This window comes from Streptosporangium sp. NPDC001681 (assembly GCF_040298085.1).
Taxonomy (GTDB): Bacteria; Actinomycetota; Actinomycetes; order Streptosporangiales; family Streptosporangiaceae; genus Streptosporangium.
On record NZ_JBEOZN010000012.1, the window covers coordinates 56,852 to 114,522 of the forward strand.

General features: G+C 67.6%; 57 protein-coding genes (2 of these 57 running past the window's edge). 11 read left to right on the forward strand and 46 right to left on the reverse strand.

All coding sequences use genetic code 11. The features are described from left to right. Positions 1–1,054, reverse strand: partial view of a glutamine--fructose-6-phosphate transaminase (isomerizing) gene (gene glmS, locus ABT130_RS08060; protein ID WP_350953842.1) — the 5' portion only. Its footprint begins 788 nt before the window's first position; only the first 1,054 of its 1,842 coding nucleotides appear in the window; it begins with the start codon at positions 1,052–1,054; its stop codon lies off the left edge, out of view. Positions 1,055–1,176: 122 nt separating this feature from the next. Between glmS and coaA the strand changes: the two genes are divergently transcribed. From coaA to ABT130_RS08100, 8 genes are all read left to right on the forward strand, one after another. Then, on the forward strand, positions 1,177–2,112 hold the full coding sequence (coaA, locus tag ABT130_RS08065) for a type I pantothenate kinase (protein WP_350953844.1): 936 nt from the start codon (positions 1,177–1,179) through the stop codon (positions 2,110–2,112). A gap of 89 nt (positions 2,113–2,201) precedes the next feature. Continuing rightward, positions 2,202–2,357, forward strand: a complete 156-nt coding sequence (locus ABT130_RS08070) for a hypothetical protein (RefSeq protein WP_350953846.1) — start codon at positions 2,202–2,204, stop codon at positions 2,355–2,357. 29 nt (positions 2,358–2,386) lie between these two features. Further along, entirely contained in the window at positions 2,387–2,914 is a 528-nt protein-coding gene (locus tag ABT130_RS08075; RefSeq protein ID WP_350953848.1) for a DinB family protein, read from the forward strand. A gap of 25 nt (positions 2,915–2,939) precedes the next feature. Then, on the forward strand, positions 2,940–3,143 hold the full coding sequence (locus ABT130_RS08080) for a hypothetical protein (protein ID WP_350953850.1): 204 nt from the start codon (positions 2,940–2,942) through the stop codon (positions 3,141–3,143). A gap of 74 nt (positions 3,144–3,217) precedes the next feature. After that, positions 3,218–4,123, forward strand: a complete 906-nt coding sequence (locus tag ABT130_RS08085; protein WP_350911409.1) for an ABC transporter ATP-binding protein — start codon at positions 3,218–3,220, stop codon at positions 4,121–4,123. Beyond that, positions 4,116–4,994 (forward strand): ABC transporter permease, encoded by an 879-nt coding sequence (locus ABT130_RS08090; protein WP_350953852.1) that lies wholly within the window; start codon positions 4,116–4,118, stop codon positions 4,992–4,994. The genes ABT130_RS08085 and ABT130_RS08090 overlap by 8 nt, the downstream gene beginning before the upstream one ends. Continuing rightward, on the forward strand, positions 4,991–5,905 hold the full coding sequence (locus ABT130_RS08095; RefSeq protein ID WP_350911405.1) for an ABC transporter ATP-binding protein: 915 nt from the start codon (positions 4,991–4,993) through the stop codon (positions 5,903–5,905). Before ABT130_RS08090 ends, ABT130_RS08095 begins: the two co-directional genes overlap by 4 nt. 2 nt (positions 5,906–5,907) lie before the next feature. Then, the gene (locus ABT130_RS08100) at positions 5,908–6,624 is read left to right on the forward strand and encodes an ABC transporter permease (RefSeq protein ID WP_350911403.1); all 717 of its coding nucleotides are present in this window, start codon (positions 5,908–5,910) and stop codon (positions 6,622–6,624) included. Positions 6,625–6,701: 77 nt separating this feature from the next. Here ABT130_RS08100 and ABT130_RS08105 read toward each other — a convergent pair whose 3' ends face one another. From ABT130_RS08105 to rplM, 5 genes are all read right to left on the reverse strand, one after another. Next, the gene (locus ABT130_RS08105; RefSeq protein WP_350953854.1) at positions 6,702–7,361 is read right to left on the reverse strand and encodes a hypothetical protein; all 660 of its coding nucleotides are present in this window, start codon (positions 7,359–7,361) and stop codon (positions 6,702–6,704) included. A gap of 82 nt (positions 7,362–7,443) precedes the next feature. Continuing rightward, positions 7,444–19,143 (reverse strand): DUF7927 domain-containing protein, encoded by an 11,700-nt coding sequence (locus tag ABT130_RS08110; RefSeq protein WP_350953856.1) that lies wholly within the window; start codon positions 19,141–19,143, stop codon positions 7,444–7,446. 322 nt (positions 19,144–19,465) lie between these two features. After that, on the reverse strand, positions 19,466–20,821 hold the full coding sequence (gene glmM, locus ABT130_RS08115) for a phosphoglucosamine mutase (RefSeq protein ID WP_350953858.1): 1,356 nt from the start codon (positions 20,819–20,821) through the stop codon (positions 19,466–19,468). 1 nt (position 20,822) lies between these two features. Continuing rightward, positions 20,823–21,344 (reverse strand): 30S ribosomal protein S9, encoded by a 522-nt coding sequence (gene rpsI, locus ABT130_RS08120; RefSeq protein ID WP_030912863.1) that lies wholly within the window; start codon positions 21,342–21,344, stop codon positions 20,823–20,825. Positions 21,345–21,413: 69 nt separating this feature from the next. Further along, positions 21,414–21,857: a 50S ribosomal protein L13 gene (rplM, locus tag ABT130_RS08125; protein WP_343968292.1), complete on the reverse strand. Its 444-nt coding sequence runs from the start codon at positions 21,855–21,857 to the stop codon at positions 21,414–21,416. Positions 21,858–22,350: 493 nt separating this feature from the next. Here rplM and ABT130_RS08130 point away from each other — a divergent pair, with 493 nt between their 5' ends. The 3 genes from ABT130_RS08130 (at position 22,351) to ABT130_RS08140 (ending at position 25,803) form a co-directional block, all read left to right on the forward strand. Further along, complete coding sequence (locus tag ABT130_RS08130; RefSeq protein ID WP_350911394.1) at positions 22,351–23,037, forward strand: CAP domain-containing protein; 687 nt, start codon at positions 22,351–22,353, stop codon at positions 23,035–23,037. A 35-nt stretch (positions 23,038–23,072) separates the two neighbouring features. Next, positions 23,073–23,999, forward strand: a complete 927-nt coding sequence (locus ABT130_RS08135; RefSeq protein ID WP_350911392.1) for a hypothetical protein — start codon at positions 23,073–23,075, stop codon at positions 23,997–23,999. Positions 24,000–24,093: 94 nt separating this feature from the next. Continuing rightward, the gene (locus tag ABT130_RS08140) at positions 24,094–25,803 is read left to right on the forward strand and encodes a hypothetical protein (RefSeq protein ID WP_350953860.1); all 1,710 of its coding nucleotides are present in this window, start codon (positions 24,094–24,096) and stop codon (positions 25,801–25,803) included. Here the strand turns inward: ABT130_RS08140 and truA are convergent. The 40 genes from truA to ABT130_RS08340 form a co-directional block, all read right to left on the reverse strand. After that, complete coding sequence (truA, locus tag ABT130_RS08145) at positions 25,793–26,671, reverse strand: tRNA pseudouridine(38-40) synthase TruA (protein WP_350953862.1); 879 nt, start codon at positions 26,669–26,671, stop codon at positions 25,793–25,795. The genes ABT130_RS08140 and truA overlap by 11 nt on opposite strands. An 89-nt stretch (positions 26,672–26,760) precedes the next feature. Then, positions 26,761–27,276 carry a 50S ribosomal protein L17 gene (rplQ, locus tag ABT130_RS08150; protein WP_350953864.1) on the reverse strand — a complete coding sequence of 172 codons (516 nt, stop codon included), beginning with the start codon at positions 27,274–27,276 and terminating at the stop codon, positions 26,761–26,763. An 89-nt stretch (positions 27,277–27,365) separates the two neighbouring features. Next, entirely contained in the window at positions 27,366–28,382 is a 1,017-nt protein-coding gene (locus ABT130_RS08155) for a DNA-directed RNA polymerase subunit alpha (protein WP_030912872.1), read from the reverse strand. Between the two features lie 99 nt (positions 28,383–28,481). After that, the gene (gene rpsD / locus ABT130_RS08160) at positions 28,482–29,108 is read right to left on the reverse strand and encodes a 30S ribosomal protein S4 (RefSeq protein WP_030912875.1); all 627 of its coding nucleotides are present in this window, start codon (positions 29,106–29,108) and stop codon (positions 28,482–28,484) included. 19 nt (positions 29,109–29,127) lie between these two features. Continuing rightward, entirely contained in the window at positions 29,128–29,532 is a 405-nt protein-coding gene (gene rpsK / locus ABT130_RS08165) for a 30S ribosomal protein S11 (protein ID WP_012887860.1), read from the reverse strand. 45 nt (positions 29,533–29,577) lie between these two features. Continuing rightward, entirely contained in the window at positions 29,578–29,958 is a 381-nt protein-coding gene (gene rpsM, locus ABT130_RS08170; RefSeq protein WP_012887859.1) for a 30S ribosomal protein S13, read from the reverse strand. Between the two features lie 210 nt (positions 29,959–30,168). After that, positions 30,169–30,282 carry a 50S ribosomal protein L36 gene (rpmJ, locus tag ABT130_RS08175; protein WP_003956441.1) on the reverse strand — a complete coding sequence of 38 codons (114 nt, stop codon included), beginning with the start codon at positions 30,280–30,282 and terminating at the stop codon, positions 30,169–30,171. Between the two features lie 23 nt (positions 30,283–30,305). Then, complete coding sequence (gene infA, locus ABT130_RS08180; RefSeq protein WP_012887858.1) at positions 30,306–30,527, reverse strand: translation initiation factor IF-1; 222 nt, start codon at positions 30,525–30,527, stop codon at positions 30,306–30,308. A 431-nt stretch (positions 30,528–30,958) separates the two neighbouring features. Continuing rightward, positions 30,959–31,393, reverse strand: coding sequence for a DUF1707 SHOCT-like domain-containing protein (locus ABT130_RS08185; RefSeq protein ID WP_350953866.1), 435 nt, complete (start codon positions 31,391–31,393; stop codon positions 30,959–30,961). Between the two features lie 50 nt (positions 31,394–31,443). Further along, on the reverse strand, positions 31,444–32,262 hold the full coding sequence (map, locus tag ABT130_RS08190; RefSeq protein ID WP_350953868.1) for a type I methionyl aminopeptidase: 819 nt from the start codon (positions 32,260–32,262) through the stop codon (positions 31,444–31,446). A 123-nt stretch (positions 32,263–32,385) separates the two neighbouring features. Continuing rightward, positions 32,386–33,036: an adenylate kinase gene (locus ABT130_RS08195; protein WP_030912884.1), complete on the reverse strand. Its 651-nt coding sequence runs from the start codon at positions 33,034–33,036 to the stop codon at positions 32,386–32,388. After that, positions 33,036–34,355, reverse strand: a complete 1,320-nt coding sequence (secY, locus tag ABT130_RS08200) for a preprotein translocase subunit SecY (protein WP_343968316.1) — start codon at positions 34,353–34,355, stop codon at positions 33,036–33,038. Before secY ends, ABT130_RS08195 begins: the two co-directional genes overlap by 1 nt. Before the next feature lie 179 nt (positions 34,356–34,534). Next, a complete protein-coding gene (rplO, locus tag ABT130_RS08205; RefSeq protein ID WP_350911377.1) occupies positions 34,535–34,990 on the reverse strand; it encodes a 50S ribosomal protein L15 in 456 nt (151 codons plus the stop codon). A 2-nt stretch (positions 34,991–34,992) separates the two neighbouring features. Continuing rightward, a complete protein-coding gene (gene rpmD, locus ABT130_RS08210; RefSeq protein ID WP_030912892.1) occupies positions 34,993–35,175 on the reverse strand; it encodes a 50S ribosomal protein L30 in 183 nt (60 codons plus the stop codon). Between the two features lie 3 nt (positions 35,176–35,178). After that, positions 35,179–35,811, reverse strand: a complete 633-nt coding sequence (gene rpsE, locus ABT130_RS08215) for a 30S ribosomal protein S5 (protein WP_030912894.1) — start codon at positions 35,809–35,811, stop codon at positions 35,179–35,181. A gap of 61 nt (positions 35,812–35,872) precedes the next feature. Then, a complete protein-coding gene (rplR, locus tag ABT130_RS08220) occupies positions 35,873–36,256 on the reverse strand; it encodes a 50S ribosomal protein L18 (RefSeq protein WP_030912897.1) in 384 nt (127 codons plus the stop codon). A 2-nt stretch (positions 36,257–36,258) separates the two neighbouring features. Next, positions 36,259–36,801: a 50S ribosomal protein L6 gene (gene rplF, locus ABT130_RS08225; RefSeq protein ID WP_350953869.1), complete on the reverse strand. Its 543-nt coding sequence runs from the start codon at positions 36,799–36,801 to the stop codon at positions 36,259–36,261. 17 nt (positions 36,802–36,818) lie between these two features. Then, the gene (gene rpsH, locus ABT130_RS08230) at positions 36,819–37,217 is read right to left on the reverse strand and encodes a 30S ribosomal protein S8 (RefSeq protein ID WP_343968325.1); all 399 of its coding nucleotides are present in this window, start codon (positions 37,215–37,217) and stop codon (positions 36,819–36,821) included. Positions 37,218–37,363: 146 nt separating this feature from the next. Further along, entirely contained in the window at positions 37,364–37,549 is a 186-nt protein-coding gene (locus ABT130_RS08235) for a type Z 30S ribosomal protein S14 (RefSeq protein ID WP_012887844.1), read from the reverse strand. Between the two features lie 2 nt (positions 37,550–37,551). Beyond that, the gene (gene rplE, locus ABT130_RS08240) at positions 37,552–38,121 is read right to left on the reverse strand and encodes a 50S ribosomal protein L5 (RefSeq protein ID WP_030912902.1); all 570 of its coding nucleotides are present in this window, start codon (positions 38,119–38,121) and stop codon (positions 37,552–37,554) included. Next, the gene (gene rplX, locus ABT130_RS08245; RefSeq protein WP_063766231.1) at positions 38,121–38,417 is read right to left on the reverse strand and encodes a 50S ribosomal protein L24; all 297 of its coding nucleotides are present in this window, start codon (positions 38,415–38,417) and stop codon (positions 38,121–38,123) included. The genes rplE and rplX overlap by 1 nt, the downstream gene beginning before the upstream one ends. A gap of 8 nt (positions 38,418–38,425) precedes the next feature. Next, positions 38,426–38,794, reverse strand: coding sequence for a 50S ribosomal protein L14 (gene rplN, locus ABT130_RS08250; protein WP_068896541.1), 369 nt, complete (start codon positions 38,792–38,794; stop codon positions 38,426–38,428). A 181-nt stretch (positions 38,795–38,975) separates the two neighbouring features. Then, complete coding sequence (rpsQ, locus tag ABT130_RS08255) at positions 38,976–39,257, reverse strand: 30S ribosomal protein S17 (RefSeq protein ID WP_030912907.1); 282 nt, start codon at positions 39,255–39,257, stop codon at positions 38,976–38,978. Beyond that, positions 39,250–39,486, reverse strand: coding sequence for a 50S ribosomal protein L29 (gene rpmC / locus ABT130_RS08260; RefSeq protein ID WP_030912909.1), 237 nt, complete (start codon positions 39,484–39,486; stop codon positions 39,250–39,252). Before rpmC ends, rpsQ begins: the two co-directional genes overlap by 8 nt. Continuing rightward, positions 39,486–39,905 carry a 50S ribosomal protein L16 gene (gene rplP / locus ABT130_RS08265; RefSeq protein ID WP_030912912.1) on the reverse strand — a complete coding sequence of 140 codons (420 nt, stop codon included), beginning with the start codon at positions 39,903–39,905 and terminating at the stop codon, positions 39,486–39,488. Before rplP ends, rpmC begins: the two co-directional genes overlap by 1 nt. A gap of 2 nt (positions 39,906–39,907) precedes the next feature. Further along, the gene (gene rpsC / locus ABT130_RS08270) at positions 39,908–40,765 is read right to left on the reverse strand and encodes a 30S ribosomal protein S3 (RefSeq protein WP_350911371.1); all 858 of its coding nucleotides are present in this window, start codon (positions 40,763–40,765) and stop codon (positions 39,908–39,910) included. Beyond that, a complete protein-coding gene (gene rplV / locus ABT130_RS08275) occupies positions 40,765–41,118 on the reverse strand; it encodes a 50S ribosomal protein L22 (protein ID WP_030912916.1) in 354 nt (117 codons plus the stop codon). The genes rpsC and rplV overlap by 1 nt, the downstream gene beginning before the upstream one ends. Positions 41,119–41,316: 198 nt before the next feature. Continuing rightward, a complete protein-coding gene (gene rpsS, locus ABT130_RS08280; protein WP_030451498.1) occupies positions 41,317–41,595 on the reverse strand; it encodes a 30S ribosomal protein S19 in 279 nt (92 codons plus the stop codon). Between the two features lie 11 nt (positions 41,596–41,606). Next, a complete protein-coding gene (gene rplB, locus ABT130_RS08285) occupies positions 41,607–42,443 on the reverse strand; it encodes a 50S ribosomal protein L2 (protein WP_271220144.1) in 837 nt (278 codons plus the stop codon). 91 nt (positions 42,444–42,534) lie between these two features. After that, positions 42,535–42,837, reverse strand: coding sequence for a 50S ribosomal protein L23 (gene rplW / locus ABT130_RS08290; protein WP_030912923.1), 303 nt, complete (start codon positions 42,835–42,837; stop codon positions 42,535–42,537). Then, the gene (gene rplD, locus ABT130_RS08295; protein WP_350911368.1) at positions 42,837–43,484 is read right to left on the reverse strand and encodes a 50S ribosomal protein L4; all 648 of its coding nucleotides are present in this window, start codon (positions 43,482–43,484) and stop codon (positions 42,837–42,839) included. The genes rplW and rplD overlap by 1 nt, the downstream gene beginning before the upstream one ends. Further along, entirely contained in the window at positions 43,481–44,134 is a 654-nt protein-coding gene (rplC, locus tag ABT130_RS08300) for a 50S ribosomal protein L3 (RefSeq protein WP_343968340.1), read from the reverse strand. The genes rplD and rplC overlap by 4 nt, the downstream gene beginning before the upstream one ends. A 14-nt stretch (positions 44,135–44,148) precedes the next feature. Beyond that, positions 44,149–44,457: a 30S ribosomal protein S10 gene (gene rpsJ / locus ABT130_RS08305; protein WP_030912931.1), complete on the reverse strand. Its 309-nt coding sequence runs from the start codon at positions 44,455–44,457 to the stop codon at positions 44,149–44,151. A 335-nt stretch (positions 44,458–44,792) separates the two neighbouring features. Beyond that, positions 44,793–45,986, reverse strand: a complete 1,194-nt coding sequence (gene tuf, locus ABT130_RS08310) for an elongation factor Tu (protein ID WP_350953872.1) — start codon at positions 45,984–45,986, stop codon at positions 44,793–44,795. Positions 45,987–46,291: 305 nt separating this feature from the next. Continuing rightward, a complete protein-coding gene (gene fusA / locus ABT130_RS08315) occupies positions 46,292–48,340 on the reverse strand; it encodes an elongation factor G (protein WP_451936226.1) in 2,049 nt (682 codons plus the stop codon). An 87-nt stretch (positions 48,341–48,427) separates the two neighbouring features. Beyond that, on the reverse strand, positions 48,428–48,898 hold the full coding sequence (gene rpsG / locus ABT130_RS08320) for a 30S ribosomal protein S7 (RefSeq protein ID WP_012887827.1): 471 nt from the start codon (positions 48,896–48,898) through the stop codon (positions 48,428–48,430). A 2-nt stretch (positions 48,899–48,900) separates the two neighbouring features. Further along, on the reverse strand, positions 48,901–49,272 hold the full coding sequence (gene rpsL, locus ABT130_RS08325; protein WP_012887826.1) for a 30S ribosomal protein S12: 372 nt from the start codon (positions 49,270–49,272) through the stop codon (positions 48,901–48,903). Between the two features lie 541 nt (positions 49,273–49,813). Next, positions 49,814–53,701 carry a DNA-directed RNA polymerase subunit beta' gene (locus ABT130_RS08330; RefSeq protein WP_350953874.1) on the reverse strand — a complete coding sequence of 1,296 codons (3,888 nt, stop codon included), beginning with the start codon at positions 53,699–53,701 and terminating at the stop codon, positions 49,814–49,816. A 26-nt stretch (positions 53,702–53,727) separates the two neighbouring features. Further along, positions 53,728–57,195: a DNA-directed RNA polymerase subunit beta gene (gene rpoB / locus ABT130_RS08335; RefSeq protein WP_350953876.1), complete on the reverse strand. Its 3,468-nt coding sequence runs from the start codon at positions 57,193–57,195 to the stop codon at positions 53,728–53,730. Between the two features lie 443 nt (positions 57,196–57,638). Continuing rightward, positions 57,639–57,671, reverse strand: the 3' end of a protein-coding gene (locus ABT130_RS08340) for a hypothetical protein (protein WP_350911359.1). Its footprint extends 492 nt past the window's final position; only the last 33 of its 525 coding nucleotides appear in the window; the start codon falls outside the window, past its right edge — the gene reads right to left on this strand; it ends in the stop codon at positions 57,639–57,641.

The following is a 57,671-nucleotide window of genomic DNA, read 5'->3' on the forward strand; positions in this document are numbered from 1 at the left end:
CGCCCGACTGGCTGATCACGACGACCAGCGTGTCCCGGGTGAGGATCGGGTCGCGGTAGCGGAACTCGCTGGCCACCTCGACCTCGCAGGGCAGCTGGGCCCAGTGCTCGATGGCGTACTTCGCGATGAGCCCGGCGTGGTACGAGGTCCCGCAGGCCACCAGGATGATCTTGTTGATGTCGCGTAGCTCCTGGTCGGACAGGCGCATCTCGTCCAGCACCAGCAGGCCGTCCTGGCCGACCCTGCCGAGCAGCGTGTCGGCGACGGCCCTGGGCTGCTCGGCGATCTCCTTGAGCATGAAGTGGTCGTAGCCGTCCTTCTCGGCGGCCGAGGCGTCCCAGCCGATGTGATAGTCACGCGTCTCGGCCGGAGCCCCCTGGAAGTCGAAGACCGTGATCTTCGAGGGACGCAGCTCGACCACCTGGTCCTGCCCCAGCTCCACCGCCTCGCGTGTGTAGGCGATGAAGGCCGCCACGTCCGAGCCGAGGAAGTTCTCCCCGTCCCCTCTGCCGACCACCAGCGGCGAGTTACGCCGCGCCCCCACCACCACCTCGGGCTCGTCCACCGAGACCGCGAGCAGCGTGAACGCCCCCTCCAGCCGCAGGCAGACCCGGCGCATCGCCTCCGCCAGGCCACCGGCGGCGAACTCCTCCAGCAGATGCGCCACCACCTCCGTGTCGGTCTCGGAGACGATCCGGTGGCCCTTGTCCTCCAGCTCACTCCTGAGCACGGCGAAGTTCTCGATGATCCCGTTGTGGATGACCGCGATCCGCCCGTGACAGTCGGTGTGCGGGTGGGCGTTGCGGTCGGTGGGCGCCCCGTGGGTGGCCCATCTGGTGTGCCCGATCCCGACCGTCGACGGCGGCGCGGGCCGCGAGACCAGTGCCGAGCGCAGGTTGGCCAGCTTCCCCGCCCGTTTCTCCACGACCAGGCCGCCGGATCCGACCAGTGCGATCCCCGCCGAGTCGTACCCCCGGTACTCCAGCCGGCCCAGTCCCTCGACGGCGACCTCGATCGCCTGCCGCTGTCCCGTATATCCCACTATGCCGCACATGACCTACCCCCTTCCCTGAGAGATCGGCCACCTTGTCTATGGAGAACCCCCCAGACACTCCAAGAATCCCGCCCGGCACCCGGCAGGATCGTACGCAGAGGCGATCAGTAGGCTTGCTGAACATGGCCAACGGTTTGGACACCGCGACACCGTACGTGCAGCTGAGCCGGGCTCAGTGGAGCGACCTGCGGAAGAACACCCCCCTGACGCTCACCGAGAGCGAACTGGAGGAGCTGCGCGGCGTCGACGACCCGATCGACCTGACCGAGGTCACCGATATCTACCTGCCGCTCACCCGGCTGCTCAACCTGCACTTCACCGGAGTCAGGCAGCGCAGCGCGGCGCTCAACACCTTCCTCGGCGGCGAGCGGCGGACGGCCCCGTACGTCCTGGGCATCGCCGGCAGCGTCGCGGTCGGCAAGTCGACCACCGCCAGGCTGCTGCACACCCTGCTGGCCCGCTGGCCGGAGCACCCCCGGGTGGACCTGATCACCACGGACAGCTTCCTGTTCCCGAACGAGGTCCTCACCGCCAGGGACATCATGCACCGGAAGGGCTTCCCGGAGAGCTACGACCGGCGGGCCCTGGTCAGGTTCGTCGCCGACGTCAAGGCGGGCCTGCCCGAGGTGACGGCCCCGGTCTACAGCCACCTGGAGTACGACATCGTGCCCGGTGCGACCCAGACCATCCGCCGGCCCGACATCCTCATCGTCGAGGGCCTCAACGTGCTGCAGCCCGCCCCGCCCACCGCGCTCGCGATCAACGACTACTTCGACTTCTCCATCTACGTGGACGCCAAGGTCGAGCACATCCGCGACTGGTACGTGGACCGCTTCCACAAGCTGCGGCAGACCGCCTTCGAGGACCCGAAGTCCTACTTCAGGCACCTCGCCGAGCTGTCTGAGGAGCAGGCGACCGAGTTCGCCAAGGACATCTGGCGCGACATCAACGAGCGCAACCTCCTGGAGAACATCGCCCCCACCAGGGGCCGCGCCGACCTGGTCCTGCACAAGAGCGCCGACCACTCGGTCAGCCGCGTCCGCCTCCGCCGCATCTGACTTTCCGCCCCTTTCGCCCCCTAGGATCAGCGTCCGTCAAAAGCGCGTCGAGTGGTCGGCGTCTGCGCGCCGGTGGAGGTGGTCAGGCGTTGGCCTTCGCCGGTGAGCAGTACCTGCGCTTCCGCGACGCCTACGTCGTCTCGCCGCTCGGCCTCGGACCCGCCGTACGGGGGGAGTACCCCGACGGCCTGGACGGTCCGGCCCCGGCCGGGGAGGGGCTCGGCCGCCAGAAAACGGCTTTCTGAACGGACCGGCGCTGTGGCAGGGTCGGCCGGTGACTGTTTCCCGTGGTGAACTGCTCCGCTGGCAGTTCGAGCTGACCTGGTCGCTGTTCGAACTCCATCTGGAGCGGCTGCGGCCGGAGGACTTTCTCTGGGAGCCCGCGCCCCACTGCTGGACGGTGCGCCCGGGCGTCGGCGGGATGTGGGTGCCGGACTGGGACGATGCCGAACCCGATCCCATTCCGGTCCCCACCCTCGGCTGGGTCACCTGGCACATCGGCTGGTGGTGGACGGTGACCATCGACCACGCGCGGGGGCGGACACCACGTGACCGGGAGGAGATCGGGTGGCCGGGCGACGGGCAGGCCACCGCCGACTGGCTACGCGGCCTTCGCGTGGAGTGGCTGGCGGTGCTGGACCGGCTCACCGACGCCGACCTGGACGCCACCGCCCCCTTCCCCTGGCCGGACAGCCCCGAACTGACCGTCGCCCACATGATCGCCTGGGTCAACTCCGAACTGATGAAGAACATCACCGAGATCGGCCAGCTCCGCCTGCTCCGCGCCGCGTCCGCCGAATGACAGGCCGGAGATTCTCCGCGCTTCAGTGAGCCGCCCAACGGCCCCGGCCGCGGGCTACTTCGCGGTCGCCGCCGCGCTGTCGCGCTGGGGCGACATGGGCGCGTCGGCCGTCCAGCTCGGGGTGAACATCGCAGGAATGATCATCTCTGGGGTACTGACGCTCCTCGTGCAGAGGGCCTACCGGTCCCGGTTCGGCATGCGCCTTCCGGTACCCCCCGGCAGGCGGTGAACCGCCCTTTTGGACGAGGGGAACTCCTTCGTACGACTGAGGTGTCCGTCCGCGACGGCGGATAGTGTCCCGGTATGACTATCCTCGCCACCGAGGGACTGACCAGACGTTTCCCCCGGGTGACGGCGCTCGACCAGCTCACCGTCACCGTCGGCCCCGGTGTGACCGGTCTGGTCGGCGCCAACGGCGCGGGCAAGTCCACGCTGATCAAGATCCTGCTCGGCCTGCTCGAACCCAGCGCCGGCCGCGCCCAGGTGCTGGGCATGGACACCGCGACCAGGGGCGCGGAGATCCGCCGGATCGTGGGCTACATGCCCGAGCACGACTGCCTGCCGCCCGATCTGTCCGCCACCGAGTTCACCGTGCACATGGCCCAGATGTCCGGCCTGCCGCGCACCGCGGCCCGCGAACGCGCCGCCGACGTGCTGCGCCACGTCGGGCTGTACGAGGAGCGCTACCGCGCGATGGGCGGCTACTCCACCGGCATGAAGCAGCGGGTTAAGCTGGCCCAGGCCCTGGTGCACGACCCGCGCCTGGTCCTGCTGGACGAGCCCACCAACGGCCTCGACCCGCAGGGCCGTGACGAGATGCTCGCGCTGATCCGCAGGATCGGCTCGGAGTTCGGCATCAGCGTGCTGGTCACCTCCCACCTGCTGGGCGAGCTTGAGCGGGTCTGCGACCACGTCATCGTGATCGACGGCGGCAAGCTGCTGCGCTCCTCGGCCATCGGGGAGTTCACCCAGCAGACCCAGACCGTGACCGTCGAGGTGGAGGAGGGCCAGGACGCGCTCGTGGCCCGGCTGACCGAGCTGGGCGAGACCGTCACCCCGCACGGCAGGATGCTGCTCGTCCACGTCCGCGCGCCGGAGACCTTTGATGTCCTCCGCGACGCCGTCTGCGAGCTCGACCTCTGCCTCGTCCGCCTGGAACAGGGGCGCCAGCGCATCGAGGACGTCTTCAGGGAGCCGGCCAATGTCTGAACCCACGGGTGTCATCCACGACATCGGATACCGCCACTACGACGGGGTACGGCTCGGCCGGGACCACGCCACCGCCGCGCTGACCGTGCACAGCCTGCGCGGGATCTTCGGGCTCGGCCGCACCGCCCGCTCCAAGATCATTCCTTTCATGCTGGTGGGCATCATGTTCCTGCCCGCCGTCGTCTCCATCGCGGCGATGGCGCTGATCAAGCAGGAGGGCATGCGCTACACCGATTACGCGGTCTTCATGCAGGTCGTGCTCGCGATCTTCCTGGCCTCCCAGTCGCCGTACGCCGTCGCCCCCGACCTGCGCTTCCGGGTGCTGCCGCTCTACCTGTCGCGCCCGGTGACGCTCTGGGACTACGTCGGGGCGAAGCTGGCGGCGATGACCGCGGCGATGTTCCTGCTGCTGGCGGTGCCGCTCACCGTGCTGTTCATCGGTGAGGTGGTCATCGACCTGCCCGGCGACACGCACACCGTCGAATACCTCACCAGCATGGCCGGCGCGGTCGGCTACGCGCTGCTGCTGGCCTGTCTCGGCATCGCCATCGCCTCGTTCACCCCCAGACGCGGTCTGGGCGTGGCCTCGGTCATCGCCCTCTACCTGCTCACCTCCGCCGTCTCCACGGTGCTGTACGGGGTGCTGGAGTCGATGGGCGACGACGCCACCGCCGCGTGGGCCTGGCTGATCAACCCGTTCTTCCTGGTGGACGCCGCCGTGCACGTCGGAATCTTCGGGGCGACCCCCGCCTCGAACGTCATCTACCCCTCGGGCGCGGGCAGCCTGGTCGCCGGAGTGATCATGATCGTGCTGATCGGCCTGTCCGTGACGGCCCTGATCGCGCGCTACCGGAAGGCGGCCTCCCGATGAGGATCGAACTGGCCCAGGTCTCCCGCTGGTACGGCAACGTGGTCGCCGTCAACGACATCACCATGACCGTCGGCCCCGGCGTCACCGGGCTGCTCGGCCCGAACGGCGCGGGCAAGTCCACGCTGCTGCACATGATGGCCGGGTTCCTGGCGCCCTCGGGCGGCACCGTCGCCCTGGACGGCGACCGGATCTGGCGCAACCACCAGATCTACCGCTCCATCGGCCTGGTCCCCGAGCGCGAGGCCGTCTACGGCTTCCTCACCGGCTGGCAGTTCGTGCTGTCCAGCGCGAAGCTGCACCGCCTGCCCGACCCCGAGGACGCCGCCCGCAAGGCGCTCGCCCTGGTGGAGATGGAGAGCGCCAAGGACCGCAGGATCGAGACGTACTCCAAGGGCATGCGCCAGCGCGTCAAGGTGGCCGCCGCCCTGGTGCACGACCCCCAGGTCCTGCTGCTCGACGAGCCGTTCAACGGCATGGACCCCCGCCAGCGCCTGCACCTGATGGACCTGGTCAGCGCCATGGGCGCGGCGGGCAAGACCATCCTGTTCAGCTCGCACATCCTGGAGGAGGTGGAACGCGTCGCCCAGCACATCGAGGTGCTGGTCGCGGGCCGGCACGCCGCCTCCGGGGACTTCCGTGAGATCCGCCGCCGGATGACCGACCGCCCGCACCTGTTCCGGGTCCGCTCCAGCGACGACCGCCGCCTGGCGTCCGCGCTGATCGCCGACGCCTCCTCGGGCGCGGTCTCGCTGACCGAGGCGGGCCTGGAGGTGCAGGCGGTCGACTTCCGGCGCTTCACCCGCCTGCTGCCCAGGGTCGCCAGGGACGCGGACGTACGGGTCTGGCAGGTCTCCCCCGCCGACGAGGACCTGGAGAGCGTCTTCTCCTACCTGATCAACAGGAGCAGCTGATCATGAACGGTGTCATCGCCGGAATCTCCTACCGGGCCCTCCTCGGCCGCCGCCGGATCTGGCTGCTGATCATGCTGCCCCTGGTGCTGGTCGTCATGGCGGCCCTGCTGAACCTCATCGGCGCCGCCGACGAGCGGACCGCGGTCACGCTCATGCGGACCTTCGCCATCGGCACCATGCTGCCGCTGCTCGGCCTGATCGCCGGGACCGGGGTGATCGCCCCCGAGATCGACGACGGCACGATCATCCACCTGCTGGCCAAGCCGATCTCCCGCCCGGTGATCGCGCAGACCAAGTTCGTGGTCGCCGCCTCGATGCTCGCGTTGTTCGCCGCCGTACCGACCTTCGTCGCGGCCTACCTGCTGGTCAACCTCGAATCCGGGATCGCCTACGGCTTCGCCCTCGGTGCCCTGGTCGGCGGGATCGCGTACGCGGCGGTGTTCATGCTGCTGGGTGTGCTGACCCGGCACGCGGTCACCATCGGCATCGTCTACGCGCTCGTCTGGGAGGGCGTGGTGGGCAACTTCGTCCCCGGTGCCCGGAGGTTCTCCATCCAGCAGTGGGCCCAGTCGATCGCCGACCAGGTGTCCTCCTCACCGTTCTTCTCCACCGAGATCACCCTCGGCTTCGCCGTACCGGCCCTGCTGATCATCACCGTCGGCGCGGTGGTCTGGTCGGGCCAGCGCCTCCGCGGCTTCTCCCTCACCGGCGACGAGTAGGCCGTGGGCACCCCCACGGCCGGGGGTGCCCACATACCGGTTCATCTCGCCCGTGTCATGAGGCTGGGCGCGGATCGTTACGAGGGCGACCGCCCCAGGTGACGGCGGAGTCTGGTGCGGCGGAGGACCAGGAGCACGGTCAGGGCCAGGGCCAGCAGACCGGCGCCCGCACCCGCGTACCACAGGCGGCCGGTCACGGGGTTGGCCGCCTCGTGCGCGGCCGCCTCGGCGGCCGCGCCGGCCGGCAGCTGGTCGGAGTGGGTGGCGCAGACCAGGGGCTTGTCGTCCGTCTTGACGCTCGCACAGGCGACGGTGGCCAGGCGGAGCAGGTCCTCCGGGGTGTCTCGCACCTCGGCGGTGGTGTGGAAGACGGCCTTCTTGCCCGCCGGCACATCGGCGGTCCAGAGGACCTGGCCCTCCTCCGCCCGGCCCTGACCGTCGGCCGAGACGAAGTGCAGGCCGGTCGGCAGGCTCTGGGTGATCCTGAGCTCACGCGCCTTGTCCGTGCCGACGTTGTTGACGGTGACGGTGTAGGTGAACCGGTCCCCCGCCTCGGCGGTGGTCTGGCCGTTGTCGATGCTGATGCTCAGCCTGGGGGCGGCCACGATGGCCGCCTTCACCTCCTTGTCGTCGGGGTGCGGTTTGAGCGCGAACGCCGCCGAGGGTGTGGCAAGGGCGACGACCAGGACCGCGCCGGGTCCGCAGAGAGCGGCGGCACGCCGCGTGATCACTGCCATGGCTTGCTCCTTCACGTTGTTCGGGTTCGAGTGAGAGGTGCCTGGTGGACCCCACCGAGTTCCCGGCGGGGGCGTCTGCGCGTCAACTGGCCGTCGCGACGTAGGTGAGCGTCGCCGAATAGCCGCCGACCGGGACAAAGGGGATGTAACCCTCGAAGTCATTGCCGATGGCGTCCCCGCCGGGAGCGGACGGACCGTCCTGCTGGTGGACGAGTACCGGGGTGCCGACTGAGACGGCCTGGAAGGCCGACGTGCCGCTCTCGCGCACGCGCAGGTTCCCGATCGGGATGGTGACGTCGTTGCCGGGCTGGTCCGAGGTGAGCTCGGCCGAATCCGCCTGCACGGTGACGCTGTAGCCGTCGACGCTGTTCGTGATGACGGTCATGGTCACGGCTCCGTTGCTCCTGGCCGTCGAATCCGGAGTGCCTGCCAAGACGAAGCTGCTGGTCAGGTCGGCGAGGGTGATACTGGTGGGGGTCAAGGTGATCACGACCGAGCACCGCGGGTCGGTGCCCCCGACCGGACAGTTGCTACCCGTCGTCGCCGAGGTGACCCGATTGTCGAGAGTTCCGTCACCCATGACCTCCTCACCCGCGACCTCCTCATCGGTGACGACGGTGAAGGTGATGACCGCGCTCGCCTCCATCGGCAGCGCTCCGGTCCAGCCGAGGATGCCGTCGGCATAGGTGACGGTGCCGGTGGAGGCGCTCGCGTCGTTGTTGTAGACGGCGTCGTCGAGCACCCCGGCCAGCGAGTCGGTGACCGCGGCAGCGGCGTACGGGGTCTCACCGGTGTTCGTGACCGTGATCGTGTACTGGACGGTGGCCTCCGCCACCACGGCACCGCTGTTGTTCGCGGTCTTGGTGATGGTGAGACCGGGGGTCAGGACGGTGACGGTCGTGGTGCAGCGCGGATCGTCTCCCCCTTCGGGGCAGGTCGATCCGGCGGTGGCGGAGACGACGGTAGTGGTCATGATCTTGTCGCCCGAAGGAGGGTGGATGCCGGTGATCGAGTAGGTGACCGTGGCGGTGGCGCCGATGGCGAGGTCGCCACTCCAGCCGAGGACGCCGTCGGCGAAGGTGACGGTGCCGACGGAGGCGGTCGCGTCGTTGCCGTAGGTGGCGTCGTCGAGCACCCCGGCCAGCGACTCGGTGAACGCGGCACCGACGTAGGCGGTCTCACCGGTGTTGACCAGGGTCACCGTGTAGTGGACGGCGCCCCCGGCGACGACGGTGCCGGTGTCGGCGGTCTGCGTGATCGTGAGCCGCGGCACCAGGACACGCACGAGTGCCGCGCACGCCGGGTCGGTGCTGCCCGCCGGGCAGCTGCTGCCCGGCGTGGTGGAGCTCACGCCGCTGGTCAGGGCCTTGTCCCCGGGGTCGGGATCCTTCACCATGATGGAGTAGGTGATCGCGGTGCTCGCGCCCATCGCGAGGGCGCCGGTCCAGGTCAGTTTCGGCGCGGTGTAGTCGAAGACGCCGGTGGAGGCACTCGCGTCGCCGTTGTAGACGGCGTCGGGGAACACCCCGTCGAGCGCGGCGACCACGGAGGCCGCGGCGTAGTCCGTCTGCCCGGTGTTGGTGACCGTGATCGTGTAGCCGACCGTGCTCCCGGGGGTCGTGGTCGCCGTGTCGGCGGTCATGGCGATGCTCAGTGCCGGGATCAGGATGGTGACGGTCGCGGTGCAGGCCGGGGCGGTGCCGCCCACCGGGCAGGTGCTGCCCGGTGTGGACGAGGAGACGACGCTGGTCATGCTCGTGTCTCCGGTGTTGGGGTCGGCGGCCTTCACCGTGTATGTGACGGTCACGGTCGCCCCGACCGCCATATCGCCGGTCCAGGTCAGGGTCTGCCCGGCAACGGCGACCGTGCCGGCCGTGGCGATCGCGTCATTGTCGTAGACGGCCTCGTCCAGCACGTCGGCGAGAGCGTTCACGACGCTCACGCCTTCGTACGGGGTCTGGCCGGTGTTGGCGATCGTGATCGTGAAACGGGTGACGCCGCCGGGGGTCGTGGTCGGCCGGCCGGCGGCGATGGAGACGGCCAGTCCGGGGATGAGCACGGTCACCGTCGAGGTACAGGCCGGGGTGCCGCCCCCCACCGGGCAGGTGCTGCCCGGTGCGCCGGAGGCGACGGTGTCGGTGAGCAGCAGGTTGCCGGTGACCGGATTGTTGACGGTGACCGAGTAGCCGATGGTCACCGTCACCCCGACCGCCAGATCACCGCTCCAGGTCAGGGTCTGCCCGACAACGGCGACCGTGCCGGCCGTGGCGGTCGCGTCCCCGTTGTAGTCGGCGTCGTCCAGCACCGCCGCCAGCGGATCGGTGACGGTCACGCCGGTGTAGTCCGTCTGCCCGGTGTTGGTGGCCGTGATCGTGTAGCCGACCGTGCCGCCGGGGGTCGTGGTCGCCGTGTCGGCGGTCTTGACGATGGTCAGCGCCGGGACGAGCACGGTGACGAGCGTCGTGCACGCCGGGACGGAGCCGGTGGACGGGCAGGTGCTGCCCAGCGTGTCGGAGGAGACCTCGTTTTCGATCAGCTTGTCACCCAGGTCGGGGTTGTTCACGGTGACCGAGTAGGTGATCGTCGCACTCGCGCCGACCGCCAGGTCACCGGTCCAGGTCAGGCCGGGGCCGGTGAAGGCGACGGTGCCGCTGGCAGCGCTCGCGTCGCCGTTGTAGACGGCGTCGGTGAGCACCTGCGAGAGATCGTCGGTCGCCGTCGCCCCGGTGTACGGGGTCTGGCCGGTGTTGGCGACCGTGGTCGTGTAGGTGATGGTCCCGCCGGGAGTGACCGTCGTCCGGTCCGCGCTCGTGGAGAGGGCCAGGACGGGGGTCAGCACGGTGACCGTCGAGGCACAGAGCGGGTCGGTGCTCCCCACCGGGCAGTTGTTGCCCAGCGCGTCGGAGGTCATGACGGCGTTGAGCACCTTGTCGCCCGGATCGGGGTTCTGCACCCTTACCGAGAAGGTGATGGTGACATTCGTGCCGATCGGGAGAAGACCGGTCCACACCATCTGGCTGGTCGCGGAGGTGAAGGCGAGGTTGCCCGACGAGGCCGTTCCGTCACCGTTGTAGACCGCGTCGTCGAGGACCCCGGCGAGCAGGCCGTTCACGGTGGTGCGGCTGGTGTACGGCGTCTGCCCGGTGTTGGCGACCGTGACCGTGTAGGTGACGACGCCGGTCGGGACGGCGGTGACGACGTCCGCCACCATAGTGATCTTGATTCTGGAGATCAGGACCTCGTCGAAGCAGCGGGGGGCCGTGCTTCCGGTCGGGCAGGTACTGCCCGCGGTGGCCGAGGTGACCGTGTTGGTCAGCTTCTGGTCACCGGTACCGGGGGTGTTCGTCGTGACGCTGTAGGTGAGGGTGACCCCCTGTCCGGGGTTGAGAGCTCCGGTCCAGGTCAGATTGGGACTGGTGAAGGTGACGGTGCCGCGCGTGGCGCTCGCGTCGCCGTTGTAGACGGCGTCGTCCAGCACCCCGGCCAGCGCGTCGGTGAACGTCGCCGCGGCGAAGGGGACCTGTCCGGTGTTGGTGGCGGTGACCGTGTAGGTGACCGTCCCCCCGGGGGTGGTCGACGTGACGCCGGGCGTCTTCACGATCGTCAGGAGTGGCGTGAGAACGACGATCCCCGAACGGCAGGCCGAGCTCCCGCTGCCGGGCGGGCAGGTGCTGCCCATCTCGGTGGAGGCGACGTCGTTGCTCAGAAGCTTGTCACCGGTGGGGGGGCTGATCGAGGTGACGGAGTAGGTGACGGTCGCGGTCGCGCCGACCGCCAGGTCACCGGTCCAGGTCAGGACCTCGTCCGCGAGGCGGACCGTGCCGGTCGTCGCCGCCGCGTCGCCGTTGTACGTCGCCGCGTCCAGCACCCCGGTCAGCGAGTCGGTGACGACGGCGCCGGTGTACGCGCTGTTCCCGCTGTTGGCGATCGTGACGGTGTAGGCCACCGGGCCGCCGGGGACCACCACGCTCCGGTCCGCGACCTTGGTGATCGTCAGACCGGGGGTCAGCACGGTGACCGAGGTGGTGCAGCCGGGAGCGGTCGTCACGGGACAGCCGCTGCCCTGTGCCGAGGAGACCGAGGTGAGGGTGATCAGCTTGTCGCCGGTGTCGGGGTTGTTCACCGTGAGGCTGCCGGTCAGCGTGACACTGCCGCCCACCGGAATGTTCCCGGTCCAGGTCAGCCCGTCGAGGCCCAGTGACAGCGATCCGGAGGTGGCGCTCTGGTCCCCGTTGGAGACGCTGTCGTCGACGCCCTCGATCCCGTTGAACAGGACGCTGATCCCGTTGTACGGCGTCTGTCCGGCGTTGGTCATCACCGACGTGTAGTGCACCACCTCGCCCGGCAGGTAGGTCGCCGCGTTGGACGTGGTCACGATGGTCAGCTTGGCCACGGTCACGGTGACCGAGCAGCGCGGATCGGTGCTCGCCGCGGCGCAGTTGCCATCCGGTGAGGTCGAGACCAGGGTGTTGACGAGGTTCCCGTCGGGCGAGGTGTTCACCGTCACCGAGTAGACGACCGTGGTCGACCCGCCGGCCGGGACGGTTCCGGTCCAGGTCAGGTCAGGCGCGGTGTAGCCGACGGTGCCCGTGCCCGCCACGGCGTCGTTGTTGTAGGTGCTGTCGTCCAGGACGTCGGTCAGATCGTCGGTGAACGTCGCGCCGACGTAGGGCGTCAGCCCGCTGTTGCTGATCGTGACGGTGTAGGTGACCGTCTCACCATGCCCGGCCGAGGGGGTGCTCGCGGCCTTGTCGAAGGTCAGCGTGGTGAGCCCGGTGACCGGGACGCTGGTGCCGCAGCGGGGGTCGGTCCCACCGGACGGGCAGTTGTTGCCGGAAGTGGTGGAGGTGATCGTGCTCACCAGGTTCGCGTCACCGATCACCGGGTTGTCGACGGTGACCGAGTAGGTGATCGTCGCGCTCGCGCCGGGCACGAGGTTTCCGGTCCAGGTCAGGTTGGGGCTGGTGTAGGACATGCTGCCGGTCGTCGCCGTCGCGCCGCCGTTGTAGACCGCGTCGTCCAGCACACCCGCCAGCGACTCGGTGAACGTCGCCCCCGTGTAGGGAAGCTGCCCGGTGTTGGTGACGGTGATCGTGTAGGTGACCGTGCTCCCCGGCACCGCCGTGGTGGGAACGTCGGTCTGGGTGATGGTCAGCGCGGGGATGAGCACGATCACGGTGCTGGTGCACTGCGCGTTGCCACTCGCCGGAGCGCAGTTGCCGCCGATGGTGGGCGAGGAGATCGTGCCGGTCAGGTTCCTGTCGCCGGGGTCGGGGTTTCGTACGGTGACCGAGTAGGTGATCGTCGCGCTCGCCCCGACCGCCAGATCGCCGGTCCAGGTCAGGTTGGGGGCGGCGTAGGAGACGGTGCCTCTCGTCGCCGACACGTCGCCGTTGTAGACCGCGTCGTCCAGCATGCCCGCCAGCGACTCGGTGAACGTCGCACCGGTGTACGGCGTCTGCCCGGAGTTGGTGACGGTGACCGTGTAGTTGACGGTGCCACCCTGGACCGTGACGGGGGTGTCGGCGATGTTGGTGATCGTCAGACCGGGGACGACGACGTTGAGCAGGGCCGTGCAGCGGGGGTCGGAGCCGCCGGCCGGGCAGTTGTTACCGGGAGCGGCCGAGACCAGGGTACCGGTGACGATCTTGTCCCCGGTGGGGGGATTCTTCACGGTAAGAGTGCCGGTGACCGTGACGGTGCCCCCGACGGGAATGTTGCCGGTCCAGGTGATGGCCGTGGCGCCGAGGACCAGCGTCCCCGAACTCGCGGTCTGGTCCCCGTTGGGGACGGCGTCGTCGACGGTGCCGGCGATCGGACTGGAAATGCTGATCCCCGTATAGGGCACCTTCCCGGTGTTGCTGAACGTGGCGTTGAGCCGGATCGTCGACCCCGGTGTGGCACTGCTCCCGACGTAACTCTGCGAGATGACCAGCCGCGCCACCGCCACCACGACGGTGCAGCGCGAATCGGTGCCCCCTGCCGGGCAGTTGCTCCCCGTGGTGGGCGAGACGGCGGTGCTGGAGAGCAGCGCGTCTCCGGTGTCGGGATTGTTGACGGTGACCGAGTAGGTGATCGTGGCACTCGCGCCGACCGCCAGGTTACCGGTCCAGCCCAGGTTGGACCCGGCGAGGGTGACCGTACCCGTCGTGGCCCCGGCGTCCGCGTTGTAGGTCGCGTCGTCCAGCACCCCGGTCAGCAGGTCGGTGACGGCGGCCCCGGTGTACGGGGTCTGCCCGGAGTTGGTGACGGTGGCCGTGTAGTGGACGGTGGCCCCGGGCGTCGTCGTGCCGGTGTCCGCGCTCACCACGATGGTCAGCCTCGGCACCAGGACTGTCACCACCGAGACGCACCTCGGGCCGGTGCTCCCCGCCGGGCAGGTGCTGCCCGGGGCGGACGACACCGCGGTGTTGGTCATCACCTTGTCGCCGCGGTCGGGGTTTCGCACGGTGACCGAGTAGGTGACGGTCGCGCTCGCCCCGATCGCCAGGTCACCGGTCCAGGTCAGGTTGGGAGCGGCGAAGGAGACGGTGCCGGTCGTCGCGGTCGCGTCGCCGTTGTAGTCGGCGTCGTTGAACACCTGGGCCAGCTGGTTGGTGACCTGGGCGCCGCTGTAGGGGGTCTGCCCGGTGTTGGTCACCGTCGTCGTGTAGGTGACCGTGCCACCCGGCGTGGTCGTCTGGGTGTCGGCGGTGTTCGTGATCGTCAACGCCGGGACCAGGACGGTGACCAGGGTGAAGCAGCCAGGCGCCGTCGCACCGATGACCGGGCAGCCGCTGCCCGGAGCGGCGGACGTGACGGCGCTTCTCAGGACCTTGTCGCCGGTGTCGGAGTTGTTCACGGTGACCGAGTAGGTGATCGTGGCACTCGCCCCGACCGCGATGTCCCCGCCCCAGGTGACCGAACCGTTCGGGGACACGCTGACACTGCCCGAACTGGCCGTGAGGTCGCCGTTGTAGGTCGCGTCGTCGAGCGTGGCCGAGACATCGATCACGGCACTGATGCCCGTGTACGGGGTCTGCCCGGTGTTGGCCAGCGTGGTGGTGTAATTCACGACGCCCCCCGGGGTCGTCGTGGCCACGTCCGCCCCGGTGTTGATCGTCAGCTGCGGGACGAGGACCGTCACGCTGCTGGCGCACCGGGCGTCGCCGCTGCCCGCGGGGCAGTTACTGCCGGCGGTGGCCGAGGTGAGGGTGTCGGTCAGCGTCCTGTTCCCGGTGTCGGGGTTGTTGACGGTGACCGAGTAGGTGATCGTGGCGCTCGCCCCGACCGCGAGGTTGCCGGTCCAGGTCAGCGTGGAGCTCGCGAAGCCGACCGAGCCGCTGGTCGCGGCGGCGTCCGCGTTGTAGGTCGCGTCGTCCAGCACCCCGCCCAGCGCGTCCGCGAACGTCGCACCGGTGTAGGCGGTCTGCCCCGAGTTGGTGACCAGCACCGTGTAGTTCACGACCGAACCGGGGGTCGTGGTCGACGTGCCGACCGACTTGGCGATCGTCAGGCCGGGGATCAGGACCGTGACGGTGCTGAAGCACCCGGGGGCCTGGTTGCCCACCGGGCAGTTGTTGCCCGGTGCGGCCGAGGTGACGGCGGTCCGGAGGACCCTGTCTCCGGTGTCGGGATTGTTCACGGTGACCGAGCCGGTGATGGTGACGCTCGCGCCGATGGCAAGGTCACCTGTCCAGGTGAAGGTGCCGTTCAGGTTGTTGACGACGGTGCCCGACGTCGCGGAGAGGCTGCCGTTGACCGTCGCGTCGTCCAGCACGCCCGCCAGCGAGGCGGTGAAACTCGTCCCGGCGTACGGGGTCTGCCCGGTGTTGGCAGCCGTCAACGTGTAGTTCACGACCGAGCCCGGCGTGGCCGTGGCCACGTCCGCGCTGCTGCTGATCGTGAGACCCGGAACCAGGACCGTGACGGTGGCGGTGCACGACGCGGCGCGGTTGCCGGCCGGACAGGTGCTGCCGGGGGTGCCGGAGGTGATCGTGTTGGAGACGGTCCGATCCCCGCCGTCGGGGTTTCGCACCGTGGCCGAGTAGGTGATGTTCGCGCTCGCGCCGGGAGCGAGGTTGCCGGTCCAGGTCAGGTTGGGGCCGAGGTACGACACGCTGCCGCTGGAGGCGGTCGCGTCCGCGTTGTAGACGGCGTCGTCGAGCAGGCCGGCCATCGAGTCGACGAACGTCGCGCCGGTGTACGGGGTCTGACCGTTGTTCGTCACCGTGACGGTGTAGCCGATCGTCCCTCCGGGAGTCGTCGTCGCGACGCTGGCGACCTTGGCGATGGACAGGCCGGATACGGTCACCGTGGCGGAGCATCGGGGGTCGCCGCCGCCACTCGGGCAGGTGCTGCCGACGGTCGACGAGGTCACCGCGTTGGCCAGCACCTTGTTACCGGCGCCTGGGCTGCTCACCGTGACCGAGTAGGTGATGGTGGCGACTCCGCCGGCCGGCACGTTTCCGGCCCAGTTCAGGGTCTGACCGGTCACCGAGACCGAGCCGATGTTCGCGGACGCGTCACCGTTGTAGGTCGCGTCGTCGAGGACATCCGCCAGCGGGTCGGTCAGTGTCGCCCCGTTGAAGGCACTCGACCCGGTGTTGTTCACGGTGATCGTGTAGGTGAGCCTGTCACCAGGTACCACCGAGGAGGCGCCGGCCGTCTTGACCATGACCAGCGGTCCGGCCACCATGACCAGGGTCGCGGACTGGGTGGCGGCCAGGCCGGCGGCGTCGACCACCCGGAAGGTGACGGGGTAGCTGCCCGTCGTGGTCGGGGTGCCTGACAGCAGACCGGTGGAGGCGTTCAGGGTGAGCCCAGGGGGCAGGCTGCCCGCGCTGACCGACCAGGTGTAGGGCGTGACCCCTCCGCCGACGGTCAGCGGGACGCTGTAGGAGACTCCGACCTGCCCTGCCGGTGGCGCGGGGAAGGTGAACGCCGGCAGCGCCGCGATCGTCAGGCTCACCGTCCTGGTGTCGCTCTGGTTCAGGGCGTCGAGCACCTTGACGGAGAAGGAGAAGGCGCCTCCGGCCGTCGGGGTGCCCGAAAGCACGCCGGTGGAGGCGTTCAGGGTCAGCCCCGGTGGCAGACTGCCCGCCGTGACCGACCAGACGTACGGCGCGGTCCCCCCGGTGACGGTCAGCGGGATGCTGTAGGGGATGCTCACCTCGCCGTTGGGCGGCGCCGGGAACGTCAGAACGGGTGCCGCCGCGATGACCAGGGTGACCGCCCGGGTGGCGGTCACGTTGCTGGCGTCCGTCACCTGAGCGGTGAAGGAGTAGCCACCTCCCAGAGTGGGGGTGCCGGACAGCACGCCGGTGGAGGCGTTCAGGGTGAGTCCCGGCGGCAGGCTGCCCGCGCTGACCGACCACACGTACGGGGTCGTACCACCGGTGACCGTCAGCGGCACGCTGTAGGCGACGTTCACCTCACCGGCAGGCGGCGCGGCGAAGGTGAACGCGGGAGCGGAGTTGGGGACGACGGTGGCCGACAGGTCGGACGGCGCGCCGGAGCCCGCCGCGTTCACGGCGGCTACGGTGAACCGGTACGAGGTCCCCGGTGTCAGACCGGTGACGACCTGGGTGGTCGCATTGCTGTTGAACGTCTGGGGCGACTGCGCGACGCCACCGATGTAGGGCGTGACGATGTAGCCGGTGATGTCGCTGCCGTTGGTCGCCGGTGCCGTCCAGGTGAGGTTCGCCGAGGAGGTTCCGGCGGTGGCCGAGGCGACGGTCGGCTTACCGGGAACGGCGTACGGGGTGACCGCGTTGGACGCCGGACTGGCCGACCCGGTGCCGAAGGCGTTCGTGGCGGTCACCGTGAAGGTGTACGACACACCGGTGGTCAGCCCGCTCAGCGTCCGGGTGGTGGTCGAGGCGTCATAGGCCACCGAGGTCTGGGCCACCCCGTTTTTGTACGGGGTCACCAGGTAACCGGTGATGGCGCTGCCGTTGTTGTTCGGCGCCGTCCAGGTCACCGTGGCGCTGCTCACCCCCGCCGTGGCGGTGGGGGCGGCGGGCGTGGCCGGGGAGGCGGCATAGATGTAGGTGGCGGACGCGGCGAGTCCCAGGGTGACCACGGTGACCGACACCGACGCGCTGGCGGCTCGGGCCGGCATGGCGGGAATGGTCAACGTGCCGTTGGCATTGGCGGTGAAACACCCGGTGGTGGCCCCCGAGGCGCAGGGCAGCAGGACGACGGCGGTGCCGGCCGCCTGCTCGGCGGCGGTACCGATCATGATGGCCGTCGCGTTGGAGATGTTCGTCCCGCTCACGATGTTCGAGGAGCCACCGGAGATCGACCCCGTCGTCGAACTCAGGCTGATGCCGCTGGGCGCCGACGGCAGCGTTCCCTGGGTCGTCGTCGTCGAGTAGGCGGGGTTGGCGTCGATCGACGAGGAGGTGACCACGGTCGCGGTCTGGATCAGGGTCTGGGTGACACCGGTCCCGGTGACAACGCCCGTCACCGTGATCGGCGGTAACGTCGCTCCGGCCGCGAACGGGACGTTGCTGTTGGTGCACGTGACGGACTGCCCGACCGGCGCCGCGCAGACCCATCCCGTTCCGTAGGCGCCGGTGGGCACCACCCCGGCCGGCATGGTCTGGGTCATCGAGATCGGCGAGGACTCCGCGATGCTGTCCGTGCCGACGCCGGAGACGACGCTGTAGGTCACGGGGGCGCCCGGCGCCGGCGTCGTGGCGCTGTAGCCGGTCTGTGCGACGGTCAGCTGGGGGACCGAACTGGTCGTGGTCACCGTGGCCGCGTCGACCTCGTGGAAGTCGGTCACGCTTCCGGTGGAGGCCACCCAGCCGAAGGCCAGTTGCCGGGGAGTCCCGTTGGCGTTCAGCCAGCTCGCCGGGTACAGGCCGGTGGGAACCGTCGGAAGGCTACCGGTCAGGGTCTTGTTCGTACCGCCCACCAGAGTGACCACCACCACGTAACTGCCGGGCGGGACCACCAGTCCGGCGGCGGTGGTCAGCGACACCGCGGTGGGGTTGATACCGATCTGAACAGGAACGGCGGTACGGCTGGTCGCCCGCAGCGCCAGCGGGGTGGCGCTCGTCGAGGCGGCCGTGGTGTTGAGCGCGCAGTATCCGACGGTGCCGTTGCCCGGCCCGCGGATGACGACCTGGCCGGGCACCCGGACACCCGTGCCCGACAGGTTCGTGCAGCCGGTTCCCTGGTAGGTGCTGCTGCTGAAGTTTCCGTACACGTCGAGACCGATACCGAGATACCCGTACGCCATGCCGACCACGGAGCTGGTCCCGGAGTAACCGAGGGCGCCGCCCGACTGGCCGATGTTGGCCGGAGACTTGGGGTTCGCCGGATCGACCGCCGCCAGCACGAAGGCGATGCCGTCGGCTCCGCTCCCGCCGTACTGGTAGGTGTTGAACGTCACGTCGAGCCCCTGCGAGGCGGGCACGCTGACCGCGCCGAAGAGGCCGCCCTCCTTGCTCGTCGTCGCGTTCGTCAGGCGCAGCTTGCCCGAGCCCTGACTGTCCGTGTTCCCGCTGCAGCTCTGCAGGACGCCGGTGCCGGTGTTGCCGGAGGCGGTCAGGCAGGCGTAGTTCGACCCGGACGAACCGCTCGGCAGCGCGGGCAGCACCACGGCACCGGTGCCGTTGGCCGTGTTGTTGTGGAAGGGCTGGTTGAACACGACGGTGCCGGCCGCCGACGCGGCCGTCACCGGGGTGAGTACCACGGACGTGCCGAACAGGGCCAGGGTGAGAAACCTGGCGAGCCCCCGCTCGGGCCGCGACAGCGGGCCGGCGGCCCGGGCAATGGTGAACAGCGGCACGCCACCCTCCGATCGGTCGTGATACCAGCGGCCTGCCGCCGTACGGGCGCTGCGCGAGCAGCACGAAGTGCGGTGGCCAGGCCCAGGCAACCGGCTCGATGAGTGGTGTTTCCGGGCGGAAATCTCGCCGCAACCACTGAAAGTGTCTGATCGACTACCGAGAGTGTCAATCAGCGGGAAGTCCGGCGTGGCGACGGGCAGAATCATGCATTATTTGACGAGACAGTCAGAGAATGACAAAAAGCACGGCCCGCACCGGAGTGCGGGCCGTGCTTTCGATATTCCTGCCGGGAGCGGTCGCTCCCGGACGGTCACCGGCCCCTCAGACGCAGGCCGTACGGACGACCTCGGCCAGCCGACCGGCCAGCTGCTCGGCCTGCTCCGCCGAGGCGGCCTCGACCATGACGCGGATCATCGGCTCGGTGCCGCTCGGCCGGATCAGCACCCGGCCGGTCTCCCCCAGCTCCGACTCGGCGGCGGCGACCGCGGCCTCCAGCTCCGGAGCCGAGGCCTTGGCCCGGTCGACGTCCTTGACGTTGACCAGGACCTGCGGCAGGCGGGTCATCACCGAGGCCAGCTCCGCCAGCGACTTCTTCGCCCGCGCCACGACCGCCAGCAGGTGCAGCGAGGTCAGCAGGCCGTCCCCGGTGGTGGCGTGGTCGAGCATCAGGACGTGGCCGGACTGCTCGCCACCCAGGTTGTAACCACCCGCCCTCATGGCCTCCAGGACGTAGCGGTCGCCCACGGCGGTCTCCACCACGTCGATCCCCGCGCTCTTGAGCGCGAGCTTGAAACCCAGGTTGGACATGACCGTGGCCACCACGGTGTCGCCGACCAGCTTCCCCTCGGCGTGCATGGCCATGGCCAGCACCGCCATGATCTGGTCGCCGTCGACGACCTCGCCGGTGTGCGAGACGGCCAGGCAGCGGTCCGCGTCGCCGTCGTAGGCGATGCCCACATCCGCGTTGCGGGAGACGACGATCTGCTGGAGCTTGTCCAGGTGGGTGGAGCCGACCCCGGCGTTGATGTTGAGGCCGTCGGGGCGCGCGCCGATCGTCTCCACCGTGGCCCCGGCCCGCAGCAGCGCCTCGGGAGCCACCATGTGGGCGGCGCCGTGGGCGCAGTCGAGGACCACGTTGAGGCCGTCGAGACGGCAGTCCACCGTGGACAGCACGTGGGACACGTAACGGTCGGCCTCGCCGTACGCCTCGCGCACGCGGCCGACCGAGGCACCGACAGGGCGCTCCCACTTCTCACCGACCCGCTGCTCGATCTCGTTCTCCACCGCGTCCGGCAGCTTGTAGCCGCCACGGGCGAGGAACTTGATCCCGTTGTCCGGGGCGGGGTTGTGGGAGGCGGAGATCATCACGCCCATGTCGGCTCTGAGAGCCGTGGTCAGGTAAGCGACCGCCGGGGTGGGCAGCACGCCGAGCCGGAGAACGTCCACGCCAGACGACGCAAGGCCGGCGACCACCGCGGCCTCCAGGAATTCTCCTGAAGCCCGGGGGTCCCGGCCCACGACGGCGACGGGGCGGCCTCGCCGCCCGACGCTGGCGCTGAACGCCCCGGCATCGCCGAGGACATGAGCCGCGGCCACGGACAGGTCCATGGCGAGCTCGGCCGTGAGGTCGCGTCCCGCGACCCCACGTACCCCGTCGGTGCCGAAAAGGCGCCCCAACTTAACGCTTGCTGTACTGCGGAGCCTTACGGGCCTTCTTGAGACCGTACTTCTTGCGCTCGGTGGCGCGGGCGTCACGGGTCAGGAAGCCTGCCTTCTTCAGCGGCGGGCGGTTGACCTCGACGTCCAGGGCGGTCAGCGCGCGGGAGAGACCCATGCGCAGGGCACCGGCCTGGCCGGTGACGCCACCACCGTTGATGCGGGCGATGACGTCGAACTGGTCCTCGGCGCCAAGAACCACGAAGGGCTCGTTGACGATCTGCTGGTGGACCTTGTTCGGGAAATAGTTCTCAAGCGTACGACCGTTGATCGTCCACTTGCCGGTGCCCGGCACGATGCGCACGCGGGCGACGGACTCCTTGCGGCGCCCAGTGCCGTACGAGTTGCCGGTGGTGATGGGCTTGCGGACGGCGACGTCGCCGCTGACAGTGGACTCGGAGGTGTACTCGGAGGGGAACTCCTCCGCGGAGTACGCTTCCTGATCGCCCTCGATGGGCGTCTCGACACCGGTGGGCTCAGCCACGGTTCTCCTCTAACTTTCCTACTCGGCGTCGGCCGTCGGCCAACGCTGCTGGCGACAAGCAGCTAGCGACTACTGGGCGATCTGGGTGAGCTCGAAGGGCACCGGCTGCTGCGCCTGGTGCGGGTGCTCGGAACCGGAGTAGACCTTGAGCTTCTTGATCATCTTCCGGCCGAGAGCGTTCTTGGGCAGCATGCCCTTCACGGCCTTCTCGACGGCGCGGTCAGGACGCTTGTCCATGAGCTCGCCGTAGGTCATGGAACGCAGACCGCCCGGGTAGCCCGAGTGGCGGTAAGCCTTCTTCTGCTCAAGCTTGTTGCCGGTCAGCGCGATCTTGTCGGCGTTGATGACGATGACGAAGTCACCGGTGTCGACGTGGTTGGCGAAGGTCGGCTTGTGCTTACCGCGAAGCAGGATCGCGACGTGGCTGGCCAGCCGGCCAAGCACGATGTCGGTGGCGTCGATGATGTGCCACTGACGCTCGACTTCGGCAGGCTTGGGTGTGTACGTGCGCACGGTCGTATGCCTTCTTTGGTCGCGTCTTCGGCGCTGTCGGAGATGACAGCAACATGGGTCGGTAGGTGCGGGCACACGACAGCCCGGACCTTCCGTCTCCAGAACAGAGGAGATGACGCCGGACGCGCCGCGTATCGGTCTGCAGAGGAGACCAATTCGCACACAACGAACTAGCAGAGTACCGGCGCGAATGAGCACGAGTCAAAAAGACACGACTCTCCGGCGGTGCCCCTGGCATTCTACCCGGGACCCGGCAGTGCCCGGGAACCGCCACACACGGGCGGGCGATCGGCCATGAGACCGCGGTTCCCGGGAAGCCCGCCACCGGAACCCGGTGAGGAACGTGGATCCGTGACGGTTCCAACACGTTCTCATCATTCTCTTTTTCCTCACCGCAAACATCTCTATCTTTGATAGCGGTATGTGGCAGCTTCCTCACCCCGGGCATACCCAGCGAGCGCGCCTGCGTCGTATGGGGGTGTTCGTGTGCCTGATGACGGTTCTGCTGGTCGGCTTCATCATCGGCCGGGGCAGCCGCGACGAGGAGGCCGCCGACCAGATCTATCTGAACAACCCCGGGTCGACCAGGCCCACGCCCAGCAACGGCGCCCTGGCCGGGCAGGTGGAGCGGGCTCCGCTCGCCCGGGTCGCCCGCCCCTCCGCCCTCCCGACCGTCCCGGCGGACCGGCGCCCGCGCCCCACCCACGACGCCGACACGAAGCTCGGCGGATCCGGCGACGACGGCCCCTCTCGCTACCTGCTCAACGGCAACGGTGACGACGACGCCACCACCCCCGCCCTCGGCGCGATGGAGCGCGAGGTCGTCAGGCTCGTCAACATCGAGCGCAGGCGGGCCGGGTGCGGGCCGCTCCGCATCGACCGGAGGCTGATCTTGTCCGCCAGGAGGCACTCGGCCGGGATGGCGTCCGCCGGCAGCCTCTCCCACACCTCTCCCGACGGCACGTCGCCCTGGGAGCGGATGGACGCCACCGGCTACCGTGACGGCGGCGCGGAGAACATCGGGCGCGGCTACACCTCTCCCGACGAGGCGGTGCGGAACTGGATGGAGACCAGCGGCCACCGGCGCAACATCCTCAACTGCGAGCTCACCGCCACCGGCGTCGGAGCCGTCCAGGGGCCCGACGGGCCGTGGTGGACCCAGGACTTCGGATACTCCTGAGCCAACCGGCCCTGATCCCGGGCTACGCTCGGCGCATGGGTTTTCCCGTGGAGCCGCCGCGCCGCCAGCCTTACAACCGGCCTGACGCGTCGCCGCCCGCACAGGGCCAGCACTGGTTCGACGCCTCGCCGCACAACCGTGCCCCCGAGCCCCCGCGGGCGCCGCAGGCGCCGCCTGTCCAGCCTCCCCCGCCGCAGGAGCGACCCCGGCAGGAGATGTGGAGCCCGTACGACGAGGGCCCCCGCTCGCGCCGCCCGATCTTCATCGCGCTCGGCGCGCTCGCCGCGCTGATCGCCGGGGGCGTCGGCCTGGCCGTGCTGGCCAACTCCGACCCCGCCCCGGTGCCCGGGGCGGCGACCCCCTCGGCCCAGGCCCCCCTCGTGCCGCCCGCCAACATCGCGAACGGCAAGTTCGGCCTCGCCTCCTCCCGCGCCACCGACCCGTACGCCCTCACCCTGAACGAGGTGTTCAAACACCGGAAGATACGGATCGGCAAGCAGAACTACCTGATGACCACGCGCAGGACGGACCGGAAGTGCGGCGAGGCCGTGGTGGGGGACAAGCTGAAGAAGGCCCTCACCGCCGCCAAGTGCACCCAGCTCCTGCGCGCCAGCTTCCGCGACGCCTCGGGGAAGATCATCGGAACCGTGGGAGTCGCCAACCTCAAGACGTCTGCGGGGGCGACCAAGGTCGTCTCGGCCAGTTCGGGCAAGGAGCGGGAAGAGTACATCAAACCGCTTCCAGGTAAGGATAAGGTCACCAAACTTCTCGGAACCGGCGAGGCTTTCGTCGGCGAGTGGCGCCATGGGCACTACGTGGTAATGGTCTGGTTCCAGTACAAAGACGGGCACCTGCCGAAGAAGAACGAGGTCAAGCAACTGAACCAGGCGGCCTTCGGAGCGGCGGACGCGACCGTCACCCCCGCGCTGGAATCGCGTTCGTTGACCGGCAAGCGACCCTGAGCACGGGGCCATACTGTCGCTTTCAGGCATGAATCCGGCAGACGATACAGCCATACCCGCATGATGATCTCCAGCTGTCGCTAGGCTGCCGCGTATGCGTGGCCAGGAATCCGGGTCCGAGCACCGACATGAAGCCGAGGGTTCGGCGACACCGGCGACGCCGCCGCCGAGTTTCGGCCAGCCCTCGCCCCACGTGCCGCGGACCGATCTCGCAGGTGATGAGCAGCCCGGCGGTCCTTCCGCGTGGCCGGAGACGGATCCGGGTGCGGCCCAGCCATGGACGGTCCCCGGCGACGACGGGGCTCCCTACGACTGGTACGCCCAGCCGGAGGACGGCCCGCCGCTGTCCACCGCGCCCATCGTGCCGGGAGCACCGCCCTGGCAGCCGCCTCCGGCCTTCACCGCCGCCGCCGCGGGCATGCAGGTCTGGCCCTCGTCCGGGCAGCAGGCTCCCTGGCCCGCCGCGACCGGCGAGCCGGTGTGGACAGACCAGGAGGAGACCGTCGCCCGCCCGGGAGAACCCGGTGACGTCGCCGTCTGGCCGCCGGACGCGGTCTTCCAGGAGGAGCGCGGCGGGGGCGAGAAGACGGCCGACGTCCGCGCCGCCTCACCCCGGCAGGCCCCCCTCGCCCACCAGGACCCGCCGCCCCAGGCTCCCGCCCCCTCTTCCGGCGGTCCCCAGGACGACTCCCAGGACGTCCGCCAGGACAGTGACCGATCCGTGCCGGCGGCTCGGCCCCCCGTGTCCGCACCCGTCGCGCAGCCCGTGGCGACCGAGCCGGAGCCGATCTCGCAGGCGCCCCTGCCGGCCACCGAGCAGACCGCTCCCGCCCGGACACCTCCGGCCGCCTCCGGCCCGCCCGCACCGCTCTTCACCCCCGCGGAGCAGGTGACCCCGCCCAGCGGCGTCCCGGCGGTCGCCTCGCCGTTCCCGCTCCCCGCCTTCCCTCCCCCGCCGGTGACGTCCCCATCCGCGAGCGAGCCGCCGGCACCCCCGAGCGACCCGGCGGCGACGCGCGGGCCGTTCACCCCGCTCTCCGCGTTCACCCCCGAGCCGCCCCCCACTCCCCCACCGCCTACCCGCGGCAAGGCCGGCACGACGCTGCTCGCGGCCGTGGTCGCGGTCGTGGTGGTCGGCATCGGCGTCGGGGCCTTCTTCGCCTACCAGTCGTTCAACGCCAAGCAGGCGGCGAACGCGGCGGATCCGATCCTCGGTCCGGGAAAGATCGACCCCACCGACAAACTGGACATCACCAGTGAGCCCGAGCCGATCAACACCACGATGCTCAACTCCGAGAAGACCGACCCGGGCAAGATGACCGTGGCCGACGCCTTCGTCAAGAAGGTGTCCGTGGCGGGGACGACGTTCACCCGGGTCAAGACCAACCTCACCGAGCAGTGCCAGAAGGCCGCGACCGGCAGGTTCGCCGGCACCCTGCGCAGCCAGGAATGCCGCCGGGTGCTGCGGGCCACGTACGTGGACAGCAAGCGCAGGTACGCCGTGACCACCGGGATCGCCGTGCTTCCCACCCGCGAGTCCGCGGTCGCCGCGGACCGGGCCAAGGACCTGGAGCGCAACCTCTGGTTCCGCGGCCTGCCCTCGGCCGCCGGCACGGGCGGTGAGCGGGTGCACATCGCGGGCGGCTACGCGGCCGGGATGGTGTGGGGCCGCTACATCGTGTTCAGCTACGCCACCTACAGTGACGGCCATACACCGACGGCCAAGGAGAAGGCCCTGGGCAAGATCAGCGGCGCCTTCCGCGACCAGACCGCGAAGGTCGTGGAACGCCGCGTCACGAACTGAGCGTCCGCACCCGGCGAGTCTCCGCGGCCCGCCTGGCGAGCTCCTCGGCGCCGGGGTAGCGCACCTCCTCAAGACAGAGCCCGTGCGCGGGCGCGACGTGCACCCCCGAGTCCCGTACGGCCCGCGACAGCACCCCTTGCGGCCACTCGACCGTGAGCCTGCCCTCACCGACGGGCAGCAGCGACCCGACGAGCGCCCGGACCATGGAATGGCAGAAGGCGTCGGCCACGACCGTCGCCACGATGAACCCGTCCTCGCGGACCCAGTCGAGCCGCTGCAGCTCGCGGATCGTGGTCGCGCCCTCACGCCTCTTGCAGAACGCGGCGAAGTCGTGCTCACCGAGGAGACCGGCGGCGGCCGCGTTGAGCCTGTCCACGTCCAGGGGCCGGTTGTACCAGACGATCTCGCGGCGGCGGAGCGGGTCGACCCCGCCGGGGGCGTCGGAGATCCGGTAGGCGTACCGCCTTGACAGTGCCGAGAACCTCGCGTCAAAGCCTTCAGGAGCCACCGTGACGCGATGCACACGTACATCTGGGGGGAGGACTCCGGCGAGCCTCCTGCGCGTGGCAGAAAGCCTCTCGTCGAGCTCCTCCACCGATCCGGGCTCCCACGCGGGCACCCCGCGGCGGTTGCGGCTGTCCAGCGCGCCGAGCACGCCGGCGTCCAGGTCGACATGGGCCACCTGGCCGCGGGCGTGCACGCCCGCGTCGGTCCGCCCCGCCACGGTCAGCGCCGGAGGCTCGGGAAGCCGGAGGATCCTGCCGAGCGCCTCCTCGATCTCCCCCTGGACCGTACGCCGTCCCGGCTGCTTGGCCCAGCCGGAGAAGTCGGTCCCGTCATAGGCGAGATCCAGCCTCAGCCGCACCACGATGTTCCTCTCGAAAGACTCTCGGAGAACGGAAAGGGCCCGGCATCCCGGTGGAGGGAGTGCCGGGCCCGTTCACTGGGCCTGAAAGATCAGGCGTTGTCCTTCTTGGCCTCGGTCGCCTCGGCGGTCTCCTCGGCGCTCTCGGCCTTGGCTTCCTCGACCTTGGCCTCCTCAGCCTTGGTCTCCTCGGCCTTGGCGGCCGGGGCGGCCTTGGCGGCCTGGGTCTGGCCGACGCGGACCGTGTTCAGCGGCTCGGACACCAGCTCGATCACGGCCATGGGGGCGGCGTCGCCCTTACGGAGGCCGACCTTGGTGATCCGGGTGTAGCCACCGGGACGCTCGGCGAAGGTCGAGGCGATCTCGGTGAAGAGGTGGTGGACGACACCCTTGTCCCTGACGACCGTCAGCACCTGGCGACGGTTGTGCATGTCGCCCTTCTTCGCCTTGGTGATCAGCTTCTCCGCCAGCGGGCGCAGACGCTTCGCCTTGGCCTCGGTGGTCTTGATCCGGCCGTGCTGGAACAGCTGGGTGGCGAGGTTCGCCAGGATCAGCCGCTCGTGGGCCGGGCTGCCGCCGAGACGGGCACCCTTGGTGGGCCTAGGCATAACGTTCTCCTTGGGAGTAAACCCGCCCCGGCCGTACGAGGTACCGGGGTCGGGCCGGGGAGTCGCTCACGATCCCCGTTACAGAAAAATCAGTACTGCTCGGTCTCGACGTAGGCGCTGTCGTCGTCGTCGTAGCCACCGCCGGCCACCGCGCTCGGGTCGAACCCGGGCGGGGAGTCCTTGAGCGCGAGCGTCATCTCGTGCAGCTTCTGCTTGACCTCTTCGATGGACTTCGCACCGAAATTCCTTATGTCGAGGAGGTCCTGCTCGCTGCGCGCCACGAGCTCACCCACGGTGTGGATGCCCTCGCGCTTGAGGCAGTTGTAGGAGCGGACCGTGAGGTTCAGCTCCTCGATCGGCAGTGCCAGGTCGGCGGCCAGGGCCGCGTCCGTCGGCGACGGGCCGATGTCGATGCCCTCGGCCTCGACGTTCAGCTCGCGGGCGAGGCCGAACAGCTCGACGAGGGTCTTGCCCGCGGAGGCCACCGCGTCGCGGGGCTTCATGCACGGCTTGGTCTCGACGTCCAGGATCAGACGGTCGAAGTCGGTGCGCTGCTCGACACGGGTCGCCTCGACCTTGTAGGTGACCTTGAGCACCGGGGAGTAGATGGAGTCGATCGGGATGCGACCGATCTCCTGGCCCGGCTGCTTGTTCTGCGCGGCGGAGACGTAACCGCGACCGCGCTCGACGGTCAGCTCCATCTCCAGCTTCGCCTTGCCGTTCAGGGTGGCGATGCGCAGCTCGGGGTTGTGCACCTCGACACCGGCCGGGGGCGCGATGTCGGCGGCGGTGACGTCACCGGGGCCCTGCTTGCGCAGGTACATCACCACCGGCTCGTCGTGCTCGGAGGAGACGACCAGGTCCTTGAGGTTCAGGATGATGTCGGTGACATCCTCCTTCACACCCGGCACGGTGGTGAACTCGTGCAGCACGCCCTCGATGCGGATGCTGGTCACCGCCGCGCCCGGGATGGACGACAGCAGCGTGCGCCGCAGCGAGTTGCCGATGGTGTAGCCGAAGCCCGGCTCCAGCGGCTCGATGATGAACTTGGACCGGGTCTCCTCGATTGACTCCTCGAGGAGGGAGGGACGCTGAGCGATCAGCATGTTGAATCTCCCTTGCATGACGGCGCCCGCTATTTGACGCCGCTCGAACAACAGCATAGGTGCCGTGCGGCGAATCGCCGCACGGCACCTGAGGAGCCGCTACTTGGAGTAGAGCTCGACGATCAGCTGCTCCTGGACCTGGGTGTCAATCTGCTGACGGACCGGGAGCTGGTGGACCAGGACGCGCAGCGCGTCCGGGACGACGCCGAGCCACGCCGGGTACGTCTTGTCACCGGCGGTGGCGCGGGCCACCTCGTAGGGCAGGAGGTTGCGCGACTTCTCGCGGACCTCGACGATGTCGTGCTCGCGCACCCGGTACGACGGGATGTCGACCTTCTTGCCGTTCACCAGGATGTGGCCGTGACGGACCTGCTGGCGGGCGGCGTCGCGCGACTCGGCGAAACCGGCGCGGTAGACCACGTTGTCGAGACGGCTCTCCAGGATCTGGAGGAGGTTCTCGCCGGTCTTGCCGGTCTTGCGGTTGGCTTCCTCGTAGTAGTTGTGGAACTGCTTCTCGAGGACGCCGTAGATGCGGCGGGTCTTCTGCTTCTCGCGGAGCTGGAGCTGGTACTCAGACTCCTTGGGACGGCCGCGGCCGTGCTCACCCGGCGGGTAAGGACGGATCTCGATGGGGCACTTCGCGGACTCGCACTTCTTGCCCTTGAGGAAGAGCTTGGTCTTCTCCCTGCGGCAGAGCTTGCAGTCCGCACCCGTGTAACGAGCCATTTTCTATCTTCTCCTGGGCTCAGACGCGACGGCGCTTGGGCGGACGGCAGCCGTTGTGCGGCACGGGGGTGACGTCCTGGATGGACCCGACCTCAAGACCCGTCGCCTGCAGCGAGCGGATCGCGGTCTCACGACCGGAGCCGGGGCCCTTGACGAAGACGTCGACCTTGCGCATGCCGTGCTCCATGGCGCGGCGGGCGGCGTTCTCCGCGGCCATCTGCGCGGCGAACGGGGTGGACTTGCGAGAGCCCTTGAACCCGACGTGGCCGGCGCTGGCCCAGGAGATCACGTTCCCACTCGGGTCGGTGATCGAAACGATCGTGTTGTTGAACGTGCTCTTGATGTGGGCGTGCCCGTGAGCGACGTTCTTCTTTTCCTTGCGGCGCACCTTCTTCGGTGCACCCTGGCGGCTCTTAGGAGGCATTCTTTGCCTTCACTCCTGAGGTCTTCGGTCCTGCGGCTACGCGGACTACTTCTTACCGGGCTTCTTCTTACCGGCCACGGTCTTCTTCTTGCCCTTACGGGTGCGTGCGTTGGTCTGCGTGCGCTGACCGTGCACGGGAAGGCCACGGCGGTGCCGGATGCCCTGGTAGCACTGAATCTCGATCTTGCGACGGATGTCGGCCTGAACTTCGCGACGGAGGTCACCCTCGATCTTGTAGTTCGCCTCGATGTAGTCGCGCAGCGGGACGAGTTCCTCGTCCGTGAGCTGGTGAACGCGAAGGTCGCCGTTCACACCGGTGGCCTTGAGGGTCTCGAGCGCGCGCGTGCGGCCGATCCCGAAAATGTAGGTGAGAGCGATCTCCAGCCGCTTGTCGCGGGGGAGGTCGACGCCAACCAGGCGAGCCATGGTCGGGCATTCTCCTTCGTTGTGGCGGAGGTCCTACGCCTCACTTCCCCTCCCCATGCCCGGGGTGAGGGCCCCGGCCTCCGACCGGGGGTCTCCTGCGGGGTACGGCGCGAGCCGCCTGCGCAGGTGTGAAACGCGATTACCTTGGAAGCCCCACATGGGTCGAGCCCGCCTCTTGGGAACGGACTCTCGTGGGGCCTGTTGGAACGACTAGCCCTGGCGCTGCTTGTGGCGCAGGTTGTCGCAGATCACCATGACGCGACCGTGCCGGCGAATCACCTTGCACTTGTCACAGATCTTCTTGACGCTCGGCTTGACCTTCATAGTCCTATTCGTCCCTCAGACGCTTACTTGTATCGGTAGACGATCCGCCCACGACTGAGGTCGTAGGGGCTCAGTTCGACGACAACCCTGTCGTCAGGAAGGATCCGGATGTAGTGCATCCGCATCCGCCCGCTGATGTGGGCCAGGACCTTATGGCCGTTATCGAGTTGCACCCTGAACATCGCGTTCGGGAGCGACTCAACCACAGTGCCCTCGATCTCGATGGCGCCGTCTTTCTTGGCCATGTCCCTCGCGTTTCACTGATCGGTCGTCTGAGGCTTCGGAACACTAAGCAGCCGCGACCCAGCGCTTCGATGAGAGCGGCGGTTGCGACACCGCCGACGCGCAATGGTCATAGTGAACCGAAGAAGGAGTGTACGGCACCGGGCGAGGAAATGCGAAACACACGGCCGGCACCTTGACACAACCGCTACAAAGGATACCGCAGATCCCTTCAGGGATGGACGGCACGGTTCGACGCGCGAATGCTCGTGGCCTCATTGTGGCATGTCCAGCCTGGTCAGGCCAGTACTCCTACGGCCCGGTCAGACCGGATCCCCGCGGACGACCGCCCCTATCGAGGCCGCCCGAGAAGATCCGCCCGACGTCCCGCGGCGGCTCGCGCCATGGGCAGGTCCCGACGACCCGGCACCGGGAACCACACCCTCCCCACCACTCAGGTGGACTTCTTGTCCCCGCCCAGCCCGGTGAGGACGGTCGTCACCAGCAACACCACACCCCACGGGCCCATGACCCAGAGCGGCCACGGGTAGGGGAAGTCGAGGCCGCTGGTCACTCCGATGATGAGCCAGATCATCCAGTTGACGCCGCTGGCCGTCGCCCAGGCGGCCCAGGCGGCCGCCAGACCCTTCTGCGCCTTGTCCTGCTTGTCCCCCTTGGCGCGCTCAGGGGCGCGGGAGGGGGTCTCTGGAAGCCGGCGCAGGTCGACGTCGGGAAGGTCGGAGGTGAGGACGGCGAGCTCGCCGTACGTCTTGCTGCTGTAGAGCTGTTCGAGGCGCTCGTCGAACTCCTCGGTGGTCAGGCGGCCCTGCGCGTAGTGCTCCCGCAGGACCGAGGCGACCTTGTCGCGGTCCCCATCGGAAGCTCGCATATCTGGACCAGCCGCCATATCAACCACATCCGCTCACCGGCGAGCCTGATCTAGCCCGCGTCTCCCAACAAGTCGACAAGCCGCTCTTTACCCCCGTCAAGGGCGGTCAGTACCCAAGGTCCATTATGTGTCACGGCGACGCTGTGTTCGAAGTGTGCCGAGGCCTTACCGTCGATCGTGACCACGGTCCAGTCGTCGGCCAGCACCTTGGTCCGGTCCGTCCCCAGGTTGACCATGGGCTCGACGGCGAAGCACATACCCGGTTCGAAACGCGGGCCACGGCCCGGTTTGCCGTGGTTGGCCACCCACGGGTCCATGTGCATCTCGGTGCCGATGCCGTGCCCGCCGTACTCCTGCGGGATGCCGTAGCGCCCCTGAGAGCGGACGTACTTCTCCACCTCGTGCCCGATATCGGACAGGTGGCGACCCACGGTGAGCGCGGCGATACCCCGCCACATGGCCTCCTCGGTGACCCGCATCAGCTCGGTCAGCTTGGGGTCCACCTCACCGATGCCGACCGTGATGGCCGAGTCGCCGTGCCAGCCGTCCAGGATGGCACCGCAGTCGATCGAAATGACATCGCCCTCCCGCAGCGCCCTGCGGTCGCTCGGGATGCCGTGGACCACCTCGTGGTTGACCGACGCGCAGATGGTCGCCGGGAAGCCCTGGTAGCCCTTGAAGGAGGGGATCGCCCCCTCGCCTCTGATGGCCTTCTCCGCGATCGCGTCGAGGTCCAGGGGCGTCATGCCCGGCTGGACGCTCTCCCGCAGCAACTGCAGGGTACGACCGACCACCAGGCCCGCCGCCCGCATCTTCTCCAGTTGTTCGGGCGTCTTCAGCTGAATTCCGTGCTTGTTCTTCTTGAACACGTGCACACCCCCTGGGGTGGTTCAACGGGCGGTCCGGGAGCCCAATTCCCCAGATTCTGCCCTAAATGACAGCACGCCACCCATGAGAAGCCATGGGTGGCGTGCAAGGTAGATATCGCTTCGCTAGCCGACGAAGGGGCTCAGGGCCTCCATAGCGCGCTGAGTGATCTCTTCCACCGGACCGGTGGCGTCGACTCCGACAAGGATGCCCTCGTCCGCGTAGAAGGAGACCAGAGGGGCGGTCTGCTCCTGATAGACCTCCAGGCGGTGCCTGACGGTCTCCTCCTTGTCGTCGTCGCGCTGGTACAGCCGGCCGTCACAGGCGTCGCAGATGTCGTCCTTCTTGTCGTCGAAGTCGACGTGCCAGATACGACCGCACTGGCTACAGGTGCGGCGCCCGGCGAGCCTGCGGACGACCTCCTCGTCGTCGACCACGAGCTCCAGAACGATGTCCAGACCGGATCCGAACTCGGCGAGGATCTTCTTCAGGATCTCGGCCTGGGGCACGTTCCTGGGGAAGCCGTCGAGCAGGAAACCGTCCTGCGCGTCTTTCTCAGCGAGGCGGTCACGGACCATCGCGATGGTGACCTCGTCAGGCACGAGGTCACCGCGGTCCATGTATTCCTTGGCAAGCTTGCCGAGCTCCGTACCACCCGAGACGTTGGCACGGAAGATGTCACCTGTCGAAATCTTCGGGATCGACAGGTTCGACGCAATGAACTGGGCCTGTGTCCCCTTACCCGCTCCGGGGGGCCCGACCAGGACGAGGCGCACTATTTCAGGAAGCCTTCATAGTTGCGCTGCTGCAGCTGGCTTTCGATCTGCTTCACGGTGTCAAGGCCGACACCAACCATGATCAGAATGCTCGTCCCTCCGAACGGGAAGTTCTGACTCGCACCGACGAGCGCCAGCGCGACGATCGGCACCATGGAGATCAGGCCCAGATACAGCGCGCCAGGAGCGGTGAGTCGCGTGAGCACATAGTTCAAGTACTCAGCCGTCGGGCGCCCCGGGCGGATGCCCGGGATGAAACCACCGTACTTCTTCATGTTGTCGGCGACTTCAACGGGGTTGAAGGTAATCGACACGTAGAAGTACGTGAAGAACACAATAAGCAGGAAGAAAGTGATCATGTACGTCGGGGTGGTCCCTCCGCCGCCGAACTCCTGCGAGATCCACTGGATGATCTTGTTCGGCTCTTCCTGGCTGTTCGTGAAGAGCGTCGTGATCAGCTGCGGAAGGTAGAGCAGCGAGGAGGCGAAGATGACCGGGATGATGCCGGCCTGGTTGACCTTCAGCGGGATGTAGGTCGACGTCCCGCCGTACATCCGGCGGCCGACCATGCGCTTGGCGTACTGCACCGGGATCCGGCGCTGGGCCTGCTCGACCATCACGACCAGGGCGATCATCGCGATACCGACGACGATGACCACGGCGAAGACGAAGCCGCCCTTCTGCCTGGCGATGTTCAGCAGCTCGGACGGGAAGACGGCGATGACCTGAGTGAAGATCAGGATGGACATGCCGTTGCCGATGCCGCGGTCGGTGACGAGCTCGCCCAGCCACATGACGACGGCGGTGCCGGCGGTCATGGTCAGCACCATCGTGACGATGGCGAAGACGTTGTCCTTGTCGAGGAGGATCTCTTCGCGGCACTGCGGGAACAGCTGGCCGCCGCGGGCCAGGGCCACGAAGGCGGTCGACTGCAGGACGGCAAGCCCGACCGTCAGGTAACGCGTGTACTGCGTGATCTTGGTCTGTCCGGCCTGCCCCTCCTTCTTGAGGGCCTCCAGGCGCGGGATGACCACGACGAGCAGCTGAAGAATGATGCTCGCGGTGATGTACGGCATGATGCCGAGGGCGAACACTGAAAGTTTCAGGAGGGCGCCGCCGCTGAACAGCTGCACCATTCCGTAGATGTTGCCCGCGTCCCCCGCCTGCGCCTGGGTGAGACAACGGCTGATGTTCTCGGTATGCACACCCGGAGTCGGCAGGACCGACCCAAGTCGGAACAGCGCAATGATGCCCAAAGTGAAGAGCAGCTTCTTACGCAGGTCCGGCGTACGGAACGCTCGGGTAAATGCGGTCAGCACGGTCCCTCCTGCGCGCCTGAAAGGCGAGGTCGGTCAGCGATGGTGCGGGGGTGTTCCATCTTTGCCATATCCAGTCAATGAGCCCAAGGAAATGAGTCGAGGCCCACTGTCCAGCGAACTCTAACGCACTACGGGCGCGGGAGCCCATTACGAGCCCCCGCGCCGCGTGATGATGACACCTACAGCTCGGAGACGGAGCCTCCGGCGGCAGCGATCTTCTCCTTGGCACTGGCGGAGAAGGCGTGCGCCTCCACGTTCAACGCCACGGAGATGTCACCGGTTCCCAGAACCTTGACGAGCTGGTTCTTGCGAACCGCGCCCTTGGCGACCAGCGCCTCCACGGTGACGTCGCCACCGTCGGGGAACAGCTCACCGAGCCTGTCGAGGTTGACGACCTGGTAGGTCGTCTTGAACAGGGCGTTGGAGAAGCCCTTGAACTTGGGCAGGCGCCGCTGCAGCGGAACCTGACCACCCTCGAAGCCGAGCGGGACAGTGTTCCTGGCCCTCGTGCCCTTGGTTCCGCGACCCGCGGTCTTGCCCTTGGACGCCTCGCCGCGGCCCTTGCGGACCTTCGACTTGTTGGCGCCGGGGGCCGGACGCAGGTGGTGGATGCGGAGCGGAGTGTTCTCTGCCATGTCTAGTCGACCTCTTCCACGGTGACGAGGTGCGTCACCACGGAGACCATGCCGCGGATCTCCGGGCGGTCCTCCTTGACGACGACGTCGCCGATTCGCTTAAGACCGAGCGAGCGCAGCGAGTCACGCTGCTTCTGCTTGCCACCGATCTTCGAGCGGACCTGGGTAATCTTCAGGCGTGCCATGGGCTAGCTCACCGCCTTCGCCGCCGCGGCCTCCGCGAGACCCTCGGCGCGAGCCTTGAGCATCGCCTTGGGGGCGACGTCCTCGATCGGCAGGCCACGGCGGGCCGCGATCTCCTCGGGGCGGCTGAGGCCCTTCAGAGCGGCCACGGTGGCGTGCACGATGTTGATCGGGTTGTCCGAGCCGAGCGACTTGGACAGCACGTCGTGGATGCCCGCGCACTCCAGCACGGCGCGCACCGGGCCACCGGCGATGACACCGGTACCGGGCGACGCCGGACGCAGGAAGACGACGCCGGCGGCCTCTTCGCCCTGCACGATGTGCGGGATGGTGCCCTGGATACGGGGCACCTTGAAGAAGTGCTTCTTGGCCTCTTCGACACCCTTGGCGATCGCCGCGGGCACTTCCTTGGCCTTGCCGTAGCCGACACCGACCATGCCGTTGCCGTCACCGACGATGACGAGGGCGGTGAAGCTGAAGCGACGACCACCCTTCACGACCTTGGCCACTCGGTTGATCTTCACAACGCGCTCGATGTACGAGACGCCCTTGTCAGCGTTGCCACCGCGGCGGTCGTCACGACGACCGTCACGCCGCTCGCCACCGGCGGCGCCACCGCGACGCGGAGCTCCAGCCATTAGTGGTTCCTCTTCTCATTCGTAAGACGGGCCATCGGTTGCGCACTGGTGAAAGGAGTCATCAGAACTCCAGTCCACCTTCGCGGGCGCTGTCCGCGAGAGCCGCGATGCGGCCCGCGTAGCGGTTGCCACCCCGGTCGAACACGACCGCGGTGATCCCGGCTGCCTTGGCCCGCTGAGCGAGAAGCTCGCCGACCTGCTTGGCCTTGTCGGTCTTGGCGCCCTCGGCCGAGCGCAGGGAGGCGTCCATGGTGGAGGCGCTCACCAGCGTGTGGCCCTGGGCGTCGTCGACGATCTGCACGAAGAGGTGCCTCGTGGAGCGGTTGACGACCAGACGCGGACGCGTGGCCGTACCGACAACCTTCTTGCGGACTCGGCCGTGGCGGCGGGCCCGCGAGACGGCGCGGGCGGCCGTGTGCTTGCCGAACGCAGTCTTGCCAGCCATGCCTACTTACCAGCCTTTCCGACCTTGCGGCGGATAACTTCACCCTGGTAGCGCACACCCTTGCCCTTGTACGGGTCGGGCTTGCGCAGCTTGCGGATGTTCGCGGCGATCTCGCCGACCTTCTGCTTGTCGATGCCGTCCACGTGGAACAGCGTCGGCTTCTCGACGCGGAAGGTGACACCCTCGGGGGCGTTGACGATCACCGGGTGGCTGAAGCCGAGAGCGAACTCAAGCTGAGTCGGGCTCTTGGCCTGCACACGGTAACCGACGCCCACGATCTCCAGGGACTTCGAGTACCCCTGGGTCACACCGGTCACCATGTTGGCGACCAGGGTGCGGGACAGGCCGTGCAGCGCACGGACCCTGTTCTCGTCGTTGGGGCGGGTGACGGAGAGATTTCCGTCCTCACCCTTGGCGATCGCGATGGGTTCCGCGACCGTAAGCGAAAGCGTGCCCTTGGGGCCCTTGACCGTGACGTCCCGGCCGTCGATGGCGACGTCCACTCCGTTCGGTACGGGGATGGGCAGCCGTCCGATTCTTGACATGCTGTTCGTTCTCCCCTCTACCAAACGAAGGCGAGGACTTCCCCGCCCACTCCACGCTTGCCGGCCTGCTTGTCCGTCATGAGACCGCCGGACGTCGAGATGATCGCGACGCCCAGTCCGCCCAGGACTCGGGGCAGGTTGTCCTTCTTTGCATAAACCCGCAGGCCGGGCTTGGAAACCCGTCGCAGGCCCGCGAGCGACCGCTCACGGCTCGGCCCGAACTTCAGCTCCACCACGAGGTTCTTTCCGACCTTGGCGTCTTCGACGCTCCAGGACTGGATGTAACCCTCCTGCTGGAGGATCTCGGCGATGTGCGCCTTGATCTTCGAGTACGGCATCGCCACGCTGTCGTGGTAAGCCGAGTTCGCGTTTCGCAGACGCGTCAGCATGTCTGCGATCGGGTCGGTCATCGTCATGGCCGGTGGCCTTCCTCACCGCGGTTTCCACAGGGGACCTTCGGTGCGGTCATGGGCGCTTGTAGTCAGCGCCCGGTGAATACGAACTTCTATGTGTGGCCGGTGCCCCGCGCGGGCCCGTGATGGTCATGGGACCGCGCGGACGGCTACCAGCTCGACTTGGTGATGCCGGGCAGCTCGCCCCGGTGCGCCATCTCACGGAAGCAGATGCGGCACAGGCCGAACTTCCGGTAGACGGCGCGGGGACGACCACAGCGCGAGCACCGAGTGTACGCCCGGACCTCGAACTTGGCCTTGCGAGCAGCCTTGACCTTGAGCGACGTCTTCGCCATGATCAGGCCTCCTTGAAGGGGAAGCCGAGGTGCTTCAGCAGCGCCCGGCCCTGGTCGTCGGTCTTAGCGGTGGTCACGACCGTGATGTCCATACCACGCTGGCGGTCGACCTTGTCCTGGTCGATCTCGTGGAACATGACCTGCTCGGTGAGACCGAAGGTGTAGTTCCCGTTGCCGTCGAACTGCTTGGGCGACAGGCCGCGGAAGTCACGGATGCGGGGCAGCGCCAGCGAGAGCAGCCGGTCGAGGAACTCCCACATGCGGTCGCCACGGAGCGTGACGTGCGCGCCGATCGGCATGCCCTCGCGCAGCTTGAACTGGGCGATGGACTTGCGGGCGCGGACGACCGCCGGCTTCTGGCCGGTGATCACGGTGAGGTCGCGGACGGCGCCTTCGATGAGCTTCGAGTCACGCGCGGCCTCGCCGACGCCCATGTTCACCTTGATCTTGGTGATGGTGGGCACCAGCATGATGTTCTCGAACCCGAACTGCTCGTTCAGCTTCGCGATGATCTCTTCGCGGTAGCGCTGCTTGAGGCGCGGGAGGGTCCGCTCTTCAGTGTTCGCGGTCATCAGTTGTCCTCACCCGTCTCCTCGGAAGCAGCCTTGGCCGACTCCTTCTTGGCGGGCTTGTCGTCATCCTTGAGCTTCTTGACGTTGCTCACGTGGATGGGAGCCTCCATGGTCTGCACGCCGCCGGTCTTGGCGCCACGCGGACCCTGGTTGGTCTCCTTGGAGTGCTTCTTGACCATGTTGACGCCCTCGACCACCACGCGCTCGTCGCGCGGGTGGGCGGCGATCACGCGGCCCTTGGCACCCTTGTCCTTGCCGGCGATGACCAGTACGAGGTCACCCTTCTTCACATGCAGCTTCGGCATTACAACACCTCCGGCGCGAGCGAGATGATCCGCATGAACTTCTTGTCACGCAGCTCACGTCCGACGGGACCGAAGATGCGGGTGCCCCGGGGGTCACCGCTGTCCTTGATGATGACGGCGGCGTTCTCGTCGAAGCGGATGTAGGAGCCGTCGGGCCGGCGGCGCTCCTTGACAGTGCGGACGACGACGGCCTTGACCACGTCGCCCTTCTTCACGGTGCCGCCGGGAATGGCGTCCTTGACAGTGGCGACGATGATGTCGCCGATTCCCGCGTAGCGCCGGCCCGAGCCACCGAGCACACGGATGCAAAGGACTTCCTTCGCACCGGTGTTGTCGGCGACCTTGAGCCGCGACTCCTGCTGGATCACTTGTACTCCTGTTTGTCTCGCTGGTTCTCACCCGTGGGTGAGCCTTGCGGAACCTGCTGGGTCTTTTTCCCCCGGCGACAGTCCTTGGCGGACCGCCGACGCAGGCGGGACGAAGATCGCTTCGCCCCCTTGGACGCCGTCATGGGGGGTGACGGTGTCACCCCCCACGAGGCGCGTTGACTTACTTGGCCTTCTCGAGGATCTCGATGACCCGCCAGCGCTTGCTGGCGGAGAGCGGCCGGGTCTCCATCAGGAGGACTCGGTCGCCGACACCACAGCTGTTGGCCTCGTCGTGCGCCTTGTACTTGGTCGTCCTGCGGATGACCTTGCCGTACAGGGGGTGCTTGACGCGGTCCTCGACAGCGACCACGACAGTCTTGTCCATCTTGTCGCTGACGACCAGACCCTCACGGGTCTTGCGGTAGTTCCGCGTCTCGGTCGTGGTTTCCGTGGCCTCAGCCATCAATCGACTCCTTCTCTACCGTGACGATTCCGAGCTCCCGCTCGCGCATCACCGTGTAGATACGGGCGATCTCGCGGCGAACGGCACGCAGCCGCCCGTGGCTCTCCAACTGGCCGGTCGCAGCCTGGAAGCGGAGGTTGAACAGCTCCTCCTTGGCTTCCTTCAGCTTCGTGACCAGGGTGTCCTGGTCTTCCACCCGCAGCTCACCGGCGGTCAGGCCCTTAGCCATCACGCCTCACCCACTTCACGCTTGACGAACCGGCACTTCATCGGCAGCTTGTGCATCGCACGACGCAGGGCTTCGCGAGCCACCGGCTCGGCGACACCCGACAGCTCGAACATGATGCGACCGGGCTTGACGTTGGCGATCCACCACTCCGGCGAACCCTTACCGGAACCCATGCGGGTCTCGGCGGGCTTCTTGGTGAGAGGACGGTCCGGATAGATGTTGATCCAGACCTTTCCACCACGCTTGATGTGACGGGTCATCGCGATACGAGCCGACTCGATCTGACGGTTGGTCACGTAGGAGTGCTCAATCGCCTGAATGCCGAACTCGCCGAACACGACCCTGGTGCCGCCCTTGGCAGCGCCGTGACGGTCGGGCCGGTGCTGCTTACGGTGCTTGACCCTGCGCGGGATCAGCATGGTCAGCTCCCTTCAGCACCCGGCTGCGCAGCCGGGCCGGTCTCGGGGGCAGCCTGGGAGGCCGCCTCGTTCCTGGGGGCGCGGTCGCCACGGCCGGCACCGGCACCACGACGGGCGCCACCGGCACCACGACGGGGACGGTCGCCGCCACCGGCACCGGGGCCACGACGGTCGTCGCGGTCACGACGCTGGCCCGCACGAGCACCGGCGGCAGCCGCCTCGCGCTCGGCGCGGCTGGTCGGAGCCTCACCCTTGTAGATCCACACCTTCACGCCGATACGGCCGAAGGTGGTACGGGCCTCGTACAGGCCGTAGTCGATGTCCGCGCGGAGGGTGTGCAGGGGCACGCGGCCCTCGCGGTAGAACTCCGAACGGGACATCTCAGCGCCGCCGAGACGACCGGAGCACTGCACCCGGATGCCCTTGGCGCCGCTCTTCATCGCCGACTGCATCGCCTTGCGCATGGCACGGCGGAACGAGACACGGCTGGACAGCTGCTCGGCCACACCCTGGGCGACGAGCTGAGCGTCGATCTCAGGGTTCTTGACCTCAAGGATGTTCAGCTGGACCTGCTTCTTGGTCAGCTTCTCGAGGTCACCTCGAATCCGGTCCGCCTCGGCGCCGCGGCGGCCGATGACGATGCCCGGACGGGCGGTGTGAATGTCGACCTGAACCCGGTCGGTGGTCCGCTCGATCTCCACCTTGGAGATGCCGGCCCGCTCCATGCCCTTCTTGAGCATGCGGCGGATCGCCACATCCTCGGCAACGTACGACTTGTAGAGCTTGTCGGCATACCACCGGCTCTTGAAGTCGGTCGTGACGCCGAGGCGGAACCCGTGCGGGTTAACCTTCTGACCCACTAGCGGGTCCTCCCCTTCGGCTCGCGGGACTCCACGATCACGGTGATGTGGCTGGTCCGCTTGTTGATCCGATAGGCACGACCCTGAGCACGGGGACGAAACCGCTTCAGCGTCGGGCCCTCGTCGACCCAGGCACGGCTCACGAAGAGCGTGTCACGGTCGAGCTTGAAGTTGTGCTCCGCGTTGGCAATGGCGCTCGACAGCACCTTGTACACGGTCTCGCTCGCCGACTGGGGAGCGAACTGCAGCACGGCCTGCGCCTCCGAAGCGGGCAGCCCGCGAATGAGGTCCACCACGCGGCGGGCCTTCATGGGCGTGTGGCGCGCGAACCGCGCCTGAGCCCTGGCTTCCATCGCTTACTCCTCTTACCTTCTGCTTCGTATCGGGCGAGTCCGTCGTGCCATGTGACGATCAGTACGGCTGTCGCTCTCCGACCACTCCCGGCTCGACTTTCTCTCCCACTGATGGGTCGAGTCCGTCTCGCCTTGCAGCGATCGACAGGGCTGTCGCTTTCCGATTGTTCCCGGCTCGACTTCCTCTCCCTAAGGCGCTTATCGCCGGCTGCGGCGGTCTTCCTTGACATGGCTGCGGAAGGTCCGCGTCGGCGCGAACTCACCCAGCTTGTGGCCGATCATCGACTCGGTGACGAACACCGGGACGTGCTTGCGGCCGTCGTGAACGGCGATCGTGTGGCCGAGCATGTCGGGCACGATCATGGAGCGCCGCGACCACGTCTTGATGACGTTCTTGGTGCCCTTCTCGTTCTGGGCATCCACCTTCTTCTGAAGGTGGTCGTCCACGAAGGGACCCTTCTTGAGGCTACGTGGCATTTTGGCTGCTCCTACCGCTTCTTCCGCTTGGTACGACGGCGGATGATCAGCCGGTCGCTGGCCTTGTTCGCCGCACGAGTACGACCCTCGGGCTTGCCCTTGGGGTTGACGGGGTGACGACCGCCGGAGGTCTTACCCTCACCACCACCGTGCGGGTGGTCGACCGGGTTCATCGCGACGCCGCGGACGGTGGGGCGCTTGCCCTTCCACCGCATACGTCCGGCCTTACCCCAGTTGATGTTGGCCTGCTCGGCGTTGCCGACCTGGCCGATGGAGGCCCGGCAGCGAACGTCGACCTGGCGCATCTCACCGGAGGGCATACGCAGCGTGGCGTACTGGCCCTCCTTGGCGAGGAGCTGAATCTGCGCGCCGGCGGACCGGCCCAGCTTGGCGCCACCACCCGGACGGAGCTCCACCGCGTGGATGAAGGTACCGGTCGGGATGTTGCGCAGCGGGAGGCAGTTGCCCGGCTTGATGTCGGCCGTGGGGCCGTTCTCGATCTTGTCGCCCTGCTTGAGGCCGGTCGGGCAGAGGATGTAGCGCTTCTCCCCGTCGGCGTAGTGCAGCAGCGCGATCCGGGAGGTGCGGTTCGGGTCGTACTCGATGTGAGCGACCTTGGCCGGAATCCCGTCCTTGTCGTGACGCCGGAAATCGATGATCCGGTAGGCGCGCTTGTGGCCACCGCCCTGGTGACGGGTGGTGACACGGCCGTGGACGTTACGGCCACCCTTGCTGTGCAGGGGTGCAAGCAGCGACTTCTCGGGCGTGCTGCGCGTGATCTCGGCAAAGTCCGAGACGCTGGCGCCGCGGCGACCCGGGGTCGTCGGCTTGAGTTTACGGATGCCCATCTTTTTCGTTCATCCTTCGTCGGTTAATCCGGTCGAACGCCCCTCACCTGGTGGTGAGGGGCTTTCTCCCTGTACTTACTGAGCGAGCGCGTCAGCCGATCTGGCCGAAGATGTCAATCCGGTCGCCTTCGACCAGGCTGACGATCGCTCGCTTGGTAGCCGGACGCTGGCCGTAGCCGAATCTGGTCCGCTTACGCTTGCCCTGGCGGTTGATGGTGTTGACGCTGGCCACCTTGACGCCGAAGATCTTCTCAACAGCGATCTTGACCTGCGTCTTGTTGGCCGTCTTCCGCACCAGGAACGTGTACTTGTTGTGCTCGTCGATCAGGCCGTAGCTCTTCTCGGAGACAACCGGCTTGATGATGATGTCGCGCGGGTCGGCGATCTTCTCCATCAGGCGTCTTCCTTCCCGCTCTTGCTCAGACGCGCGACGACCTGGTCGTACGCCGCCTGAGTGAAAACGACGTCGTCGTGGCAGAGCACGTCGTAGGTGTTGAGCTGCCCGGCGTCCAGCAGGTGGACCTCGGGAGCGTTGCGCAGGCTCAGCCAGCTGAGCTCGTCACCCTCGTCGACGACGACCAGGACGCTACGCGCCTCGGTGATCTTGCGAAGCGACTCGAGAGCCGCCTTGGTCTTCGGGGTCTCCCCCGCGACCAGACCGCTGACCACGTGAACGCGGCCCCCGGTCGCCCTGTCGGACAGGGCCCCGCGCAGGGCGGCGGCCTTCATCTTCTTGGGAGTCTTCTGCGAGTAGTCCCGCGGAACCGGACCGTGGACGGTGCCGCCGCCGGTGAACTGCGGAGCGCGGGTCGAACCCTGGCGGGCGCGGCCCGTACCCTTCTGGCGGTACGGCTTCTTGCCGCCACCACTGACCTCACCGCGGGTCTTGGCCTTGTGGGTGCCCTGCCGACGAGCGGCGAGCTGGGCCACGACGACCTGGTGGATCAGCGGGATGTTGACCTTGGTGCCGAAGATGTCCTCCGGCAGATCGACGGTCCCGGCCTTGTCGCCGCTCGCGTCGAGGACGTCAATGGTGCTCACTTGGCAGCCCCCTTCTTGGCAGCGGTGCGGACCAGAACCAGGCTGCCGTTGGCGCCGGGGATCGCACCCTTGATCAGGATGAGGCCCTTCTCGGCGTCCACGGCGTGGACCTTGAGGCTCTGGATGGTCGTGCGGGCGTTGCCCATCCGGCCGGCCATGCGCACGCCCTTGAAGACGCGGCCCGGGGTGGCGCAGCCACCGATGGAACCCGGCGAGCGGTGCTTGCGCTGCGTACCGTGCGAGGCGCCCAGGCCCTTGAAGCCGTGCCGCTTCATGACACCCGCGTAACCCTTGCCCTTGCTCTTGCCCGTCACGTCGACGTACTGGCCGGCCTCGAAGGTGTCGGCCGAGAGCTCCTGGCCCAGGGTGTACTCGCTCACGTCGTCAGTGCGGATCTCCGCGAAGTAACGGCGCGGGGTGATGTCGTGCTTGCGCAGGTAGTCGCCGAGCGGCTTGTTGACCTTCCGCGGGTCGACCTGCCCGAAGCCCAGCTGGATGGCGGTGTAGCCGTCCTTCTCAGCGGTGCGGACGCGGGTCACGACGCACGGACCAGCCTCGACGACGGTCACCGGGACCATCCGGTTGTCCGCGTCGAAGACCTGGGTCATGCCGAGCTTCTTGCCCAGGACGCCCTTGATCTGCTTAGCCATGTCAGTGCGTTCCCTCAGAGCTTGATCGAGATGTCAACGCCGGCGGGAAGGTCGAGTCGCATGAGCGAGTCGACCGTCTTCGGCGTCGGGTCGATGATGTCAATCAGCCGCTTGTGCGTGCGCATCTCAAAGTGCTCGCGACTGTCCTTGTACTTGTGCGGCGAGCGGATGACGCAGTACACGTTCTTCTCGGTCGGCAGCGGCACCGGGCCCGCGACCTTGGCGCCAGTCCTTGTCACCGTCTCGACGATCTTCTTGGCCGAGACGTCGATGACCTCGTGGTCATAGGCCTTGAGCCGAATGCGGATCTTCTGTCCCGCCATAATGGCCTCGGTGTCCTTCACTGTCGTCTGAAAAAGTTACGTGCGGCCTGTTGCCGCTGTGTCATGGCCGGGTCCGTCTCGGACGTCCCCTCCATGTTGCGCGGAGCCCGCTTCGCCCTTCAGGCGACGCCCTCCGCACACGCCCCACGTAGCAGACGCTGTGAGTCCGCGCTTTCTTCCGTGATCTGGCAGTTACTTCGGTCATCGTTCGGCCGAACCAACTGCGAGATCACGGTTCGTGGGGTCCCTGCCAGGGTTCGCGCCCTGCGGCGCGGGCCCCTCGTGGGGAAGCGGCCGGCCCTGCGTTGAGGGCCGACCGCCACTCCGCGATCGTACTACTTGATGATCTTGGTCACTCGACCCGCACCGACGGTGCGGCCACCCTCACGGATGGCGAACTTGAGACCGTCCTCCATCGCGATGGGCTGGATGAGCGCGACGCTCATCTCGGTGTTGTCGCCCGGCATGACCATCTCGGTGCCCTCGGGGAGGTTCACCACACCGGTCACGTCAGTCGTACGGAAGTAGAACTGCGGGCGGTAGTTGTTGAAGAACGGCGTGTGGCGGCCGCCCTCGTCCTTGCTCAGGATGTAGACCTGGGCCTCGAACTCGGTGTGCGGGGTGGTCGTGCCCGGCTTGATGATGCACTGGCCGCGCTCGACGTCCTCGCGCTTGATGCCGCGCAGGAGCAGACCGACGTTGTCACCCGCCTGGCCCTCGTCGAGGAGCTTGCGGAACATCTCGACACCGGTGACCGTGGTGGTGGTCTTGGTCTCCTTGATGCCGATGATGTCGACGGTCTCGCTGACCTTGACGATGCCACGCTCGATACGGCCGGTGACGACCGTGCCGCGACCGGTGATCGAGAAGACGTCCTCGACCGGCATCAGGAACGGCTTGTCGGTCTCACGGACCGGCTCGGGGACGTTCTCGTCCACCGCGGTCATGAGCTCGATGATCGAGTCGCCCCACTTGGTGTCGCCCTCAAGCGCCTTCAGCGCCGAGACGCGGACGACCGGCAGGTCGTCGCCGGGGAACTCCTGGGCCGAGAGAAGCTCACGGACCTCGAGCTCGACGAGCTCCAGGATCTCCTCGTCGTCCACCATGTCGGACTTGTTGAGGGCCACGACGATGTAGGGGACGCCGACCTGGCGGGCCAGGAGGACGTGCTCCTTCGTCTGCGGCATCGGGCCGTCGGTGGCGGCGACCACGAGGATCGCACCGTCCATCTGAGCCGCACCGGTGATCATGTTCTTCACGTAGTCCGCGTGACCGGGGCAGTCCACGTGGGCGTAGTGGCGCTTCTCGGTCTGGTACTCGACGTGCGCGATGGAGATCGTGATACCACGAGCCTTCTCCTCGGGCGCCTTGTCGATCTTGTCGAACGGGGTCGCCTCGTTGAGGTTCGGGAAACGCTCGTGGAGCACCTTGGTGATCGCCGCGGTCAGAGTGGTCTTGCCGTGGTCGATGTGCCCAATGGTGCCGATGTTTACGTGCGGCTTGGTCCGCTCGAACTTGGCCTTGGCCACTGCTCTCTCCTTAGAGATTCTGACGTGACTTGCGTCTTCATATTCGGGTTTGGGGAGGCCGATCCCTCTCGGAACCGGCCCGCGAGAAAGCTCTCGCCCCGCACCCCCGGCAACGGGGGCGAGTCTCCTCGCCTCCCGTAACCAAAGTGAGTGCTGGACTTGCTTGCCCTGCACCCCTCCGGTGGCGGGGCGGCGATCTCCTCGCTACCCGTAACCGAAGTGAGTGCTGAACTTGCTTGCCCTGCACCCCTCCGGTGGCGGGGCGGCGATCTCCTCGCTACCCGTAACCGAAGTGAGTGCTGGACTTACTCGCCCCGCACCTTCGCGACGATCTCCTTGGCGATGTGCGCGGGCACTTCCGCGTAGGAGTCGAACTGCATGCTGTAGCTCGCGCGTCCCTGCGTCTTGCTACGGAGGTCTCCCACGTAGCCGAACATCTCAGAGAGCGGCACGAGCGCCTTGACGATCCGGGCGCCGGAGCGCTCGTCCATCGCCTGGATCTGCCCGCGGCGACCGTTGAGGTCACCGATGACGTCACCCATGTAGTCCTCGGGCGTGGTGACCTCGACGGCCATCATCGGCTCCAGGATTACGGCGTCCGCCTTGCGCGCGGCCTCCTTGAAGGCCATCGAGCCGGCGATCTTGAAGGCCATTTCGGACGAGTCCACCTCGTGGTAGGCGCCGTCCTGCAGGGTGACCTTGACCCCGACCATGGGGTAGCCGGCGAGAACACCGAACTCGGCCGCCTCCTGGGCGCCCGCGTCGACCGAGGGGATGTACTCCCTCGGGATGCGGCCACCGGAGACCTTGTTCGCGAACTCGTAACCGTCGTTGCCCTCGCCCAGCGGCTCAATGTCAATGATGACCTTGGCGAACTGGCCGGAACCACCGGTCTGCTTCTTGTGGACGTAGTCGACCTTCTCCACCTTGCGGCGGATGGTCTCCCGGTAGGCCACCTGAGGCCGACCGATGTTGGCCTCGACCTTGAACTCGCGGCGCATCCGGTCGACGAGGATCTCCAGGTGGAGCTCGCCCATACCCCAGATGACCGTCTGCCCGGTCTCGTCGTCACGACGGACCTGGAAGGACGGGTCCTCCTCGGCCAGACGCTGGATCGCGGTGCCCAGCTTCTCCTGGTCGCCCTTGGTCTTGGGCTCGATGGCGACGCTGATGACCGGCGCCGGGAAGTTCATCGACTCCAGGACCACGGGGTGAGCCGGGTCGGCCAGGGTGTCACCAGTGGTGGTGTCCTTCAGGCCCATGACGGCGACGATCTGACCGGCGACGGCCGACCCGCGCTCCTCGCGCTTGTTGGCGTGCATCTGGTAGATCTTGCCGATCCGCTCCTTACGGCCCTTCACCGCGTTGACCACGGCGGTGCCGGTCTCGAGCGTGCCCGAGTAGATGCGGATGTAGGTGAGACGGCCCAGGTGCTGGTCGCTCATGATCTTGAATGCCAGCGCGGAGAACGGCTCGTTCACATCCGCGTGGCGCTCGATGACCTCGTCTTCCTTACCGACCGCGTGGCCCTTGAAGGCCGGGATGTCGGTCGGAGCGGGAAGGTAGGCGACGATCGCGTCGAGCAGGGGCTGAATGCCCTTGTTCTTGAACGCGGTGCCGGTCAGGACCGGGTTGATGGCGCTGCTCAGCGTCGCGCGGCGGATGGCCGCGACCAGCTGCTCCTCGGTGGGCTCGACGCCCTCCAGGAAGAGCTCCATCAGCTCGTCGTCGTTCTCGGCGACCGTCTCGACCAGCTTGTCACGCCACTCGCGAGCGGCCTCGGCGTGCTCGGCCGGGATGTCGACGGTCTCGTACATCTCGCCCTTGGCCGCCTCGGCGCTCCAGAGCAGACCCTTCATCCTGACCAGGTCGATGACGCCCTTGAAGTCGGCCTCGACGCCCCAGGGAAGCTGAAGAACCGCGGGGGTCGCGTTCAGGCGGCTGATCATCATGTCGACGCAGCGGTGGAACTCCGCGCCGACCCGGTCCAGCTTGTTGACGAAGCAGATCCTGGGAACTTCGTAACGGTCGGCCTGACGCCACACCGTTTCGGACTGGGGCTCGACGCCTGCAACGCCGTCGAACACGGCGACGGCACCGTCGAGGACGCGGAGCGAGCGCTCCACCTCGATCGTGAAGTCCACGTGACCCGGCGTGTCGATGATGTTGATCGTGTGGCCGAGCCACTCGCAGGTCGTAGCAGCGGAGGTGATGGTGATACCACGCTCCTGCTCCTGCTCCATCCAGTCCATCGTGGCTGCGCCCTCGTGGACCTCACCGATCTTGTAGTTGATACCGGTGTAGAACAGGATGCGCTCAGTCGTCGTGGTCTTGCCCGCGTCGATGTGAGCCATGATCCCGATGTTGCGGACCTTGGCCAGGTCAAGAGCGGTCGTGGTGGCCACTTCTCTCGCGTCCTCGTCGTCTCGTCGAAGCCGCTGTTACCAGCGGTAGTGGGCGAAGGCCTTGTTGGACTCGGCCATCTTGTGGGTGTCCTCACGCTTCTTGACGCTTGCGCCGAGGCCGTTGCTGGCATCGAGCAGTTCGTTCATGAGGCGCTCGGTCATGGTCTTCTCACGGCGGGCCCGGGAGTACTGCACCAGCCAGCGCAGGGCCAGGGTGGTGCTACGCGCGGCGCGCACCTCGACCGGGACCTGGTAGGTCGCGCCACCGACACGGCGGCTGCGGACCTCAAGGGTGGGCTTGACGTTGTCCAGCGCGCGCTTCAGGGTGACGACCGGGTCGTTGCCGGTCTTCTCCTTGGCGCCTTCGAGGGCGCCGTACACGATGGACTGAGCGATGGACCGCTTGCCGTCCAGGAGCACCTTGTTGATAAGCGCGGTGACCAGGGGCGAGTTGTGAACCGGGTCAGCCATGAGCTGACGACGGCCAGGAGAACCCTTGCGAGGCATTCTTACTTCTCCTTCTTCGCGCCGTAACGGCTACGGGCCTGCTTGCGGTTACGGACACCCTGGGTGTCGAGCGAACCACGGATGATCTTGTAGCGAACACCCGGCAGGTCCTTCACACGACCACCGCGGACGAGCACGATGGAGTGCTCCTGAAGGTTGTGACCGACACCGGGGATGTAGGCCGTGACCTCGATACCGTTGGTGAGCCGGACACGCGCGACCTTGCGGAGCGCGGAGTTCGGCTTCTTGGGGGTCGTGGTGTAAACGCGCATGCAGGTGCCGCGTCGCTGAGGGCTGGCCTTGAGCGCCGGGGTCTTGGTCTTGGTGACCTTGTCCTGGCGGCCCTTGCGGACCAGCTGCTGAATCGTGGGCACCGCGTCTCCGTTCGTGCTAGCCGGTTAATCGAATGTCGTGCATTTTGCAGGTACTGCCGGTGTCATGACCTGCGGTTCTTTCATCCCCTCCGACCCACGCGGTCGGGCGTGTCGCGCACTTGTCACGCCACAACCCGGTCAAGGCCGGTCCGGTGGAGGAGGCCATGCGGCGCCCCTGCCGACTCCCCACCGGGAACCTGTCGACGCACACGCATGAGGGCCCATGAAGACATGAGCACGAAGGGCAAGACTACCCAGCCGAGCGCAACACGTCAAAACGGCCGCACCCGCAGGGCGCCGCTGTGGGCGCCCGCATTCGTGTCATGACTCCCACGACCGGTTACCGACCGACCGCTTCTGGGTCCACGTCGAGTTTACCCGTCGCAGAGCACTTCTCCGGCCGTTCTCCCCATTAACGTACGGCTTTCGCCGCAACATTCCGGTCAAGAAAGGGCCACACCCACCCGTCACGGACGTGAACACGGTGGAAAGGCAGCGGCGCCCGGCCCCCTGCCGGGGACCGGGCGCCGCCTGCGATCACTTAGCGGTTGTACTGACCGAAGTCGTACTCCTCCAGCGGCACGGCCTCACCGGAGCCCGAACCGAAGGTGTAGTCCGCCGCGGAGCCGTCGTAGCCGCCGACCGTGTACATCGCGGCCTTGGCCTCCTCGGTGGGCTCGACCCGGATGTTGCGGTACTGCGGCATGCCGGTACCGGCCGGGATGAGCTTTCCGATGATGACGTTCTCCTTGAGGCCGAGCAGCGAGTCCGACTTGGCGTGGATCGCCGCGTCGGTGAGCACTCGGGTCGTCTCCTGGAAGGACGCCGCGGACAGCCAGGACTCGGTGGCGAGCGAGGCCTTGGTGATACCCATCAGCACCGGACGCCCGGAGGCCGGCGTGCCGCCCTCCGCCACGCACTCGCGGTTGATCCGCTCGAAGCGCGGCCGCTCGACGAGCTCACCGGGCAGCATGTCGGCGTCGCCGGACTCCAGCACGTTCACGCGCTTGAGCATCTGCCGCACGATGATCTCGATGTGCTTGTCGTGGATCGACACACCCTGCGAGCGGTAGACCTGCTGGACCTCCGCCACGAGGTGCAGCTGCACGGCCCGGGGGCCGAGGATGCGCAGCACCTCGTTGGGGTTGACGGCACCGGCGATCAGCTGCTGGCCGACCTTGACCCGCTGCCCGTCGGAGACCAGCATGCGCGACCGCATCGACACCGGGTAGGCGACCTCCTCGGAACCGTCGTCCGGGACGATCACGATCTTCCGGGTCTTGTCGGTCTCGTCGACGCGGACCCGGCCCTCGGCCTCGCTGATCGGGGCGACGCCCTTGGGCACGCGCGCCTCGAAAAGCTCCTGGACACGGGGCAGACCGTGGGTGATGTCGGCGCCCGCCACACCACCGGTGTGGAAGGTCCGCATCGTCAGCTGGGTGCCGGGCTCACCGATCGACTGGGCGGCGATGATGCCGACCGCCTCGCCGACGTCCACGAGCTTGCCGGTCGCGAGCGAGCGGCCGTAGCAGGTGGCGCAGACACCGATCTTGGCCTCGCAGACGAGGGCGCTGCGGGTCCTGACGGTCTCCACTCCGGCCTCGACCAGGGCGGTGACGTGGATGTCGTTGATGTCGACGCCCACCGGCGCGATGATCTTGCCGTCCACCTCCACGTCCTCGGCGAGGATGCGGCCGTGCACGTTGCTCTCGGCGTTCTCCGCCTTGACCAGGTTGCCCTGGGCGTCGCGGTCGGCGACGTGCAGCGGGACGGCGCGGTCGGTGCCGCAGTCGATCTCGCGGACGATGACGTCCTGCGCGACGTCCACCAGACGACGGGTCAGGTACCCCGAGTCGGCGGTCCGCAGCGCGGTGTCCGCCAGACCCTTCCGCTGGCCGTGGGTGGAGATGAAGTACTCCAGCACCGACAGACCCTCGCGGAACGAGGCCTTGATCGGGCGCGGGATCGTCTCACCCTTGGTGTTGGACACCAGACCACGGATGCCGGAGATCTGCCGGACCTGCATCAGGTTTCCTCGGGCGCCCGACTGGACCATCATCCAGACCGGGTTGGTCTTCGGGAACGCCTTCTGCATGTCGTCGGTCACGTCGCTGGTCGCGTGCGTCCAGATCTCGATGAGCTCCTGACGACGCTCCTCGTCCGTGATCAGACCACGCTCGTACTCGCGCTGGACCTTGTCGGCCCGGCGCTCGTACGTCTCCATGATCTCGGACTTGTTCGGCGGCGCGATGACGTCCTCGATGGAGATCGTCACACCGGCCCTGGTCGCCCAGTAGAAGCCGGCGTCCTTGAGGGCGTCGAGCGCGGCCGCGACCTCGACCTTGGGGTACTTCTCGGCGAGCTCGTTGACGATGACCGACAGCTGCTTCTTGCCGACCTGCGAGTTCACGTACGGGTAGTTCGCCGGCAGGGTCTGGTTGAACAGGCAGCGGCCCAGAGTGGTCTCCAGGCGGTAGCTGTCACCGGCCTCCCAGCCCTCGGGGCCCGCCCAGCCGCGGGGCGGCGGGACGTCTCCCCGCATCCGGATCTGGATCGGCGACTGGATGTCGAGCTCCCGGCGGTCGAAGGCCATCAGCGCCTCCGACACCGAGCCGAAGACCCGTCCCTGGCCGACGCCGTTCTCGTCCTCGTCCTTGATCGTGGTCAACGAGTAGAGACCGATGATCATGTCCTGGGTGGGCATGGTCACGGGCTTGCCGTCGGCCGGCTTCAGGATGTTGTTCGTCGACAGCATCAGGATGCGGGCCTCGGCCTGCGCCTCGGCGGACAGCGGCAGGTGCACGGCCATCTGGTCGCCGTCGAAGTCCGCGTTGAACGCGGTGCAGACGAGCGGGTGGATCTGGATGGCCTTGCCCTCGACCAGCTGCGGCTCGAAGGCCTGGATGCCCAGGCGGTGCAGGGTCGGCGCGCGGTTGAGCAGCACGGGGTGCTCGGTGATGACCTCTTCGAGGACGTCCCACACGACCGGGCGAGCACGCTCGACCATCCGCTTGGCCGACTTGATGTTCTGCGCGTGGTTCAGGTCGACCAGGCGCTTCATCACGAACGGCTTGAAGAGCTCCAGCGCCATCTGCTTGGGCAGACCGCACTGGTGCAGCTTCAGCTGCGGGCCGACGACGATGACCGAACGGCCGGAGTAGTCGACTCGCTTGCCCAGCAGGTTCTGGCGGAACCGGCCCTGCTTGCCCTTCAGCATGTCGCTGAGGGACTTCAGGGGGCGGTTGCCCGGACCGGTGACCGGGCGGCCGCGGCGGCCGTTGTCGAACAGCGCGTCGACGGCCTCCTGGAGCATCCGCTTCTCGTTGTTCACGATGATCTCGGGGGCACCGAGGTCGAGAAGCCGCTTGAGGCGGTTGTTCCGGTTGATCACACGGCGGTACAGGTCGTTCAGGTCCGAGGTGGCGAACCGGCCACCGTCGAGCTGCACCATGGGGCGCAGGTCCGGCGGGATGACCGGGATGCAGTCGAGGACCATCCCGTTGGGCGAGTTGCGGGTGTTCAGGAACGCCGACACGACCTTGAGACGCTTGAGCGCGCGGGCCTTCTTCTGGCCCTTGCCGCTGCGGATCGTCTCGCGCAGGTTCTCGGCCTCAAGGGCGAGGTCGAAGTTGGTCAGACGCTCCTGGATGGCCTGGGCGCCCATGCCACCGCGGAAGTAACGGCCGAAGCGGTCGCGCATCTCGCGGTAGAGCAGCTCGTCGCCCTCAAGGTCCTGGACCTTGAGGTTCTTGAAGCGGCTCCAGACCTCGTCCAGCCGGTCCAGCTCGCGCTGGGCCCGGTCACGCAGCTGCCGCATCTCACGCTCGGCGCCCTCACGCACCTTGCGGCGCTGGTCGCCCTTGGCGCCGGCGGCCTCAAGCTCGGCCAGGTCGGTCTCCAGCTTGCGCTGGCGAGCCTCGATGTCGGCGTCACGGCGCTGCTCGACGTGCTGCCGCTCGACGGAGATCTTCGCCTCCAGCGACGGCAGGTCACGCTCGCGCATTTCCTTGTCGACGTGCGTGATCATGTAGGCCGCGAAGTAGATGACCTTCTCGAGGTCCTTCGGGGCCAGGTCGAGCAGGTATCCCAGACGGGACGGGACACCCTTGAAGTACCAGATGTGCGTGACGGGCGCGGCCAGCTCGATGTGGCCCATCCGCTCACGACGCACCTTGGCGCGGGTCACCTCGACGCCACAGCGCTCACAGATGATGCCCTTGAAGCGGACGCGCTTGTACTTACCGCAGTAGCACTCCCAGTCGCGGGTCGGACCGAAGATCTTCTCGCAGAAGAGTCCGTCCTTCTCGGGCTTGAGCGTCCGGTAGTTGATGGTTTCGGGCTTCTTCACCTCGCCGTGCGACCACTGGCGGATGTCGTCGGCGGTCGCGAGGCCGATCCGAAGCTCGTCGAAGAAGTTGACGTCGAGCACTTGTAATCCCCTCCTCAGCTTCTAGATCAGACCTCTTCGACGCTGCTCGGCTCACGCCGGGACAGGTCGATGCCGAGTTCTTCCGCGGCGCGGAAGACGTCTTCGTCGGTGTCGCGCATCTCGATGGACATGCCGTCGCTGGAGAGCACCTCGACGTTCAGGCACAGCGACTGCATTTCCTTGATGAGGACCTTGAACGACTCCGGGATGCCCGGCTCGGGGATGTTCTCGCCCTTGACGATCGCCTCGTAGACCTTCACCCGGCCGAGGACGTCGTCGGACTTGATAGTGAGCAGTTCCTGGAGCGCGTAGGCGGCGCCGTACGCCTCCAGAGCCCAGACCTCCATCTCACCGAAGCGCTGGCCACCGAACTGGGCCTTACCACCGAGCGGCTGCTGGGTGATCATGGAGTACGGGCCGGTCGAACGAGCGTGGATCTTGTCGTCGACCAGGTGGAGCAGCTTCAGGATGTAGATGTAGCCGACGGAGATCGGGTGCGGGAACGGCTCGCCGGAACGGCCGTCGAACAGCTGGGCCTTTCCGTTCGCGCCGACCATGCGCCCGCCGTCCCTGTTGACCAGGGTGTTGTCGAGCAGGCCGATGATCTCTTCCTCGTTGGCACCGTCGAACACCGGCGTGGCCATGTTGGTGCGCGGGTCGACCTCTGCGAAGCCCTTGTCACGCAGCCGCTCGGCCCATGCCTCCTCGATGCCCGAGATGTCCCAGCCTCTGGCCGCGATCCATCCCAGGTGGGTCTCCAGGACCTGGCCGACGTTCATTCGGCCGGGCACGCCCAGTGGGTTGAGGATGATGTCGACCGCCGTGCCGTCCTCAAGGAACGGCATGTCCTCGACCGGAAGGATCTTGGAGATGACACCCTTGTTGCCATGACGGCCGGCCAGCTTGTCACCGTCGGTGATCTTACGCTTCTGGGCCACGTAGACGCGGACCAGCTCGTTGACGCCGGGGGGGAGCTCGTCGCCCTCCTCGCGGCTGAACACGCGAACGCCGATGACCTTGCCCTGCTCGCCGTGCGGCACCTTCAGGGAGGTGTCACGGACCTCGCGGGCCTTCTCACCGAAGATCGCGCGGAGCAGGCGCTCCTCGGGGGTCAGCTCGGTCTCACCCTTGGGCGTGACCTTGCCGACGAGGATGTCGCCGGGGACGACCTCGGCGCCGATGCGGATGATGCCGCGCTCGTCGAGGTCGGCCAGGACCTCCTCGGAGACGTTCGGGATGTCCCGGGTGATCTCCTCGGGGCCCAGCTTGGTGTCGCGGGCGTCGACCTCGTGCTCCTCGATGTGGATCGAGGACAGGACGTCGTCCTGCACCAGGCGCTGGGAGAGGATGATCGCGTCCTCGTAGTTGTGACCCTCCCACGGCATGAACGCCACGAGGAGGTTCTTGCCCAGGGCCATCTCGCCGTTGTCGGTGCAGGGACCGTCCGCGACGACCTGGTTCACCTCGATCCGGTCGCCTTCCGCGACGATCGGCTTCTGGTTGAAGCAGGTGCCCTGGTTGGAGCGCTTGAACTTGGCGACGCGGTAGGTCGTGCGGGTGCCGTCGTCGTTCATCACCGTGACGTAGTCGGCGGAGACCTCCTCGACCACGCCCGCCTTCTCGGCGGTGATGACGTCGCCGGCGTCGGTCGCGGCACGGTACTCCATGCCGGTGCCGACCAGCGGCGCCTCGCTCTTGAGCAGCGGCACCGACTGGCGCTGCATGTTGGAGCCCATGAGCGCGCGGTTGGCGTCGTCGTGCTCCAGGAACGGGATCATCGCGGTCGCCACGGACACCATCTGGCGTGCCGAGACGTCCATGTAGTCGACCTCGTTGGCGCGCAGGGACTCGAACTCCCCGCCCTTCCTGCGGACGAGCACCCGCGACTCGAGGAACGTTCCGTCGGGGCCGATCGGCGTGTTCGCCTGGGCGATGACGTGCCGGTCCTCCTCGTCCGCGGTCAGGTACTCGACCTGGTCGGTGACCCGGCCGTCGACGACCTTGCGGTACGGGGTCTCGACGAAGCCGAAGGAGTTGACCCGGCCGAAGGAGGCCAGCGAGCCGATCAGACCGATGTTCGGTCCTTCCGGCGTCTCGATCGGGCACATCCGGCCGTAGTGCGAGGGGTGAACGTCCCGGACCTCGAAGCCGGCCCGCTCACGGGAGAGACCACCGGGGCCCAGCGCGGACAGACGACGCTTGTGCGTCAGGCCGGCGAGGGGGTTGGTCTGGTCCATGAACTGCGACAGCTGGGAGGTGCCGAAGAACTCCTTGATCGACGCCACGACCGGGCGGATGTTGATCAGGGTCTGCGGCGTGATCGCCTCGACGTCCTGGGTCGTCATCCGCTCGCGGACGACGCGCTCCATGCGGGCCAGCCCCAGGCGGACCTGGTTCTGGATGAGCTCGCCCACCGTACGGAGCCGGCGGTTGCCGAAGTGGTCGATGTCGTCGGTCTCGACGACGATCTCACCGTTGGCGCCGGGCATCGACACCTCGCCGGCGTGCAGCCGGACGATGTACTCGATGGTGGCGACGATGTCGTCCTCGGTGAGCGTGCCCTGGGTGATCTCGCTGTCGACCCCGAGCTTCTTGTTGATCTTGTAACGGCCGACCTTGGCGAGGTCGTAGCGCTTGGAGTTGAAGTACAGGTTCTCCAGCAGCGTCTGCGCCGACTCCTTGGTCGGCGGCTCGCCCGGGCGCAGCTTGCGGTAGATGTCGAGCAGAGCGTCGTCCTGGCCGGCCGTGTGGTCCTTCTCCAGGGTCGCCCGCATGGACTCGTACTGCCCGAAACGCTCAAGGATCTGCTCGCTGGTCCAGCCGAGCGCCTTGAGCAGGACGGTGACGGCCTGCTTGCGCTTGCGGTCGATGCGGACACCGACGCTGTCCCGCTTGTCGATCTCGAACTCTAGCCAGGCGCCCCGGGAGGGAATCACCTTGCATCCGTAGAGGTCCTTGTCCGAGGTCTTGTCGACGCTGCGGTCGAAGTAGACACCCGGGGACCGGACCAGCTGGGAGACGACGACACGCTCGGTGCCGTTGATGATGAATGTGCCCTTGCCGGTCATGAGCGGGAAGTCGCCCATGAACACGGTCTGGCTCTTGATCTCACCAGTGGTGTTATTGATGAACTCCGCCGTGACGAACATCGGGGCGGAGTAGGTCATGTCCTTGTCTTTGCACTCATCGACTGAGTACTTGGGCGGCTCGAACCGGTGGTCCCGGAACGACAGGGACATGGTTCCGGAGAAGTCCTCGATGGGACTGATCTCCTCAAAGATCTCTTCGAGGCCCGACTGGGCCGGAACGTCCTTGCGCCCGGCCTGGCGAGCCGCCTCGACCCGCCCCTTCCACTTCTCGTTGCCGAGCAACCAGTCGAAGGACTCGGTCTGAAGAGCGAGAAGATCAGGAACTTCGAGCGGCTCCTGAATTCGTGCGAAAGACACACGACGGGGACCGGCGGGTACGGCGAAGGCGTTGCGCGAGGCTGCCAACAGATGTCCTTCCGAGGGCTCGCGGCGGACTGACTACACGCACGCCAGACGACCATGCATCAGAGCACCAAAAGAAGCGGGTCGTCAAAGGGCAGCGCAAAGGGGCAGTGTAGCCGAACGGCACACACCTGTCCACCTCAGTCTCACTGCAAGCTCCACGTTGGTCGCAGCATCGCCCGTCAGAGCCGAAACGTCAAGCCCGGGAGCTCACATTTCGGCCGGGAAATAGCCGAGACCCTGGGAGTTTTCCCACCAGGTGACCTGCGCACACCACAGGATCCAACACGATGTCCGACCTGGTGCGGCTGACGCTGAGTCACCCGGCGGTTCGAACGCCAGCCGATGGTTCGACTGACGATCGACGCTGCCATGGCAGGTGTACCCAGTCGCGGACCCATCCCAAACCAAGGTTTTACTAACAATTGAATGAAGCGACGCGCCGATCATGGTGACGGAGGATCTCCGAGCAGTGTGGA

Bases quoted from the DNA above. Each gene is read 5' to 3' on its own strand.
- ABT130_RS08100 (WP_350911403.1), top strand. From the start codon at position 5,908: ATGAACGGTGTCATCGCCGGAATCTCCTACCGGGCCCTCCTCGGCCGC.
- rplC (WP_343968340.1), bottom strand. From the start codon at position 44,134: ATGGCTAAGCAGATCAAGGGCGTCCTGGGCAAGAAGCTCGGCATGACC.
- rpsE (WP_030912894.1), bottom strand. From the start codon at position 35,811: ATGGCTGGAGCTCCGCGTCGCGGTGGCGCCGCCGGTGGCGAGCGGCGT.
- rplF (WP_350953869.1), bottom strand. From the start codon at position 36,801: ATGTCAAGAATCGGACGGCTGCCCATCCCCGTACCGAACGGAGTGGAC.
- coaA (WP_350953844.1), top strand. From the start codon at position 1,177: ATGGCCAACGGTTTGGACACCGCGACACCGTACGTGCAGCTGAGCCGG.
- rpmD (WP_030912892.1), bottom strand. From the start codon at position 35,175: ATGGCACGCCTGAAGATTACCCAGGTCCGCTCGAAGATCGGTGGCAAG.
- rplO (WP_350911377.1), bottom strand. From the start codon at position 34,990: ATGGCAGAGAACACTCCGCTCCGCATCCACCACCTGCGTCCGGCCCCC.
- ABT130_RS08085 (WP_350911409.1), top strand. From the start codon at position 3,218: ATGACTATCCTCGCCACCGAGGGACTGACCAGACGTTTCCCCCGGGTG.
- rpsQ (WP_030912907.1), bottom strand. From the start codon at position 39,257: ATGGCTGAGGCCACGGAAACCACGACCGAGACGCGGAACTACCGCAAG.
- rpmC (WP_030912909.1), bottom strand. From the start codon at position 39,486: ATGGCTAAGGGCCTGACCGCCGGTGAGCTGCGGGTGGAAGACCAGGAC.
- ABT130_RS08090 (WP_350953852.1), top strand. From the start codon at position 4,116: ATGTCTGAACCCACGGGTGTCATCCACGACATCGGATACCGCCACTAC.
- rpsS (WP_030451498.1), bottom strand. From the start codon at position 41,595: ATGCCACGTAGCCTCAAGAAGGGTCCCTTCGTGGACGACCACCTTCAG.
- rpsJ (WP_030912931.1), bottom strand. From the start codon at position 44,457: ATGGCGGGACAGAAGATCCGCATTCGGCTCAAGGCCTATGACCACGAG.
- rpmJ (WP_003956441.1), bottom strand. From the start codon at position 30,282: ATGAAGGTCAAGCCGAGCGTCAAGAAGATCTGTGACAAGTGCAAGGTG.
- rpsK (WP_012887860.1), bottom strand. From the start codon at position 29,532: ATGCCTCCTAAGAGCCGCCAGGGTGCACCGAAGAAGGTGCGCCGCAAG.
- fusA (WP_451936226.1), bottom strand. From the start codon at position 48,340: ATGGCTCACATCGACGCGGGCAAGACCACGACGACTGAGCGCATCCTG.
- rplV (WP_030912916.1), bottom strand. From the start codon at position 41,118: ATGGAAGCCAGGGCTCAGGCGCGGTTCGCGCGCCACACGCCCATGAAG.
- ABT130_RS08105 (WP_350953854.1), bottom strand. From the start codon at position 7,361: ATGGCAGTGATCACGCGGCGTGCCGCCGCTCTCTGCGGACCCGGCGCG.
- ABT130_RS08235 (WP_012887844.1), bottom strand. From the start codon at position 37,549: ATGGCGAAGACGTCGCTCAAGGTCAAGGCTGCTCGCAAGGCCAAGTTC.
- rplB (WP_271220144.1), bottom strand. From the start codon at position 42,443: ATGGGCATCCGTAAACTCAAGCCGACGACCCCGGGTCGCCGCGGCGCC.
- rplE (WP_030912902.1), bottom strand. From the start codon at position 38,121: ATGACCGCGAACACTGAAGAGCGGACCCTCCCGCGCCTCAAGCAGCGC.
- rpsD (WP_030912875.1), bottom strand. From the start codon at position 29,108: ATGGCTCGTTACACGGGTGCGGACTGCAAGCTCTGCCGCAGGGAGAAG.
- rpsH (WP_343968325.1), bottom strand. From the start codon at position 37,217: ATGACGATGACCGACCCGATCGCAGACATGCTGACGCGTCTGCGAAAC.
- ABT130_RS08140 (WP_350953860.1), top strand. From the start codon at position 24,094: ATGCGTGGCCAGGAATCCGGGTCCGAGCACCGACATGAAGCCGAGGGT.
- ABT130_RS08135 (WP_350911392.1), top strand. From the start codon at position 23,073: ATGGGTTTTCCCGTGGAGCCGCCGCGCCGCCAGCCTTACAACCGGCCT.
- rplP (WP_030912912.1), bottom strand. From the start codon at position 39,905: ATGCTGATCCCGCGCAGGGTCAAGCACCGTAAGCAGCACCGGCCCGAC.
- rplQ (WP_350953864.1), bottom strand. From the start codon at position 27,276: ATGCCTAGGCCCACCAAGGGTGCCCGTCTCGGCGGCAGCCCGGCCCAC.
- ABT130_RS08155 (WP_030912872.1), bottom strand. From the start codon at position 28,382: ATGCTGATCGCTCAGCGTCCCTCCCTCCTCGAGGAGTCAATCGAGGAG.
- rpsM (WP_012887859.1), bottom strand. From the start codon at position 29,958: ATGGCTCGCCTGGTTGGCGTCGACCTCCCCCGCGACAAGCGGCTGGAG.
- rpsG (WP_012887827.1), bottom strand. From the start codon at position 48,898: ATGCCTCGCAAGGGTTCTCCTGGCCGTCGTCAGCTCATGGCTGACCCG.
- ABT130_RS08130 (WP_350911394.1), top strand. From the start codon at position 22,351: ATGACGGTTCTGCTGGTCGGCTTCATCATCGGCCGGGGCAGCCGCGAC.
- rplW (WP_030912923.1), bottom strand. From the start codon at position 42,837: ATGGAGAAGATCGCCGACCCGCGCGACATCATCATCAAGCCGGTTGTC.
- infA (WP_012887858.1), bottom strand. From the start codon at position 30,527: ATGGCCAAGAAAGACGGCGCCATCGAGATCGAGGGCACTGTGGTTGAG.
- ABT130_RS08185 (WP_350953866.1), bottom strand. From the start codon at position 31,393: ATGCGAGCTTCCGATGGGGACCGCGACAAGGTCGCCTCGGTCCTGCGG.
- ABT130_RS08095 (WP_350911405.1), top strand. From the start codon at position 4,991: ATGAGGATCGAACTGGCCCAGGTCTCCCGCTGGTACGGCAACGTGGTC.
- rplR (WP_030912897.1), bottom strand. From the start codon at position 36,256: ATGGCTGGCAAGACTGCGTTCGGCAAGCACACGGCCGCCCGCGCCGTC.